The 56,988-nt window shown below is 72.7% G+C and carries 52 protein-coding genes (1 of these 52 cut by a window edge); 37 read left to right on the top strand and 15 right to left on the bottom strand.

Annotation, left to right across the window (positions count from 1 at the left end; translation table 11 throughout):
• The first annotated feature begins 135 nt into the window (after positions 1-135).
• The 4 genes from J7W19_RS24530 (at position 136) to J7W19_RS24545 (ending at position 3,691) form a co-directional block, all read left to right on the top strand.
• A complete protein-coding gene (locus J7W19_RS24530; protein WP_004949316.1) occupies positions 136-789 on the top strand; it encodes a response regulator transcription factor in 654 nt (217 codons plus the stop codon).
• Between the two features lie 4 nt (positions 790-793).
• On the top strand, positions 794-2,083 hold the full coding sequence (locus J7W19_RS24535) for a sensor histidine kinase (RefSeq protein ID WP_004949314.1): 1,290 nt from the start codon (positions 794-796) through the stop codon (positions 2,081-2,083).
• A gap of 448 nt (positions 2,084-2,531) precedes the next feature.
• The gene (locus tag J7W19_RS24540) at positions 2,532-2,828 is read left to right on the top strand and encodes a DUF4193 domain-containing protein (RefSeq protein WP_004949312.1); all 297 of its coding nucleotides are present in this window, start codon (positions 2,532-2,534) and stop codon (positions 2,826-2,828) included.
• A 14-nt stretch (positions 2,829-2,842) separates the two neighbouring features.
• Positions 2,843-3,691, top strand: coding sequence for a hypothetical protein (locus J7W19_RS24545; protein ID WP_078588138.1), 849 nt, complete (start codon positions 2,843-2,845; stop codon positions 3,689-3,691).
• Between the two features lie 42 nt (positions 3,692-3,733).
• Here J7W19_RS24545 and J7W19_RS24550 read toward each other — a convergent pair whose 3' ends face one another.
• A complete protein-coding gene (locus J7W19_RS24550; RefSeq protein ID WP_004949309.1) occupies positions 3,734-4,201 on the bottom strand; it encodes a DUF3093 domain-containing protein in 468 nt (155 codons plus the stop codon).
• Positions 4,202-4,260: 59 nt separating this feature from the next.
• Here J7W19_RS24550 and J7W19_RS24555 point away from each other — a divergent pair, with 59 nt between their 5' ends.
• From J7W19_RS24555 to kdpC, 7 genes are all read left to right on the top strand, one after another.
• Entirely contained in the window at positions 4,261-4,845 is a 585-nt protein-coding gene (locus J7W19_RS24555; protein ID WP_004949307.1) for a PaaI family thioesterase, read from the top strand.
• Positions 4,842-5,342 carry a dUTP diphosphatase gene (gene dut, locus J7W19_RS24560; protein ID WP_004949305.1) on the top strand — a complete coding sequence of 167 codons (501 nt, stop codon included), beginning with the start codon at positions 4,842-4,844 and terminating at the stop codon, positions 5,340-5,342. The genes J7W19_RS24555 and dut overlap by 4 nt, the downstream gene beginning before the upstream one ends.
• 1 nt (position 5,343) lies before the next feature.
• A complete protein-coding gene (locus tag J7W19_RS24565) occupies positions 5,344-6,111 on the top strand; it encodes a DUF3710 domain-containing protein (protein ID WP_004949304.1) in 768 nt (255 codons plus the stop codon).
• A 315-nt stretch (positions 6,112-6,426) separates the two neighbouring features.
• Positions 6,427-6,516, top strand: coding sequence for a K(+)-transporting ATPase subunit F (kdpF, locus tag J7W19_RS24570; RefSeq protein WP_040891158.1), 90 nt, complete (start codon positions 6,427-6,429; stop codon positions 6,514-6,516).
• An 8-nt stretch (positions 6,517-6,524) separates the two neighbouring features.
• A complete protein-coding gene (gene kdpA / locus J7W19_RS24575; protein WP_004949302.1) occupies positions 6,525-8,216 on the top strand; it encodes a potassium-transporting ATPase subunit KdpA in 1,692 nt (563 codons plus the stop codon).
• Complete coding sequence (gene kdpB / locus J7W19_RS24580) at positions 8,213-10,324, top strand: potassium-transporting ATPase subunit KdpB (protein WP_004949300.1); 2,112 nt, start codon at positions 8,213-8,215, stop codon at positions 10,322-10,324. Before kdpA ends, kdpB begins: the two co-directional genes overlap by 4 nt.
• 7 nt (positions 10,325-10,331) lie before the next feature.
• Positions 10,332-10,982: a potassium-transporting ATPase subunit KdpC gene (kdpC, locus tag J7W19_RS24585; protein WP_004949298.1), complete on the top strand. Its 651-nt coding sequence runs from the start codon at positions 10,332-10,334 to the stop codon at positions 10,980-10,982.
• Between the two features lie 57 nt (positions 10,983-11,039).
• Here the strand turns inward: kdpC and J7W19_RS24590 are convergent, their stop codons facing one another.
• Positions 11,040-11,804 (bottom strand): SDR family oxidoreductase, encoded by a 765-nt coding sequence (locus J7W19_RS24590; RefSeq protein WP_004949297.1) that lies wholly within the window; start codon positions 11,802-11,804, stop codon positions 11,040-11,042.
• Between the two features lie 268 nt (positions 11,805-12,072).
• On the opposite strand from J7W19_RS24590, the gene J7W19_RS24595 reads away from it, so the two are divergent.
• From J7W19_RS24595 to J7W19_RS24610, 4 genes are all read left to right on the top strand, one after another.
• A complete protein-coding gene (locus J7W19_RS24595; protein WP_004949295.1) occupies positions 12,073-14,625 on the top strand; it encodes a sensor histidine kinase in 2,553 nt (850 codons plus the stop codon).
• 73 nt (positions 14,626-14,698) lie between these two features.
• A complete protein-coding gene (locus J7W19_RS24600) occupies positions 14,699-15,388 on the top strand; it encodes a response regulator (RefSeq protein WP_004949293.1) in 690 nt (229 codons plus the stop codon).
• A 281-nt stretch (positions 15,389-15,669) separates the two neighbouring features.
• A complete protein-coding gene (locus tag J7W19_RS24605) occupies positions 15,670-16,068 on the top strand; it encodes an OB-fold nucleic acid binding domain-containing protein (protein ID WP_004949291.1) in 399 nt (132 codons plus the stop codon).
• 3 nt (positions 16,069-16,071) lie between these two features.
• A complete protein-coding gene (locus J7W19_RS24610) occupies positions 16,072-16,815 on the top strand; it encodes a DUF3159 domain-containing protein (RefSeq protein WP_063825811.1) in 744 nt (247 codons plus the stop codon).
• A 91-nt stretch (positions 16,816-16,906) separates the two neighbouring features.
• Here J7W19_RS24610 and J7W19_RS24615 read toward each other — a convergent pair whose 3' ends face one another.
• The gene (locus J7W19_RS24615; RefSeq protein ID WP_004949287.1) at positions 16,907-17,584 is read right to left on the bottom strand and encodes a potassium channel family protein; all 678 of its coding nucleotides are present in this window, start codon (positions 17,582-17,584) and stop codon (positions 16,907-16,909) included.
• Complete coding sequence (locus J7W19_RS24620; RefSeq protein WP_152263938.1) at positions 17,584-18,252, bottom strand: potassium channel family protein; 669 nt, start codon at positions 18,250-18,252, stop codon at positions 17,584-17,586. Before J7W19_RS24620 ends, J7W19_RS24615 begins: the two co-directional genes overlap by 1 nt.
• A 474-nt stretch (positions 18,253-18,726) precedes the next feature.
• Between J7W19_RS24620 and J7W19_RS24625 the strand changes: the two genes are divergently transcribed.
• On the top strand, positions 18,727-20,025 hold the full coding sequence (locus J7W19_RS24625; RefSeq protein ID WP_004948185.1) for an IS701 family transposase: 1,299 nt from the start codon (positions 18,727-18,729) through the stop codon (positions 20,023-20,025).
• A 28-nt stretch (positions 20,026-20,053) separates the two neighbouring features.
• Here J7W19_RS24625 and J7W19_RS24630 read toward each other — a convergent pair whose 3' ends face one another.
• Both J7W19_RS24630 and J7W19_RS24635 read right to left on the bottom strand, forming a co-directional pair.
• On the bottom strand, positions 20,054-22,033 hold the full coding sequence (locus tag J7W19_RS24630; RefSeq protein WP_004948182.1) for a helix-turn-helix domain-containing protein: 1,980 nt from the start codon (positions 22,031-22,033) through the stop codon (positions 20,054-20,056).
• Positions 22,034-22,291: 258 nt separating this feature from the next.
• Entirely contained in the window at positions 22,292-23,485 is a 1,194-nt protein-coding gene (locus J7W19_RS24635; protein WP_004948180.1) for a transaldolase family protein, read from the bottom strand.
• A gap of 318 nt (positions 23,486-23,803) precedes the next feature.
• Here J7W19_RS24635 and wrbA point away from each other — a divergent pair, with 318 nt between their 5' ends.
• From wrbA to J7W19_RS24680, 9 genes are all read left to right on the top strand, one after another.
• Positions 23,804-24,418, top strand: coding sequence for an NAD(P)H:quinone oxidoreductase (wrbA, locus tag J7W19_RS24640; RefSeq protein ID WP_004948176.1), 615 nt, complete (start codon positions 23,804-23,806; stop codon positions 24,416-24,418).
• A 266-nt stretch (positions 24,419-24,684) separates the two neighbouring features.
• Complete coding sequence (locus J7W19_RS33855) at positions 24,685-27,294, top strand: ATP-binding protein (protein ID WP_004948172.1); 2,610 nt, start codon at positions 24,685-24,687, stop codon at positions 27,292-27,294.
• Positions 27,291-27,731: a roadblock/LC7 domain-containing protein gene (locus tag J7W19_RS24650; RefSeq protein ID WP_004948169.1), complete on the top strand. Its 441-nt coding sequence runs from the start codon at positions 27,291-27,293 to the stop codon at positions 27,729-27,731. The genes J7W19_RS33855 and J7W19_RS24650 overlap by 4 nt, the downstream gene beginning before the upstream one ends.
• Positions 27,728-28,090 carry a DUF742 domain-containing protein gene (locus tag J7W19_RS24655; RefSeq protein WP_004948167.1) on the top strand — a complete coding sequence of 121 codons (363 nt, stop codon included), beginning with the start codon at positions 27,728-27,730 and terminating at the stop codon, positions 28,088-28,090. The genes J7W19_RS24650 and J7W19_RS24655 overlap by 4 nt, the downstream gene beginning before the upstream one ends.
• Positions 28,068-28,703 carry a GTP-binding protein gene (locus tag J7W19_RS24660; protein WP_004948164.1) on the top strand — a complete coding sequence of 212 codons (636 nt, stop codon included), beginning with the start codon at positions 28,068-28,070 and terminating at the stop codon, positions 28,701-28,703. Before J7W19_RS24655 ends, J7W19_RS24660 begins: the two co-directional genes overlap by 23 nt.
• Positions 28,700-30,298: a cytochrome P450 gene (locus J7W19_RS24665; protein WP_004948161.1), complete on the top strand. Its 1,599-nt coding sequence runs from the start codon at positions 28,700-28,702 to the stop codon at positions 30,296-30,298. The genes J7W19_RS24660 and J7W19_RS24665 overlap by 4 nt, the downstream gene beginning before the upstream one ends.
• A complete protein-coding gene (locus J7W19_RS24670) occupies positions 30,295-31,467 on the top strand; it encodes a cytochrome P450 family protein (protein WP_233478167.1) in 1,173 nt (390 codons plus the stop codon). The genes J7W19_RS24665 and J7W19_RS24670 overlap by 4 nt, the downstream gene beginning before the upstream one ends.
• Before the next feature lie 143 nt (positions 31,468-31,610).
• Positions 31,611-33,665: an APC family permease gene (locus J7W19_RS24675; protein ID WP_004948155.1), complete on the top strand. Its 2,055-nt coding sequence runs from the start codon at positions 31,611-31,613 to the stop codon at positions 33,663-33,665.
• Between the two features lie 94 nt (positions 33,666-33,759).
• Positions 33,760-35,079 carry a class I SAM-dependent RNA methyltransferase gene (locus tag J7W19_RS24680; protein ID WP_004948152.1) on the top strand — a complete coding sequence of 440 codons (1,320 nt, stop codon included), beginning with the start codon at positions 33,760-33,762 and terminating at the stop codon, positions 35,077-35,079.
• Between the two features lie 25 nt (positions 35,080-35,104).
• Here the strand turns inward: J7W19_RS24680 and J7W19_RS24685 are convergent, their stop codons facing one another.
• The 4 genes from J7W19_RS24685 to J7W19_RS24695 are packed head-to-tail and all read right to left on the bottom strand — an operon-like array spanning position 35,105 to position 38,510.
• Entirely contained in the window at positions 35,105-35,770 is a 666-nt protein-coding gene (locus tag J7W19_RS24685) for a hypothetical protein (protein WP_004948150.1), read from the bottom strand.
• A gap of 47 nt (positions 35,771-35,817) precedes the next feature.
• Entirely contained in the window at positions 35,818-36,735 is a 918-nt protein-coding gene (locus J7W19_RS24690) for a 5'-methylthioadenosine/S-adenosylhomocysteine nucleosidase family protein (protein WP_040890797.1), read from the bottom strand.
• Positions 36,732-36,965 (bottom strand): hypothetical protein, encoded by a 234-nt coding sequence (locus tag J7W19_RS33155; protein ID WP_233478168.1) that lies wholly within the window; start codon positions 36,963-36,965, stop codon positions 36,732-36,734. Before J7W19_RS33155 ends, J7W19_RS24690 begins: the two co-directional genes overlap by 4 nt.
• 39 nt (positions 36,966-37,004) lie before the next feature.
• Positions 37,005-38,510, bottom strand: a complete 1,506-nt coding sequence (locus J7W19_RS24695) for a hypothetical protein (RefSeq protein WP_233478169.1) — start codon at positions 38,508-38,510, stop codon at positions 37,005-37,007.
• Positions 38,511-38,596: 86 nt separating this feature from the next.
• Here J7W19_RS24695 and J7W19_RS24700 point away from each other — a divergent pair, with 86 nt between their 5' ends.
• Positions 38,597-39,319: an NUDIX hydrolase gene (locus J7W19_RS24700; RefSeq protein WP_040890807.1), complete on the top strand. Its 723-nt coding sequence runs from the start codon at positions 38,597-38,599 to the stop codon at positions 39,317-39,319.
• 366 nt (positions 39,320-39,685) lie between these two features.
• Entirely contained in the window at positions 39,686-41,785 is a 2,100-nt protein-coding gene (locus J7W19_RS24705; RefSeq protein WP_004948133.1) for an NB-ARC domain-containing protein, read from the top strand.
• A 57-nt stretch (positions 41,786-41,842) separates the two neighbouring features.
• Here J7W19_RS24705 and J7W19_RS24710 read toward each other — a convergent pair whose 3' ends face one another.
• From J7W19_RS24710 to J7W19_RS24720, 3 genes are all read right to left on the bottom strand, one after another.
• Positions 41,843-43,462 carry a glycosyltransferase family protein gene (locus J7W19_RS24710; protein ID WP_004948130.1) on the bottom strand — a complete coding sequence of 540 codons (1,620 nt, stop codon included), beginning with the start codon at positions 43,460-43,462 and terminating at the stop codon, positions 41,843-41,845.
• A gap of 947 nt (positions 43,463-44,409) precedes the next feature.
• On the bottom strand, positions 44,410-44,712 hold the full coding sequence (locus tag J7W19_RS24715; RefSeq protein ID WP_004948127.1) for a hypothetical protein: 303 nt from the start codon (positions 44,710-44,712) through the stop codon (positions 44,410-44,412).
• A 110-nt stretch (positions 44,713-44,822) separates the two neighbouring features.
• On the bottom strand, positions 44,823-45,431 hold the full coding sequence (locus tag J7W19_RS24720; protein ID WP_004948125.1) for a helix-turn-helix domain-containing protein: 609 nt from the start codon (positions 45,429-45,431) through the stop codon (positions 44,823-44,825).
• A 78-nt stretch (positions 45,432-45,509) separates the two neighbouring features.
• Here J7W19_RS24720 and J7W19_RS24725 point away from each other — a divergent pair, with 78 nt between their 5' ends.
• The 6 genes from J7W19_RS24725 (at position 45,510) to J7W19_RS24750 (ending at position 49,373) form a co-directional block, all read left to right on the top strand.
• On the top strand, positions 45,510-46,310 hold the full coding sequence (locus J7W19_RS24725; RefSeq protein ID WP_004948122.1) for an AzlC family ABC transporter permease: 801 nt from the start codon (positions 45,510-45,512) through the stop codon (positions 46,308-46,310).
• Entirely contained in the window at positions 46,307-46,618 is a 312-nt protein-coding gene (locus J7W19_RS24730) for an AzlD domain-containing protein (RefSeq protein ID WP_004948120.1), read from the top strand. Before J7W19_RS24725 ends, J7W19_RS24730 begins: the two co-directional genes overlap by 4 nt.
• Positions 46,619-46,767: 149 nt before the next feature.
• Positions 46,768-47,181 (top strand): cell division protein SepF, encoded by a 414-nt coding sequence (locus tag J7W19_RS24735; protein ID WP_004948117.1) that lies wholly within the window; start codon positions 46,768-46,770, stop codon positions 47,179-47,181.
• A gap of 24 nt (positions 47,182-47,205) precedes the next feature.
• Entirely contained in the window at positions 47,206-48,411 is a 1,206-nt protein-coding gene (locus tag J7W19_RS24740; RefSeq protein WP_004948115.1) for an AAA family ATPase, read from the top strand.
• Complete coding sequence (locus J7W19_RS24745) at positions 48,408-48,797, top strand: nucleotide pyrophosphohydrolase (RefSeq protein WP_004948112.1); 390 nt, start codon at positions 48,408-48,410, stop codon at positions 48,795-48,797. The genes J7W19_RS24740 and J7W19_RS24745 overlap by 4 nt, the downstream gene beginning before the upstream one ends.
• Positions 48,798-48,914: 117 nt before the next feature.
• Positions 48,915-49,373 carry a DUF6099 family protein gene (locus J7W19_RS24750; RefSeq protein WP_004948109.1) on the top strand — a complete coding sequence of 153 codons (459 nt, stop codon included), beginning with the start codon at positions 48,915-48,917 and terminating at the stop codon, positions 49,371-49,373.
• A 59-nt stretch (positions 49,374-49,432) separates the two neighbouring features.
• Here the strand turns inward: J7W19_RS24750 and J7W19_RS24755 are convergent, their stop codons facing one another.
• The gene (locus J7W19_RS24755) at positions 49,433-49,630 is read right to left on the bottom strand and encodes a hypothetical protein (protein ID WP_004948106.1); all 198 of its coding nucleotides are present in this window, start codon (positions 49,628-49,630) and stop codon (positions 49,433-49,435) included.
• Between the two features lie 247 nt (positions 49,631-49,877).
• On the opposite strand from J7W19_RS24755, the gene J7W19_RS24760 reads away from it, so the two are divergent.
• The 4 genes from J7W19_RS24760 to J7W19_RS24775 all read left to right on the top strand — a co-directional run bounded on the left by J7W19_RS24760 (position 49,878) and on the right by J7W19_RS24775 (position 56,075).
• A complete protein-coding gene (locus J7W19_RS24760; protein WP_004948102.1) occupies positions 49,878-50,801 on the top strand; it encodes an LLM class F420-dependent oxidoreductase in 924 nt (307 codons plus the stop codon).
• 57 nt (positions 50,802-50,858) lie between these two features.
• Positions 50,859-51,770 carry a homocysteine S-methyltransferase gene (gene mmuM / locus J7W19_RS24765; RefSeq protein WP_004948099.1) on the top strand — a complete coding sequence of 304 codons (912 nt, stop codon included), beginning with the start codon at positions 50,859-50,861 and terminating at the stop codon, positions 51,768-51,770.
• Between the two features lie 70 nt (positions 51,771-51,840).
• Positions 51,841-53,355, top strand: a complete 1,515-nt coding sequence (locus tag J7W19_RS24770; RefSeq protein ID WP_004948097.1) for a 3' terminal RNA ribose 2'-O-methyltransferase Hen1 — start codon at positions 51,841-51,843, stop codon at positions 53,353-53,355.
• Positions 53,352-56,075 (top strand): polynucleotide kinase-phosphatase, encoded by a 2,724-nt coding sequence (locus J7W19_RS24775; protein ID WP_004948094.1) that lies wholly within the window; start codon positions 53,352-53,354, stop codon positions 56,073-56,075. The genes J7W19_RS24770 and J7W19_RS24775 overlap by 4 nt, the downstream gene beginning before the upstream one ends.
• A 444-nt stretch (positions 56,076-56,519) precedes the next feature.
• Here the strand turns inward: J7W19_RS24775 and J7W19_RS24780 are convergent, their stop codons facing one another.
• On the bottom strand, positions 56,520-56,988 hold the final stretch of the coding sequence (locus tag J7W19_RS24780; protein WP_233478171.1) for a GlxA family transcriptional regulator. It continues 737 nt past the right edge of the window; only the last 469 of its 1,206 coding nucleotides appear in the window; its start codon lies beyond the right edge, outside the window; its stop codon occupies positions 56,520-56,522.

Consider the following 56,988-nt stretch of genomic DNA (forward strand, 5'->3'; position numbering starts at 1 on the left):
CCCCTTACAGCCGGTTTATCGGTGTTCGGGGCAGGATGGAGGGGACCACCGGTGGCCGTCCGGCCTGCCCGCAGGGCCGCCGGAACCACCCCCGCACCCCCAGGCCCGTCGGGCCCCTGAGGAAGGAAGAGCCCCGTGCGCGTACTCGTCGTCGAGGACGAGCAACTGCTCGCCGATGCCGTCGCCACCGGACTGCGCCGGGAGGCCATGGCCGTCGACGTCGTGTACGACGGGGCCGCCGCCCTGGAGCGCATCGCCGTCAACGACTACGACGTGATCGTCCTCGACCGCGACCTGCCGCTGGTCCACGGCGACGACGTCTGCCGCAAGGTCGTCGAGCTCCAGCTGGCCACCCGGATCCTGATGCTCACCGCCTCCGGCGACGTCAGCGACCGCGTCGAGGGCCTGGAGATCGGCGCCGACGACTACCTGCCCAAGCCCTTCGCCTTCAGCGAGCTGATCGCCCGCGTCCGGGCACTGGGCCGGCGCACCACCGTCGCCCTCCCGCCGGTCCTGGAGCGGGCCGGCATCCGGCTCGACCCCAACCGCCGCGAGGTGTTCCGCGACGGACGCGAGGTGCAGCTGGCGCCCAAGGAGTTCGCGGTGCTGGAGGTGCTCATGCGCAGCGAGGGCGCCGTGGTCTCCGCCGAGCAGCTGCTGGAAAAGGCGTGGGACGAGAACACCGACCCCTTCACCAACGTCGTCCGCGTCACCGTCATGACGCTGCGCCGCAAGCTCGGCGAGCCGCCCGTGATCGTCACGGTCCCCGGCTCCGGATACCGGATCTGACCCGATGCCCCCCACGCCCCCCTCCCCGGCGAACACGCCGCCGACGGCGTCCCAGCCCCCACCCCGGCCCACGGCCCCGCCACGGCCCGCCTGGGACCCGCGCCAGCCCGTCGTCCGGCCCTTCCCCTGGCTGCGGCCCACCATCCGCATACGCCTCACCCTGCTCTACGGCGGGATGTTCCTGATGGCGGGCGTCCTGCTGCTCACGATCATCTACCTGCTGGCGGCGGACGCCATGCGGGAGGGCAGCTCGCTGCCGTTCGAGATCTACCGGATCGACTTCAAGACCACCAGCAACGCCTGCCCCACGCCGCCCAGCGGCACGGTGGGCAGCGACACGTTCACCGCCTGGCTCAAGTCCTGCACGGACCACCAGCGCGCCATAGCCCTCAACGGCCTGCTCCGGCGGTCCCTGCTGGCCCTGCTCGGCCTCGCCGTGATCGCCTTCGCCTTCGGCTACGCCATGGCCGGCCGCGTCCTCTCGCCGCTCGGCAAGATCACCCGCACCGCCCGCCGGGTGGCCGCCACGGATCTGACCCGGCGGATCGAGCTGGGCGGCCCGGACGACGAGCTGAAGGAGCTCTCGGACACCTTCGACGAGATGCTGGACCGGCTGGAACGGGCCTTCACCGCGCAGCAGCGCTTCGTGGCCAACGCCTCGCACGAGCTGCGCACGCCGCTGGCGATCAACCGGACGCTGCTGGAGGTCCACCTCTCCGATCCCGGGGCGTCCCCCGAGCTCCAGCAGCTGGGCAAGACGCTGCTGGCGACCAACGAACGCAGCGAACAGCTCGTGGAGGGCCTGCTGCTGCTCGCCCGCAGCGACAACGAGATCGTGGACCGCAAGCCCGTCGACCTGGCCGAGGTGGCCTCGCAGGCGCTCGACCAGGCCCGCGGGGAGGCCCAGGCCAAGGGCGTGGAACTGCGGGGCGAGCGGCCGCCCGCCGTGGTGCAGGGCAACGGCGTCCTGCTGGAGCGCGTCGCGCTGAACCTGGTGCAGAACGCCGTCCGGTACAACGTGCCGGAGGGCGGCTGGGTGGAGGTGACCACCGAGTCCCGGCCCGGCGAGGCCGTGCTGGTGGTGGAGAACACCGGGCCCGTGGTCCCCGCCTACGAGCTGGACAACATCTTCGAGCCGTTCCGCAGGCTGCGCACCGAGCGCACCGGCAGCGACAAGGGCGTGGGCCTCGGCCTGTCCATCGTGCGGTCGGTGGCCAGGGCGCACGGCGGCCGGATCACCGCGGAGCCCCGTGAGGGCGGCGGGCTCGTCATGCGGGTGGTGCTGCCGGCCTGAGCGGGGCCCGGCGGGGCCGCTTCGGGAACCTGACAGACTCCGCCGGGCGCGGAATTCTGCGACAATGGCGCGGACACGGGTTCGCTTTGGGCGGAATTTTCCTGGTCTGATGAACGCTGTCTTCGTGTGTGATCGATCACACGCAGGGACATCCGGCCATCTACTCTCCGTGATCGGATCCCCTGCGGGAACGCCTGGAAAATGGGGGTTTCCGGGGGTCTTGATCACGGGAAGTACAGGAGATGGCGCTGCCACGAGCGGCCTGCGGACCGTGTACGGTCCCGTTCGCCACCCGTTCCCATCACCTCTTCAGGTGTGCGATTGGGTGTCGATTGAGTAACAGACCTTGATGTGAGGCAAAATCTCCGCCTTGGGTCGGGCACAAGTCCGGCCTCTCGCGCGTTACGTGCGCTGGAGACACCGCAGACACCCAGAGGGGGAGAGCGACATGGCAACGGACTACGACACCCCACGCAAGACCGACGATGACGTCAACGAGGACAGCATCGAGGAACTGAAGTCCCGGCGGAACGACAAGTCGGCCTCGGCCGTCGACGTCGACGAGTTCGAGGCCGTCGAGGGCCTGGAGCTGCCGGGCGCGGACCTTTCCAACGAGGAGCTGTCCGTTCGCGTCCTGCCCCGGCAGGCCGACGAGTTCACCTGCATGAGCTGCTTCCTCGTGCACCACCGCAGCCAGCTGGCCGGTGAGAAGAACGGCCAGCCGATCTGCCGCGACTGCGAGTGAGGCAAGGGTCTGCGATGGCAGGCTCGGAACCGTTCCGTAAGCGGCTCGCACGGCGGTCCACGGCTCTTGGGCGTACGGGGGACGCCGCCGGGCCGGACCGCGCCGTGACGGGCGCGCACGAAGCGGCCGGCGCGCACGCCGAGCGGGGCCCGGGGGCCTCGCTCGCCGCCGCGGACGGCCGCGGTGGAGGACCATCCCCGGAGGCGGGTCCTTCGCAAGCCGAGGGCGGACGGTGGACCCGGGGCGTACGGACGAGCCTGAGCGGCGTCGTCGACCGGATCATCGTCAACGCCCCCCGCATCCCCGTACGCGACCTGGCGACCCTGCGCGGCCAGTTCCCGGGCCTCGGCCCGGAGGAGATCGCCGACAAGCTGGTGGCCGGCGCCGCCAACGGCACGTCCGCCGTGGGAGCCGGCATCGGGGCGGCGGCCATGCTGCCCGTTCCCCCGGCCATGCCGGCCGAGCTCGCCGCCGAGATCGTCGGCGTCGCGGCCGTGGAGTTCAAACTGATCGCCGAGCTGCACGAGGTCTACGGCCTCCGGGCACCCGGCACGCTGCGCCGGCGCACGCTCGCCTACCTCGCGGCCTGGGCCGACGAACGCGGGGTGGACGTCACCAAACCGACCAGCGTCAACGCGGCGCTCGGCGGTCAGCTCCGCCGCGAACTGCGCCAGCGGGTCCTCAAGCGCACCTTCCGCAACCTCCCCAACCTCGCGCCGTTCATGATCGGCGCGACCGTCGGGGCCGTCATGAACCGCCGGGACACCCGCAGGCTGGCCGAGAAGGTCCGCGCCGACCTGCGCCGCCGCCAGGTGCCCTGGGCCGAGCTGCCGGCGCCGGAGGGCCCCCAGGGCGCGTCCTGAGCCCGCCCGCGGACCCTTTCGGTCAGCCCTGGTCGGTCCTGGTCAGTCCTGGCCGGCCTTCGCGGCCGACTCCCGTCCCGCCGCCACCGCCGCCGCCAGCCGCTCGGGGGAGCGGGTCGACAGGTACAGGTAGGGCGTCGGGTCGGCCGGGTCCGTGACCTCGATCCGCAGGGCGGTCGGGACGTACCCGCGCAGCAGCATGAACGCCCGGCTGTCGGCCTTGTGGGTGCGCCAGGCCCGGGCCCCCTCCGCGTCCAGCGCCTCGGCGGCGCCCAGCGCGGCGCACGGGATCCGCGCGTCACCGGCCAGCAGGGTGTCGCCCACCACCCGGATCCGCACCGAGCCGTAGGCGCTCACGGCGATCGTCGCCAGCGCCCCGCCGACGACCAGTCCGCCGAGCATCGGGATGGTGCCGAGCGGCAGCGTGATCAGGGCGCAGGCCACCCCGATCAGAACGGCGATGGTCCACCAGGAGCGCGGCGCGGTCAGGCGTTCTTCGTAGTGCTGCATGAGCTCAAGCTTGGCACGGGCGGGACCGGGCACCGCTCGCGCGGGTAAGGTCAGCCCCTGTGAGTGGACGAACGACAGCGCTGACACCGCCGGCCGACGCCGGACCACCGGTGCGGCACCCCGAGGCCCCCGCGCCGGGCGAGGTCATCGGGGCGCACTACGAGAACTGCTTCGGCTGCGGCGCGGGCGTGCCGCACGGTCTGCACCTGGAGGTGCGGGCCGGTGAGGGCGTGGCCGTGACGGCCGAGTTCCGGGTCAAGGAAGCGCACCAGGGAGCCCCCGGCCTGGCGCACGGCGGCGTGCTGGCGACCGCGTTGGACGAGACCCTGGGGTCGCTGAACTGGCTGACCCGGGTCATCGCCGTCACCGGCCGGCTGGAGACGGACTTCCTGCTGCCCGTCCCCGTGGACAGCGTGCTGTACCTGGAGGCGGAGGCCGTCGCCGTCCACCACCGCAAGATCTACTGCACGGCCACCGGGCGGCTCGGCGGTCCCGAGGGACCGGTCGCGGTCCGCGCGGACGCGGTCTTCATCGAGGTCAAGGTGGAGCACTTCATCAACCACGGCCGTCCCGCCGAGATCAACGCGGCGCTCGCCGACCCCGACCAGGTCAAGGTCGTCCGAGCCTTCGAGGTGAACCCGTGAGCCGTCCGCCCGTCGACGTCCTGATCCGCCGCCTCGACCCCGAGGTGCCGGTCCCCGCCTACGGTCACCCCGGTGACGCGGGCTGCGACCTGGTGACCACGGAGGCGGCCGTGCTCGCCCCCGGGGAACGCGCCGTTCTCCCCACGGGGGTGTCGATCGCGCTGCCCGATGGGTATGCGGCCTTCGTGCATCCACGTTCGGGTCTCGCGGCCCGGTGCGGGGTCTCCATGGTGAACGCCCCGGGGACCATCGATGCCGGGTACCGTGGAGAGATCAAGGTGATTGTGGTCAATCTGGACCCGCGCGAGAGCGTGCGGTTCGAGAGGTTCGACCGCGTTGCCCAGTTGGTTGTCCAGCAGGTCGAGAAGGTCCGCTTCCACGAGGTGGCGGAGCTTCCCGGCTCGGCGCGGGGCGAAGGGGGCTTCGGGTCCACCGGGGGCCACGCCGCCGTGGGGCATGGATTCGCTTCGGTCGCCTCTGACCGGGAAGGACAGTGACGTGTTCGGTCGTCGCCGCAAGCGCAGCGAGGACGCCGTCGAGCAGTTCGACGACGTGACCTCCGAGGAGTCCGCCGAGGGTGCGGAGTCCGTACAGGACGCCGCGGCCGAGAGCCGGGTCCGGCTGGAGCCGGAACCGCGCCCGGACGGGCCGTGGGACGTCTCCGAGGTCCACGCACCCGGCGAGGGCCGGGTCGACCTGGGCGGCCTGTTCGTGCCGGGCGTCGAGGGAATGGAGCTGCGGGTCGAGGTCGCGGGGGACGCGATCGTCGCCGCGACCGTGGTGCTGCGCGACAGCGCGGTGCAGCTCCAGGCGTTCGCCGCCCCCAAGCGCGAGGGCATCTGGCACGAGGTGCGGGACGAGATCGCCGGCGGCATCACCCAGCAGGGCGGTGTCGTGGACGAGGTACAGGGCCCGCTGGGCTGGGAGCTGCGGGCGCAGGTGCCCGTCGCCCTCCCGGACGGGACGAACGGGGTGCAGCTGGTGCGCTTCGTGGGCTGTGACGGACCGCGCTGGTTCCTGCGCGGTGTGATCTCGGGCCAGGGAGCGGTGCAGCCGCAGACCGCCGGCATGCTGGAGCAGATCTTCCGGGACACCGTCGTGGTGCGCGGCGAGTCGCCGATGGCGCCCCGCGACCCGATCGTCCTGAAGCTGCCCGACGACGCCCAGATGGTCGCCGAGGGCATGCAGGACGAGCAGCAGGGCTCCCGCTTCGCCGGGGGCGTGGAGCGCCTCCAGCGCGGCCCGGAGATCTCCGAGGTCCGCTGACACCCTGATGCCAACGGCCGTCGAGGACGGCCTGATTGCGCCCTTCCGCCGGGCCGGAACCCCTTCCCAGGGGTTCCGGCCCGGCGGCGTTTCCGCAGGTCTCCGGTGCCTCCGTATGGATCTCGTCAAGGGGGCGCTAATGGCCGTAAGGGAGGCGTCAACGCGCGCGCTACTCACCGGTTGCGGAGGTTTCCTCTAGAGGTCCGTTCATATCCGAACTCTCTAGGAGCACACGATGGCCGACGTGGCCTTCGTCGCCACCGCAGTCGCGGTCTTCGCGCTGGTGGCTCTCGTCGCCAAGGGGGTGACGAAGCTGTGAGCACCGAGAACATCGTCGGCCTGGTCGTGGCCGTCGCCCTGCTGGGCTACCTGGTCCTCGCCCTCGTCTTCCCGGAGAGGTTCTGAGCACAGATATGAGCCCCGTCCTCTCCGGAGTCCTCCAGCTCACCGCGGTCGTCGCGGCGCTGGCGCTGGCCTACCGCCCGCTCGGCGACTACATGGCCGGCGTCTACAGCTCCGAGAAGCACCTGCGCCCCGAGAAGTGGATCTACCGGCTGATCGGCGCGGACCCGCGGGCGCAGATGCGCTGGCCCGCGTACCTGCGCGGCGTGCTGGCCTTCTCGCTGGCGAGCGTCCTGTTCCTCTACCTGCTCCAGCGGATCCAGGGCGTGCTGCCCGGCCGGCTGTCGCTGGGCTTCACCGCGATCTCTCCCGACCAGGCGTTCAACACCGCCGCGTCGTTCGTCGCCAACACCAACTGGCAGTCGTACAGCGGCGAGCAGGCCATGGGCCACGCCGTGCAGACGCTCGGCCTGGCGGTGCAGAACTTCGTCTCCGCCGCGGTCGGCATGGCCGTCGCCATCGCGCTGGTCCGGGGCTTCGCCCGGTCCCGTACCGGTGAACTCGGCAACTTCTGGACCGACCTGGTGCGCGGCACCGTCCGCATCCTGATCCCGATCTCGGTGATCGGCGCGCTGGTCCTGGTGGCCTGCGGCGCGATCCAGAACTTCGCCGGGATCCACGAGATCGGGCAGCTGACCGGCGGCACCCAGCAGGTCAACGGCGGAGCCGTGGCCTCGCAGGAGGTCATCAAGGAGCTGGGCACCAACGGTGGCGGTTACTTCAACGCCAACTCGGCCCACCCCTTCGAGAACCCGAACGCGTTCTCCAACCTCTTCGAGATCTTCCTGATCCTCGTCATCCCCTTCGCCCTCACCCGCACCTTCGGCAAGCTGGTCGGGAACGTCAGGCAGGGCTACGCGATCCTCGCCACCATGGGCCTGATCTGGCTCGGCTTCACGGCGCTGATGATGTGGACCGAGTACGCCCACCACGGCGCCGCGCTGCAGGCGGCCGGCGGGGCGATGGAGGGCAAGGAGCAGCGGTTCGGCGTCGGATCGTCGGCGATCTTCGCGACGACCACCACGCTCACCTCGACCGGCGCCGTGGACTCGTTCCACTCCTCGTTCACCGGGCTCGGCGGCGGGATCACGCTGCTGGGCATGATGCTCGGCGAGATCGCGCCCGGCGGCGTCGGTTCCGGTCTCTACGGCATGCTCGTGATGGCGATCATCGCGGTGTTCATCGCCGGTCTGATGGTCGGCCGGACGCCCGAGTACCTGGGGAAGAAGATCGGCACCCGCGAGATCAAGCTCGCGGCCTGCTACATCCTCGTCACCCCGACGCTGGTCCTCGGCTTCACGGCCCTGTCGATGGCGCTGTCGTCGCCGCCGGAGTCGATCCTCAACACCGCGGGCAACTCGGTGCACGGCAGCGGGGCGCACGGCTTCTCCGAGGTCCTGTACGCCTTCACCTCCGGCGCCAACAACAACGGCTCGGCGTTCGCCGGCCTCAACGCCAACACCCCCTGGTACAACACCACGATCGGCCTCGCCATGCTGCTCGGCCGCTTCCTCCCGATGGTCTTCGTCCTGGCCCTGGCCGGCTCGCTCGCCGAGCAGCAGCCCGTGCCGGAGACCGCGGGCACCCTGCGCACCGAGAAGCCGCTGTTCGCCGGGCTGCTCGTCGGCGCGATCATCGTCATCACCGGCTTGACCTACTTCCCGGCCCTGGCCCTTGGCCCGATGGCGGAGGGACTCTCATGAGCACGACCACCCCTGTCCGTACCGCCTCCGGCGACCCCGACGGCGACGAGCGGCCGCACGGCTCCGAGGAGCACGGCCGGGTCTCCGGCGGCCTCTTCGACCCCGCGCAGCTGGTGAAGTCGCTGCCGGACGCCTTCCGGAAGCTCGACCCCCGGGTGATGGTCAAGTCCCCGGTGATGTTCGTCGTCGAGGTCGGCTCGGTGGTCACCACCGCGCTGGCCCTGAAGGACCCGGGCGACTGGTTCGGCTGGACGATCACCGTCTGGCTGTGGCTGACCGTCCTCTTCGCCAACCTGGCGGAGGCCGTCGCCGAGGGCCGCGGCAAGGCGCAGGCCGACACCCTGCGCAAGGCCAAGACCGACACCGTGGCCCGCCGGCTGACCGGCGGGAGCGAGGAGTCGGTGCCGGGCACCGAACTGCGCGTGGGCGACCTGGTCGTCTGCGAGGCGGGGGACGTCATCCCGGGCGACGGCGACGTCGTCGAGGGCGTGGCCTCCGTCGACGAGTCGGCGATCACGGGCGAGTCGGCCCCGGTGATCCGGGAGTCCGGCGGCGACCGCTCGGCCGTCACCGGCGGCACCAAGGTGCTCTCCGACCGCATCGTCATCAAGATCACCACCAAGCCGGGCGAGACGTTCATCGACCGGATGATCAACCTGGTGGAGGGCGCGGCCCGGCAGAAGACGCCGAACGAGATCGCGCTCAACATCCTCCTGGCCTCGCTGACCATCGTCTTCCTGCTGGCGGTCGTCACCCTCCAGCCGTTCGCGATCTACGCGGGCGCCGAGCAGACGATGATCGTCCTGGCGGCCCTGCTGGTCTGCCTCATCCCGACCACGATCGGCGCGCTGCTGTCGGCGATCGGCATCGCCGGCATGGACCGGCTGGTGCAGCGGAACGTCCTGGCGATGTCCGGGCGCGCGGTGGAGGCCGCGGGCGACGTCTCGACGCTGCTGCTCGACAAGACCGGCACCATCACCTACGGCAACCGGCAGGCCGCCGAGTTCGTCCCGGTCAAGGGCACCATGGCGGCCGAGGTCGCGGACGCGGCGCAGCTCTCGTCGCTCGCCGACGAGACGCCGGAGGGCCGCTCGATCGTCGTCCTCGCCAAGGGGAAGTACGGGCTGCGGGAGCGGCACGAGGGCGAGCTGGTCGGCGCCGAGTGGATCCCGTTCACGGCGCAGACCCGGATGTCGGGCGTGGACGTCGAGGGCCGCAAGGTCCGCAAGGGCGCGACCGGTTCCGTCATCGCCTGGGTCGAGGAGCAGGGCGGCACCGTCGCGGAGGACGCCCGGAAGCTCACCGACGAGATCTCGCAGGCGGGCGGCACGCCGCTGCTCGTGGCCGTGGAGGATGACAAGGGGGCGCGCGTCCTCGGCGTCATCCACCTCAAGGACGTCGTCAAGGAGGGCATGCGGGAGCGGTTCGACGAACTGCGCGCCATGGGCATCAAGACCGTCATGATCACGGGTGACAACCCGCTGACGGCCAAGGCCATCGCCGAGGAGGCCGGTGTCGACGACTTCCTCGCCGAGGCCACCCCCGAGGACAAGATGGCCCTCATCAAGCGCGAGCAGGCCGGCGGCAAGCTCGTCGCGATGACCGGCGACGGGACGAACGACGCGCCCGCGCTGGCCCAGGCGGACGTCGGCGTCGCGATGAACACCGGCACCTCGGCCGCCAAGGAGGCCGGGAACATGGTGGACCTGGACTCCAACCCGACCAAGCTCATCGAGATCGTGGAGATCGGCAAGCAGTTGCTGATCACCCGGGGGGCGCTGACGACGTTCTCCATCGCCAACGACGTCGCGAAGTACTTCGCGATCATCCCGGCCATGTTCGCGGTCGCCTACCCGGGCCTCGACAAGCTCAACATCATGAGCCTGCACTCGCCCCAGACGGCGATCCTGTCGGCCGTGGTCTTCAACGCGCTGATCATCGTGGCGCTGGTCCCGCTCGCCCTCAAGGGCGTGCGCTACCGGCCGATGAGCGCGGACGCGATGCTCCGCCGCAACCTCCTGATCTACGGACTGGGCGGTCTCGTCTCCCCGTTCATCGGCATCAAAATCATCGACCTGCTCATCTCCCTCATCCCTGGCATCGGGTGACGACACCATGAACATCTCCGTACGCAGCGCCGCCCGGGTGGCGGGAGCCGGGCTCCGGGCCCTGCTCGTCCTCACCGTGGTCTGCGGCGTGATCTACCCGCTGGTCGTCACGGGCCTGGCCCAACTGGCCTTCCACGACAAGGCGAACGGCTCCGAGGTGAAGGTGGACGGCAAGTCCGTCGGCTCGGCACTGCTCGGCCAGAGCTACACGCTGGACAAGAAGGACAAGGACGGCAACCCGCTGCCCGACCCGAAGTTCTTCCAGCCGCGCCCCTCGGCGGCCGGGCCCAACGCCGAGAACACGAAGTACCACCTGCTCGTCTCGGGCGCCTCCAACCTGGCGGCCGACAGCAAGGTGCTGTTGGAGGCCGTCGAGAAGCGCCGCGCGGACGTGGCGTCCTTCAACGGGGTCTCCCCGTCGGAGGTCCCGGTGGACGCCCTCACGGCCTCGGCCTCCGGTGTGGACCCGGACATCTCCCCGGCGTACGCCCGGCTCCAGGCGGCACGCGTCGCCCGGGCCAACGGCCTCTCGGCCGGCGCCGTCGAGCGGCTGGTGAAGGACCACACGGACGGGCGGCAGCTCGGTTTCATGGGTGACGAGCACGTCAACGTCCTGAAGCTGAACGTCGCGCTGAAGGAGCTGGCCGCGTCGCGCTAGGCGGACGCCGAGGGGCCGCGCCGGATCCGCTCCGGCGCGGCCCCTCCGCGCGTCCGGTCAGCGTGTGGTGTAGCCGCCGTTGACGAAGAGCGTCTGCCCGTTGAGCCACCAGCCGTCCGTGAGCAGGAACCTCACATACGGGACGATGTCCTCGATCTTCGTCAGGTCGCCGTTCATGGCGGACGACTTGTGGTACGCGATGGAGTCGTCCGTCTCGGCCGGGTAGAAGAAGCCGGTGTCCATCGGGCCGGGGGCGATGTTGTTGACGGAGATGTTCCGGCCGAACAGCTCCTTGGACAAGGCCCGGGTGAAGTGCTCGACGGGTGCCTTGCTGCCGGCGTAGACGGAGTACAGGCCGGTGTAGGCGGCCAGCAGCGAGGTGACGATGGTGATGATCTTCCCGCCGTCCTCCACGCGCTTGGCGGCCTCGCGCATCATGAAGTACGCCGCCTTGGTGTTGACGGCGAACATCTTGTCGAACTCCTCCTCGGTGGTCTCGGTCATCGGCTTCTTGATGACCATGCCCGCGGTGTTGACCACGCAGTCGACCTTGCCGAACTCGCGTACCGCCGCGTCGAAGAGCTTCTCCACCTCGGCGACCCGGGTCAGGTCGCCCTGGTGCGTGACGGCCTCGCCGCCGGCCTTCCTGACGTCGTCGGCCGTCTGCTCGGCCTTGTCGCGCGAGGAGTCGCTGTTGTAGTGGACGACCACCTTGGCGCCGTCGGGGGCGATCTCGCGCGCGAGCAGGCCGCCGAGGTTGCGGGAGGCGCCGCCGATCACGACGACCTTGTCCCGGAGTGTGCGATCGGGTCGAGCGGGCATGTGACCCTCCTCGTCGTGGGCAGGGTGGGGATCGCTGTGGGCGATACCTTCACGTTATTCCGGAACGTCCTGACCTGCCTGTCGGTGCCTCCGTGCCTCGCTCTCGGGGCCCCGCAGGCGTCAGAGCTGCGTCAATACCCGGCATACGCTCCCCGTGCGCCCGATATGTCCGGACCGCCCGCCGTAAGCTTCCCCTGCGCGCCGGTGCGGCATCCAGGACGGAGAACCGGCCCGGTCCCCGGCGCGATCCGTGAAAGACAATGGGGCCATGGGACGCGGCAATCTCCGGATCTACCTCGGTGCGGCACCGGGCGTCGGCAAGACCTACGCCATGCTCTCCGAGGCCCACCGACGGGTCGAGCGCGGCACCGACGTGGTCGTCGGGTTCGTGGAGCACCACGGCCGCCCGCGCACCGAGGTCATGCTGCACGGCCTGGAAGAGGTGCCCCGGCGCGAGATCGCCTACCGGGACGCCGTCTTCACCGAGATGGACGTGGACGCCGTCCTGGCGCGCCGCCCCGCCGTCGCCCTCGTCGACGAGCTGGCCCACACCAACGTCCCCGGCTCGCGCAACACCAAGCGCTGGCAGGACGTCGAGGAGCTGCTCCAGGCCGGGATCGACGTCGTCTCGACCCTCAACATCCAGCACCTGGAGTCGCTGGGCGACGTCGTCGAGTCGATAACCGGCGTGCGCCAGCAGGAGACCGTCCCCGACGAGGTCGTCCGCCGGGCCGGCCAGATCGAGCTGGTCGACATGTCGCCGCAGGCGCTGCGCCGGCGGATGGCGCACGGCAACATCTACAAGCCCGACAAGGTCGACGCGGCGCTCTCCAACTACTTCCGCCCCGGCAACCTCACCGCCCTGCGCGAGCTGGCCCTGCTGTGGACCGCCGACCGGGTCGACGAGTACCTGCGGCAGTACCGCTCGGACCACGACGTCTCGACGATATGGCAGGCCCGCGAGCGGATCGTCGTGGGCCTCACCGGCGGCCCCGAGGGCCGCACCCTCATCCGGCGGGCCGCCCGGATGGCGGCCAAGGGCTCCGGCAGCGAGATCCTCGCCGTCTACATCGCCCGCAGCGACGGGCTGACCGCCGCCTCGCCGAAGGAGCTGGCGGTCCAGCGCACCCTCGTGGAGGACCTGGGCGGCACCTTCCACCACGTCATAGGCGACGACGTGCCCGCCTCCCTGCTGGAGTTCGCGCGCGGCGTCAACGCCACCCAGATCGTCCTCGGCTCCAGCCGCCGCAAGAACTGGCAGTACATCTTCGGCCCCGGCGTCGGCCAGACCGTCGCCCGGGACTCGGGCCCCGACCTCGACGTCCACATCGTCACCCACGAGGAGGTCGCCAAGGGCCGGGGACTGCCCGTCGCCCGCGGCGCCCGGCTCGGCAAGGGCCGCATCGCGGCCGGCTGGCTCTTCGGCCTCGTCGGGCCCGTCCTGCTCACCCTGCTGCTCACCCACGTCCTCCCGGACCTGGGCCTGGCCAACGACATGCTGCTGTTCCTGTGCATGACGGTGGCCGCGGCGCTGCTGGGCGGACTGCTGCCGGCGCTGGCCTCGGCGGCCTTCGGCTCGCTCCTGCTGAACTGGTTCTTCACCAAGCCCCTCCACGAGCTGACGATCACCGACCCCAAGAACATCGTCGCCATGGCGATCTTCATCTTCGTCGCCGTGTCCGTCGCCTCCGTCGTCGACCTCGCCGCCCGCCGGACCCACCAGGCGGCCCGGCTGCGGGCCGAGTCGGAAATACTCTCCTTCCTGGCCGGCAGCGTGCTGCGCGGCGACAACAGCCTGGAGGCGCTGCTGGAGCGGCTGCGCGAGACCTTCTCCATGGACTCCGTCGCCCTCCTGGAGCGCGCCAGCGACGTCGATCCCTGGACGTGCGCCGCGAGCGTCGTCGGCAACTCCGGCAAGCCGCTGCTGCGCCCCGAGGACGGCGACGTGGACATGCCCGTCGGCGACACCATGGCGCTGGTCCTGGCCGGCCGTGTGCTGCCCGCCGAGGACCGCCGGGTGCTGGCCGCCTTCGCCGCCCAGGCCGCCCTCGTCCTGGACCGCCAGCGGCTGGTCGGCGAGGCCGAGCGGGCCCGCAGGCTGGACGAGGGCAACCGGATCCGCACCGCCCTGCTAGCCGCCGTCAGCCACGACCTGCGCACCCCGCTGGCCGCCATCAAGGCCGCCGTCACCTCGCTGCGCTCCGACGACGTCGCCTGGTCCGATGAGGACGAGGCCGAGCTGCTGGCCGGCATCGAGGACGGCGCCGACCGCCTCGACCACCTCGTCGGCAACCTCCTCGACATGTCCCGCCTCCAGACCGGCACCGTCACCCCGCTCATCCGCGAGATCGACCTCGACGAGGTGGTCCCGATGGCCCTCGGCGGCGTTCCGGAGGGCAGCGTCACGCTCGACATCCCCGAGACGCTGCCGATGGTCGCCGTCGACCCGGGCCTGCTGGAGCGCAGCGTCGCCAACATCGTCGAGAACGCCGTCAAGTACAGCCCGCCCGGCACGCCCGTCCACGTGGCCGCCAGCGCCCTCGGCGACCGCGTCGAGGTACGGGTGGCCGACCGCGGCCCCGGCGTCCCCGACAGCGCCAAGGACCGCATCTTCGAGCCCTTCCAGCGCTACGGCGACGCCCCGCGCGGCGCCGGCGTCGGACTGGGCCTCGCGGTGGCCCGCGGCTTCGCCGAGGCCATGGGCGGCACGCTCGCGGCCGAGGACACCCCCGGCGGCGGCATGACGATGGTGCTCACGCTGCGGATGGCGGCGGGACGCCCGCCGGTGCGCGCCGACCTTCCCGCGCAGGCCACGACGTGAGCCGGCCGGCCGTTTCCCTTCGATTTCCCGGGCCCCGGAGCGGGGCCCGCTCGAACAGCAGAGGTGGTTCCGCATGAACCGGGTGCTCGTGGTGGATGACGAGCCGCAGATCGTCCGCGCTCTTGTGATCAACCTCAAGGCCCGCAAGTACGAGGTCGACGCGGCCCCCGACGGCGCCACCGCCCTCCAGCTCGCCGCCGCCCGCCACCCCGACGTCGTCATCCTCGACCTGGGCCTGCCCGACATGGACGGCGTCGAGGTGATCAAGGGGCTGCGCGGCTGGACCCGGGTGCCGATCCTGGTGCTCTCGGCCCGCCAGACCTCCGACGAGAAGGTCGAGGCCCTGGACGCGGGCGCCGACGACTACGTCACCAAGCCGTTCGGCATGGACGAGCTGCTGGCCCGGCTGCGCGCGGCCGTCCGCCGCGCCGAGCCCAACGGGGCCGCGGCGGCGGGCGACGACGCGATCGTCGAGACCGGCGCGTTCACGGTCGACCTGGCCGCGAAGAAGGTCAACCGCGGCGGCCGGGACGTCCGGCTCACGCCGACGGAGTGGCACCTGCTGGAGGTGCTGGTCCGCAACACGGGCCGGCTCGTCAGCCAGAAGCAGCTGCTCCAGGAGGTGTGGGGGCCGTCGTACGGGACGGAGACGAACTACCTGCGGGTGTACATGGCGCAGCTGCGGCGCAAGCTGGAGCAGGATCCGTCGCATCCGAAGCACTTCATCACGGAGCCGGGGATGGGGTACCGGTTCGAGCTGTGACGGGGCGGGGGCGCCGGGGCGGCCGGGGGGCCGGGGGTTGCCCCCGGGGGGTGCGGCATCACGGAGCCGGGGATGGGGTACCGGTTCGAGCTGTGACGGGGCGGGGGCGCCGGGGCGGCCGGGGGGGCCGGGGGTTGCCCCCGGGGGGTGCGGCATCACGCAGCCGGGGATGGGGTACCGGTTCGAGCTGTGAGGCGGCGGGGGCCGGGGCCCGTGAGTCCTTCGGGAAAGCCGTGACCGGAGACTGCAAGGCCCCTCCCCGGCCCCGGTACGCTGGTTTCATGAGTGCCGTATCCCGTTCCGACAAGCCGACCGGCCGCTTCCGCCGGATGCTCGACCGGCTTTCCACCTCCCAGGAGGAGCTGCACGACGCGGAGCTGCAGCAGGACGCGGAAGCGGTGGGCTGCACCAAGATCGGCGACTGTGGTGACCGGCAGATCGTCAAGGTCACCGGAACGCTGCGGACCGTCACCCTGCGGCCCCGGGCCGGGGTCCCCGCCCTGGAGGCCGAGCTGTTCGACGGCTCGGCCGCACTGGACGTCGTCTGGCTGGGGCGCCGTTCCATCGCCGGGATCGAGCCGGGCCGTAAGCTGATCGCCTCCGGCCGGATCTCCATGAGCCGCGGCCGGAGAGTGCTGTTCAACCCCCGATACGAACTCCGACCGCTCGGACAGGAGTAGCCCTTGTCGTCTCTCGACGAACCGATGGACCGGCCGACCGGAAAGCACCGGGACGACGGTTCCCGCTCGGCCACCGAAGCCGCCCTGTTCGAGGCGTTCGGCGGGGTGCGGGGCATGGTGGAGACCACCGTGCCCGGCCTGGTGTTCGTCGCGGTCTTCACCGTCAAGCGGGACATCCACACCGCGGCCATCGCCGCCCTGGCGCTGTCCCTGGTGCTCGGTGTCGCCCGGCTGGTCCGCAAGGACACCCTCAAGCACGCCTTCGGCGGCGTCTTCGGGGTGGCCTTCGGCGCGGTGTTCGCGATGATGTCCGGCGACGCCAAGAACTTCTACCTGCCGGGCATGCTCTACACCCTCGGCCTGGCGGTCGCCTACATCGTCACGGCCGTGCTCGGCTGTCCGCTGCTCGGACTGATCCTGGGCCCGGTGTTCAAGGAGAACCTCTCCTGGCGCACCCGCAACCCCGGCCGCAAGAAGGCGTACACCAAGGCCAGTTGGGCCTGGGGGCTGATCCTGCTCGCCAAGTCCGCGATCCTCTTCCCGCTGTACTGGTGGGGCGACGCCACCCAGCTCGGCTGGGTCAAGGTGGCGCTCGGCATCCCGCCGATGCTGCTCTCCGTCTATCTGACCTGGATCTTCCTGGCCAAGGCGCCGCCACCGATCGACGTGTTCGCGGAGATGGAGGCGGCGGAGGCCGCCGAGCGCGAGGCGAAGGCCGCCGGGAGCACGGACAAGGTGACCTCGTAACGTCCGCGGCGCCCGCTGCCCGTACCACCGCGAGCGCATGTGCGAGAGCCCCCCGGGACGACGTGTCCCGGGGGGCTCTCGCGTCTCACGCTCAGTCCGTGGGTTCCTCGCGCCGGACGGACAGCAGGTCCTCCAGCTGCTCCTCCCGCGCGGGCGCCGCGACGAACAGCAGCTCGTCGCCGGCCTCCAGGGCGTCCTCCTTGTTGGGGGTGAGGACGCGGTTGCCGCGGATGATGGTGACCAGCGAGGTGTCCTCGGGCCAGTCCACGTCGCCGACGCGCGTCCCGGCCAGCGCCGCCTCCGGGGGCAGCGTCAGCTCGACCAGGTTGGCGTCGCCCTGGCTGAAGCGCAGCAGCCGGACCAGGTCGCCGACGCTCACCGCCTCCTCGACCAGGGCCGACATCAGGCGCGGCGTCGAGACGGCGACGTCCACGCCCCAGGACTCGTTGAACAGCCACTCGTTCTTGGGGTTGTTCACCCGCGCCACGACGCGCGGGACCCCGTACTCCGTCTTGGCCAGCAGCGAGACGACCAGGTTGACCTTGTCGTCACCGGTGGCGGCGATCACCACGTTGCAGCGCTGGAGCGCCGCCTCGTCGAGCGAGGTGATCTCGCAGGCGTCGGCCAGCAGCCACTCGGCCAGCGGTACCCGCTCCACCGAGATGGCGGACGGCGCCTTGTCGATCAGCAGGACCTCGTGCCCGTTCTCCAGCAGCTCGCCGGCGATCGAACGGCCGACGGCACCCGCTCCCGCGATTGCGACGCGCATCAGTGGCCACCTTCCTCGGGGCCCTGCGCGAACGCGGCCTCCACCGTCTCGACCTCGTCGGTGCGCATCATCACATGCACCAGGTCACCCTCCTGCAGCACCGTCGAGGACGACGGGAGGACCGCCTCGCCCAGCCGGGTGAGGAAGGCCACCCGGACCCCGGTCTCCTCCTGGAGCTTGCTGATCCGGTGCCCTATCCACGCCTCGGCGACGGGGATCTCGGCGAGCTGGACGCCCCCGGTGGGGTCGCGCCACAGCGGCTCCGCGCCGGACGGCAGCAGGCGCCGCAGCATCTGGTCGGCGGTCCAGCGGACCGTGGCCACCGTGGGGATGCCCAGCCGCTGGTAGACCTCGGCGCGGCGCGGGTCGTAGATGCGGGCCGCGACGTTCTCGACGCCGAACATCTCGCGCGCCACCCGGGCCGCGATGATGTTCGAGTTGTCGCCGCTGCTGACCGCGGCGAAGGCGCCGGCCTCCTCGATGCCCGCCTCGCGCAGGGTGTCCTGGTCGAATCCGACCCCGGTCACCCGCCGCCCGCCGAAGCCGGAGCCGAGGCGCCGGAAGGCGGTCGGGTCCTGGTCGACGACCGCGACCGTGTGGCCTTGCTGCTCCAGGGTCTGCGCCAGGGCCGAGCCGACCCGCCCACAACCCATGATCACAATGTGCACGACGCCTGCCCCGTACTCCGGAATTCCGCGTTGACCTGCACCAACACCCTGCTCACTTCTTCCTGCTCATCCGAGCCCCTACGGCGTCCCCCGGTCCGCCGCTCCCCGTGCGGGCGGCCGGCGGTACCGGTTCGACCACGCCCACGGGTGTCTCGTACCCGTCGGCGCACGGCACCACCGTAGCCGCAACGCCCGGGCGCCCGGTCCCCCGGACCCGCCGACCGGGCGCACGGCCGTCCGCCGGGGCGCGGAGCCGGAGCCGCCGACGGGGGCGCGGTGGCCCGGGCACACCTCCGCGGGCCATGCCGCGCGCCCCCGTTCGTCCCGTCCGCGCCGCCCTGGTGGCCGGACCACCGTCCGGCGGTCCCACCGGGTGCCCGGCACACCTGTGCCCGGTGGGGGCGCCGGGGCGAGGGTGGTGACCGGCCGGCCGATCCATGAGGACGGCGGCACGACGACGGAGTGGGGGACAGGATGAGCGGGACGGCTACGGACCTTACGGCCGCGCACCCGGCGACGGCCGCGCACCTGACGGCGGCCGTGCACCCGGCGACGGTCGGACGGCGGGCGCCGGCGCCCGGAGCGGACGCGCGCGAGCCGGTCTTCGCCGACCTCAGCGCGTCCCTCTTCGCCTCGCTGCCCCGCGCCGACCAGCGCCGCCGCGGCGAGGCGTACCTGCGCGGGCTGCTGGGCGCGCGGGGCCGCAAGTCCATCCGCAACATCGCGGCGCAGACCGGCGGCCCGGCCGCCGAGCAGAGCCTCCACCATTTCGTCGCCGCCTCCCCCTGGGACTGGGGGCCCGTGCGCCGGGAGCTGGCGCACTACGTGGCGCGGGCCGCGCCCCCGCAGGCGTGGGTGGTGCGGCCGATGACGATTCCCAAGGTCGGCGACAACTCCGTCGGCGTGGAGCGCCGCTTCTGCCCGGACGCCCGCCAGGTGCTCAACTCCCAGCAGGCGGTGGGCGTCTGGGCGGCCGCGCCGGACCTCGCCGTGCCGGTCGGCTGGCGGCTGCACCTCTCCGGCGCCTGGCTGGACGACCCGGCGCGCCGGCGCCAGGCCGGCATCCCGGACTCGGTGACCGAGGAGAGCTGGGGGGAGTGCGCGGTCGAGGCGTTCACCGGGATGACGCGGGGGTGGGGCCTGCCCGCGCGACCGGTGGTGCTGGACGCCCGGGAGGCGGACACCCTGGCGGCGCTCCCGAGGCTGCGGGCCGTCGGGGTGCCGGTGCTCGCCCGGGTCGGCGGCTCGCTGCGGCTGACGCTGTCCGAGCCGACGCTGCCGGGGCGCGGCGGCACGTTCACCGCCCAGCACGTCATGGCCGCCGCCCGGGACCTGCGGCGCCCGGTGCTCTGGCGTGACGGCGCCCCCGGGGCGCCCCGGGCCGCGCGGACCGCCCTGACCGCCGCCGTGCGGGTCGGGCTGCCGGTGGCGCGGGCGGTGCCCGGCGCGCCCGTCCGGCGCCGGGAGATGCTGCTGCTGGGCATCGGGGACGGGTCCGACCGGGCCGGCCGGTGGCCCGCCGAGCTGTGGCTCACGGACCTGCTCAACGTGCCGCCGGCCGCGCTGGTGCGGCTGACCCGGCTGCCGGCGCGGGTGGACCGGGACTTCCACGAGATCGGGGACCGGGTGGGTCTCCGGGACTTCGCCGGGCGCTCCTTCGGCGGCTGGCACCGGCACACCACGCTCGCCTCCGCCGCGCACGCGGTCGTCGCGCTGGCGCGGCGGCCGGAGGCGGGGGAGATGGGAGACGCGCGTCTGGAGCGGGTCTCCTGAGGCCGGCTCTGAGAGCGGCCGTGCGAGGTCAGTTCCCCTGGGGTCCGTCCTCCGGGGAGCGGTCCGGCCCGGACAGGGTGTTCCGGACGCGGAAGACGCGCAGGGCCAGCCGCACCTCCAGGGCCCGTTCCGGCTCCTGCCACCCCGGCCCCAGCAGCTCCCCGATGCGTTCGAGCCGTCGGGCGACGGTGTTGGGGTGGACGTGGAGCCGCTTGGCCGCGTTGGTCGGGCTGCCGCCCGCCTCGAAGTACGTCTCCAGGGTGCGGGTCAGATCGGTGAACCGCCGCGCGTCGTAGTCGATCACCGGGCCGACGGTCGCGTGGACGAAGCCCTCGACGTCGTGGTGGTCCGACAGCAGCACCCCCAGGAAGCCCAGGTCGGCCAGGGAACCGGCGCGTCCGGTGGCGCCGAGCGCGGTCATCGCCTCCAGGCAGCGCAGCGCCTCCTGGAAGGCGTGCCGGACCGACGCCGGGTCGGCCACCGGCCCCGCCGCCCCCACCGTCACCGGGTCCTCCAGCAGCGGCGACAGCTCCGCCGCGACCGCGCGGGCCGCCGCTCCCGGATCCGAACCCGGCAGCAGCAGCACCGCGCAGCCGTGGTGCATGGCCTTCAGCCCCTTCTTCCGGGAGGCGTACGACGAGGCCCAGACGGCGGGCCGGCCGCGCGCCTCGCCCTCGGGGCGGGCGACCACGACGACGTGGTCCGCGCGGAGGTCGATCCCCAACCGCCTCGCGTTCTGCTCCAGGTGCCTGGGCGGTCGCCCCGGGGCGAGCAGCAGTTGCCCGAGGAAGTCCTCGCGGGCCTGCCCCTCGGTGATCGCGGCCCGGCTGCTCTCCACCAGCAGCTGGACCGACACGACCTGGGCGACCAGCCGGACCAGCCGTTCCTCGGCCGGCGTCCACGGCCGCCGGGGCCGCCGCGGGCGCAGCATCAGGGTGCCCAGGTGGCCGGTGCCCGCGGCGATCGGCACGGCCCAGAATCCCGGGGCGACCTCGACCGGTTCGCGGGCCGCGTGCGCCCCCAGGCCGGAGAGCAGCACGTCGCCGGCCCCGCACGCGGGCGGGTCGCCGGCGGTGGTGAGCGGTGTGCCGTCGGCGCCGAAGATCCGTACGTCGGCGTCGAGTTCGCGGCGCACCTCCTCGGCGAGGGCCGTCAGGTCGCCGTCGTCCAGGATGAGTTCGATCAGCCGGTGGTGTGTCTCGCTGAGCCCCCGGGCGCCGCGCAGCCCGGCCTCCACGCTGCTGGTACGGCGTTCGAGCTCTGCGATGAGCGACGCGTTCCGCTCGGCCAGCCGGGCCTGTTCGACGGCGGCCGCGGCGAGGTTGGCGAGCGCGCCGGCCAGGGTCACCTCGGCCGGCGTGTAGTGCCGTACGTTGCGTTCCCCGATGTAGAGGGCGCCCACCGGGCGGGTGCCGTGCACCATCGGCACGGCCAGGACGGCGCGCAGCCGCTCGGCCCGTACGACGTCGTCGACGTCCCGGCTGTGCTCGATGCGCTCGTCCGGGAGGTAGTCGGGGGTCCAGAAGGGGGAGGGGTTGTCGCGACGGGTGGTGGCGGAGCCCAGCCCGGCGCCCCGGGCGATCCGCAGGCCCATGTTGCGGTCGGTGATGTGTCCTTCGGAGGCGCGGACGACGTGGCAGTCCAGCTCGTCGTCGTCCAGGCCGATCCAGGCCATGTCCGCGCAGAGCAGCAGGCGCGCCCGCCGGACGACGACCTTCATCAGGGCGCCGAGGTCCTGGTGGGCCGTCAGGTCGGAGGCGGTGTCGAGGAGGGCGGACAGGTCGTTGGCCCGCTGCTGCTCGGCCTCGATCCGGGAGCGGACCGCGAGGCCGAGGCGTACGGCCCGCTCCAGGGCGGCCGGCCGGGCGTCCGCCAGCAGCGCTTCGTACCGGTCCGGCGGCGCGCCGCCGTCCAGCAGCTCCAGGACCGCCAGGGCGGCGAGCGCCCCGTCGTCCGCCGCGTCCGGCCGCTCCGCCGTTGCCGGTGTCCCCGATGTGTCCGACGACACGTGCCCCTCCCTGATACCGACCCCGCCCCGACGGACGGGTCGCGCGTCGGCGGCGCGGCATGGCGCGGGCCGCGCGGTGCGGGGTGCGCCGGGGGCGTCCGTAATCCCCGGACCCCGGTTGCGGCACCTACGCGGCCAAGGCGCCAAGGTATGCGGAGGCATACAAGTGACGCAAGGGTCAAGGGCGTCGGGTGAGCTGTGGGTGGTGACGGGCCGAGCATCCGCCGACGGCGTGCGCTCGGTGGCGGCGGCCTGACGTCAAGGGTGTCCGTCGTGTCTCCGCCGCGCGGATTCCGGGGCGTCGGTCGTCCCATGCCGCGCGGATCCCGGGGCGGCGGTCGCCTGGAGCTGTTCGGTGACGGACGTCCGCAGTGCCGTCCACTCGGCCGTCAGCCGTTCCAGGCGGTGGGCCGTCAGCGTCGCGGCCGTCGCCTCGACGGAGACGCCCAGCCGTTCCAGGCGGGTCAGCGCGGCGTGGGCGGGGCCGTGCCGGTCGCTGAGGGTGTCGCCGCGCAGCCGGCCCGCGCGCGCGACCGCGTCCAGGACGGTGGCGGGGAGGGCGACGCCGGTGCCCCAGGCGACCAGCGACTCCACGCGGCGGAGCACCCGGGCGGTGCCGTCCGCGTCCGCCCGGTGCCCGCCGCCGACGTGCCACAGCAGCCGCGGCGGGCGGGCCCCGGCGCGGGCCAGCGCCCGCCAGCGGTCGCCGGCCAGCCGTTCTTCGTACGCCCGGTACGCCAGCCGGGCCGCGGCCTGCGCCGCCGTGCCCCGCAGGGCGTCCGCCTCCGCCGTGCCGAGGGCGGCGAGGCGCGCGTCGACCGCGTCCTCCAGCGGGCCGACGGCGAGTGAGACGCACACCGGGACGTGCGTGAGGTCGCGGCCCGCCGCGCGGGCCCGCTCCAGGCCGTCGAGGCAGGCGTCGAGGGCGTCGCCGTGCCGCCGCACGGAGAAGACCTCCGTGACGTGCGTGCCCATGCCGCGTTCCAGGCAGGCGCGGGCGGCCGTCAGGCCCGCCGCCGTCGCGGGGACCTTCACCAGCGCGTTGTCCCGCAGCGCGGCGCGGTGCAGCTCCGCCGCCGCGGCGGCCGTCGCGCCGGAGTCGTGGAGGAGGCGGGCGTCGAGATCCATGGAGGCGTACCCGTCGAGACCGTGCGACGCGTCGAAGACCGGGCGCAGGGCGTCGCACGCGGACCGCAGGTCGTACGCGCACAGGGCCAGGACGGCGGTGTCCGGCGCGGCGGCGCGCTGCGCGAGGTGGCGGAGCTGCTCCCGGCACCCGTCGTGCCCGGCGGCGTCGGCGGCGAGGGCGCCGGGGTCGGAGACCGCGCCGCGGACCCCCTCGGCCGCCCGGGCGGGGCGGTCGCGGGACGGCCCGTCGAGCCAGGGGGAGACGCCTTCGGCGGCCAGGGCGTGCAACGGGCTCCCGGCCGTGCCGATCACGTGCTCCGCCATGGACGCGGCCTCCTCCTGGGTTCCCGATCGGGTGCTCCCGGCGGGGGTCGGGGCCCGTTCCCGGCCCCGCCCAACGCCCGTCACCCGCAGGCACCTTAGGGAGGGCGGACGGCCGACGTCGAACGGTCCGGCCCCACTTCGTCCGCTACTTCGTCACATACCGGTCCATGCGGCGTCGGGCACGGATGCGGCGGATGCGCCGGAGAGTTGACGTAGTGAGCGGTCCGTCCTTGGCCCGGCTCCCGGCGGCGGCCACGATGATCCGGCGCTCGCCCTGTGAGCGCTCCCCCCTTGACCAGCGAAGGAGCCCCCACGGCCATGACCAATGTCGCCGTCGTCTACTACTCGTCCACCGGGAACGTGCACAAGATGGCCGAGGCCGCCGCGGCCGAGGCGGAGAAGGCGGGCGCCGCGGTGCGGCTGCGCCGGGTCGCCGAACTCGCCCCGCAGAGCGCGATCGACCGCAACGAGGCGTGGGCCGCGCACGTCGCCGCCACCCGCGACGTCCCCGAGGCGACGCTGGAGGACCTGGACTGGGCGGACGCCGTCCTCTTCGGCACGCCCACCCGGTTCGGCCTGCCGGCCGCCCAGCTCAAGCAGTTCCTGGACACCACCGGTGGCCTCTGGTTCCAGGGCAAGCTGGTCAACAAGGTGGTGTCGTCCTTCACTTCGTCGAACAACACCCACGCCGGCCAGGAATCCACCATCCTCGCGCTGAACAACACCTTCTACCACTGGGGCGCCGTCATCGTCCCGGCCGGATTCGCGGACCCCGTCCAGTTCGAGCGGGCCAACGGAAACCCTTACGGCGCGAGCAGCGTCACGGACAACGTCCCCGGCAACGTCCACCCGGACAACCTCGCCGCGATCGCCTACCAGACCCGCCGGGTCGTGGAGATCGCCAAGGCTCTCGGCGCCGCGCTGCCGGCCTGAAGGGCGTCCCCGGCGCGGTGAGTTCCCGCCGGACGCCGGTCGGATACCGGTCGGAATTCGGCCGGAAATCCCCTGTCGCCTCCCGTTCACCCTCCCCAGGGCGGACGGGAGGCGTTCGTGTGTTCGCAATTCGAGAAGGGATCCGGGCGCAGGGTCACAGGTGTGGTTGGATGATCCGCGTATTCCGCTTTTGGACGGGAGGTCGGGACGCCGTGACCTGCTGACCTGTCCTGCCGTACGCGTACCCCGGTGCCCAAGAGGAATTGATGTCGCATCACATACCGGAGGCGGGGGTCTGGTGCCTGATCGTGGCACTGGCCGCCGTGGTGGTCCTGCTGGTTCGGCAGCGGACGGTCACCACCGCGCTGCGGGCCCGCGCCGCCGCACTGGAGGAGAACGTCCGGGCGCGTGACGAGGAGGCCGCGCGCCTGGTCGACGTGCGCCTGCCGGCCGTCGCCGACTCGATGGACAGATCGGAGCCCCTGCCCGGTCTGCTCGACGAGCGGCTCACCGGCACCGCGTTCGCCCACAGCCTCCAGGCCGTGATGGAACTCTTCGCGCAGTCCGTGGACAAGGCGCAGGAACGCGCCGACCAGTCCGCCAAGGCCGCGCTCCGCGCTTCCATGCGCGCACTCCAGGGACTGGCGCACGAACAGCAGCAGGCCATCACCGGCATGCAGGAGCGGCACGACGACCCCGCCGTGCTCCGCGACCTGCTGGAGATCGACCACACCAACTCGCAGTTCGGGCGGCGCGCCCAGGCCATCGGCGTGCTCTGCGGCTCGTGGCCCGGACGGCAGCGCGTCGCCTCCCCGCTGACCGACGTCGTCCGCGGCGCCACCTCCCGCATCCGCGACTACCGCCGGGTGCGGGTGCACGGCGACGGGGAACTCGCCGTGGTCAGCCGGGCCGTGGAGCCCGTCGTCCTCGCCGTCGCCGAACTCCTCGACAACGCCGCCCGGCACTCGCAGCCCAACACCACCGTCGAGGTGAGCCTCCAGCCGGTGCACAACGGCGCCTGCGTCCTCATCGACGACGCCGGCGTCGGCATGGACGGCCAGGAGATCGAACGGGCCGTCGACCTGCTCTCCGGCCGCCGCGCGGTGGACGTCTCCCGGCTCGGCGACCCCCCGCAGTTCGGCTTCCCCGTCGTGGGCGTGCTCGCGGCGCGCTACGGCTTCAGCGTCTCCGTCGACACGCGCTCGCCCTACGGCGGCGTACGCGCGGTCGTCTTCCTGCCGACCGCGCTCCTCACCCACCTGGAACTGGACGGACCCGGCACGACGCCGCTCACCGCGCCGCGCGCGACGGGCGGGGGAGCGGCGCGTGACCGCGACCGGGCGCGGGGCGGCCCTGACGGGCCGGCGGCCGGCGCGTCGGCGGCCGGCGGCGACGGATTCGGGGAGCCCGCTCCGGGCCGTACTCCCGCGCCCGGCGCGGGCGGTGACCGCCGGCCGTCCGTCGCGGGTACGCGGGACTCGGGGCAGCCCGTATCCCGACCGTCCGGTACCGAGGGCTCCTCCGGCACCGAGGCCGGCTCCGCACCCTCCCAGGGGCCCACTCCGTCCGCCGGGACCACCGCGGGCGGCCTGCCCAAGCGCCGCCGACGCCGCCCCGCCGGCCCGCCGGCCGGCTCCGCACCCCTGCCCCCCGAGACACCGGCACCCGCCGCCCCCGAGCGCACGGCCGAGGAAACGGCCCGGCGCATGGGCGCGTTCGCCCGCGGCACCCGCTCCGGACGCGCGAACCGCACCCCGGCGGCCGCCGGCGCCCCCACCGAGACCACGGTCCCCACCGAGACCACCGGCCCCTCGGCCACCGACGCCGATTGGTCCGGTGCCGGCCGCCCTGCGGGCGGCGCGGGCTCGATCGCTCCCGAATTCCGTCAGCCTGCCGAGCCCCGTGGCCGGGCCACCGACGCCGGTCGGTCCGATGTCGGCCGCGCTGCCGGCGATGCGGGCTGGACCGCCTCCGCTGATGACCGATCTGCCGAGCTTGGCGGCGGGGTTGCCGACGCCGGCCGCGCTGTCGGCGGTGAGGGCCGGGCGGTCGGCGACTTCGGCCGATCTTTCGCGGGTGGCGGCCGGGTCCCCGACGCGGGTCGGCCCACCGCTGATGCCGACCGGACGGCCGCTGATGCCGGTCAAGCCGGTGCCGGCCGCCCTGCGGGCGACGCGGGCCGGACCGCTCCCGGCTTCGTCCGGCCTGCCGAGCCGGGTGACCGGGCCGCCGACGCCGGTCGGTTCGACGCCGGTCGCACCCTTGGCGACGTCGGCTGGCCCGCCGAGGACGTCGGCCGGAGTGCCTACGGCACCGATCCGTCCGCCCACGGCACCGGCCGGTACGCCGATGCCGTCGACCGGTACCCGGAGACCGGGCACCCCGGATCCGCCGAGCGTGCCCCGCGCGCCGGGGACCGGACGGCGGCTCAGGACCGTACGGCGGCTCAGGACCGTACGGCGGCCCAGGACCGGGCGCGGGCTCAGGACCGGGCACCGGGCCGGGCGCCGCTGCAAGGCCGGGCCCCCGCGTCCGCGCGCCCGGCCGACCAGGGCCCGCAAGCCGGCACCCCGCATCCGTACCCAGGCGGGGCCCAGCAGCCGCACGCCGAGGCCCCCGGACCGTACGCCCCGGACCCGCATGCCGAGGCCCCCCGCCCGTACCCCGGCGTCCCGGCCCCGTACCCCGAGGCCCCCGGCCCGTACCCCGGCGCCCGGGACCCCTACCCCAGCGCCCGGGACCCGTACCCCGCCCCGCCGGAGCGGTCCGGCGCCGACCCCGGTCCGTACCCCCGGCCCCACCCCGCCCCAGGGCCGCGGTCCTCAACCGCCCCCGCCCCCGAGCCCGCAGAAGACGAAGGGAACCCGCACGCGTGAACGACCACCTGAACAACGATCTGGCCTGGATGCTGGACGAGGTCGTGAAGATCCCCGAGGCCCGCCACGCGATCCTGCTCTCCGCCGACGGCATGCTGCGCGCGCACTCCGCGGGCATCGCGCGCGACGAGGCCGAGCGCCAGGCGGCGGCCCTGTCCGGGCTGCAGTCCATCAGCCGTTCCACGGCGGACTTCTGCACCCACCCGGCCCGGCACGAGACGCCCTGGCGGCAGACGCTGATCGAGTTCGCGCACGGCTACGTCTTCCTGATCGCGGCCGGTCCCGGCGCCTACCTCGCGGTCTCCGCCACCGAGAACGTCGACATGGAGGCCGTCACCTACCGCATGCAGAAGACGGTCGACCGGCTCGGCAAGGAACTCGTCAGCCCGCCGCGGCTCGACGCCGGGTGGCAGGGCGGCCCCGGCAGCCCGGCGTGACCCCGGCCGTGCCCCGGCGCGACAAGGGGCTGGTACGGCCGTACGTCGTCACGGAGGGCCGGTCGCACCCGACCCGCAACACCTTCGACCTGGTCACCCTGGTGATGGCGCACGACGACCGGCCGCTCGACGGGCTCAGCCCGGAGAAGTACCGCCTCATGGAGCTCTGCCTCGGCGGCGCCCTGTCCGTCGCCGAGATCGCCGGCTACCTCCAACTGCCCGTCAGCGTCACCAAGGTGCTGCTCAGCGACCTCGTGGACAGCGGCCACCTCAGCACCAGGGCGCCCATCCCCTCGGCACGACTGCCCGAGGCCCAGATCCTCCAGGAGGTGCTCGATGGACTCCGCGCTCGCCTCTGAACGCGGCGTTTCCCCCAGCGGTGTCCCCGACGGCGGTGGCGTCTACCTGCGCGGGACCGTCCGCACCGCGGCCAAGCTGCTCGTCGTCGGCCACTTCGGCGTCGGCAAGACGACGTTCGTCGGCGCGCTGTCCGAGATCCGGCCGCTGCGCACCGAGGAGACGATGACGCAGGCCGGCGCGCACGTGGACGACCTGGCCGGGACCGACGGCAAGACCACCACCACGGTCGCCATGGACTTCGGCCGGCTCACCCTCAGCGACAGCCTCGTCCTCTACCTCTTCGGCGCCCCCGGCCAGCAGCGCTTCACCCGCCTGTGGCTGGACATGATCCAGGGCGCGCTCGGCGCGCTCGTCCTCGCCGACACCCGCCGGCTGGACCACTCCTTCGACGTCATGGGGCTGCTGGAGGAGCACGGCGTGCCGTACGCCGTGGCCGTCAACCACTTCGACGACGCGCCGGTGTTCCCGGAGGAGGAGATCCGCGAGGCCCTCGACCTCCTCCCGGAGACCCCGCTGGTCACCTGCGACGCCCGGGACCGGGTCTCGGCCACCCGCGCTCTGATCACTCTCGTGGACCACCTGCACGCCCGCACCGCCCAGGAGCCCCTGTGACCCGTGTGACCCGTGCGAGTCGGCCCCCGGCCGCCCAGCCGCCGGCCGGCTGCCCCGCGCACCAGGGCGCGGCGCCCCCTCCCGAGGTCACCCCCCTGCACGGCCCGGATTTCGCGGCCGACCCGCACGCCGTCTACCGGCGGCTGCGCCGGTACGGGCCCGTCGCTCCCGTCGAACTCGCGCCGGGCGTCCGGGCCCACCTCGTCACCGACTACCGCGCCGCCCTGGACGTCCTGCGCAGCCCCGAGGCGTTCGCCAAGGACGCCCGCCGCTGGCGCGCCCTGGCGGACGGCCGCGTCGCGCCCGACAATCCCGTCGTGCCGATGATGGCGTACCGGCCCAACTGCCTCTTCACCGACGGCGAGGCGCACCGGCGGCTCCGCCAGGCGGTCACCGACAGCCTGGCGCGCATCGACCCCAACGCCCTGCGCGGCTACGTCGAGCGCAGCGCCGACGTGCTCGTCGACCGGTTCACCACGGCCGGCGAGGCCGACCTGCTCGGCGACTACGCCAAGGTGCTGCCGCTGCTGGTCTTCAACCAGCTCTTCGGCTGCCCGCCCGCGCTCGGCGACCGGCTCGTCGAGGGCATGTCCGGCATCTTCGACGGGGTCGACGCCGAACGCGCCAACGCCCTCATCACCAGCACCCTGACCGAACTGATCGCCCTCAAGCGCCGGCAGCCGGGCGCGGACGTGACGTCCTGGCTGATGGCGCATCCGGCCGGGCTCACCGACGAGGAGATGATCCACCAACTCGTCGTGCTGATGGGCGCGGGCACCGAGCCCCAGCAGAACCTCATCGCGGGCGCCCTGCGGCTGCTGCTCTGCGACGACCGGTTCGCGGGCGACCTGGCCGGCGGCACCATGCCCGTCGACGACGCGCTGGACGAGGTGCTCTGGCTCGACCCGCCGATGGCCAACTACGGCGTCCACTACCCGACGGCCGACCTCGACTTCGCGGGCGTACGGCTGCGCGCCGGCGAACCCGTCGTCGTCAGCTTCGCCGCCGCCAACACGGACCCCGCCCTCCGCCCCGAGCACCACTCCGGGCAGCGCACCGGCAACCGCGCGCACCTCGCCTGGAGCGCCGGCCCGCACCACTGCCCGGCCAAGGACCCGGCCCGGCTGATCGCCTCGGCCGCCGTGGAACGGCTCCTCGACCGGCTGCCGGACATGGAACTGGCCGTACCCGCCGACCGGCTGGTGTGGCGGCCCGGCCCGTTCCACCGGGCCCTGACGGCGCTGCCCGTGCGCTTCCCGCCGCAGCCCGTGCCCGTATCGGCGTCCGGGTCGGCACCGGTGGCCGCGTCGGCGTCCGACGCACCCGGGCCGCGGACCGGACCCGCGGGCGCCTTCGGGCACCCCGGCGGCGAGCCCGCCCGTACAGCCCCGTACGCCTCCCCGACCACTCCCGTTCCCGCTCGCACCCCCGCTCCCACCCCCGAGACTTTTGGAGACCGCAGATGGAACGTCCCACCTGCCCCGTCACGATCGACCCCGCCGGCCGGGACATCCACGGCGAGGCCGCCCGCATCCGGGCCCACGGACCGGCGGTCCCCGTGGAGCTCCCTGGGGGCGTGGTGGCGTGGGCGGTGACCTCCCAGGCCCTGCTCAAGCGGCTCCTCACCGACCCCCGCGTCTCCAAGGACCCGCGGCAGCACTGGCCGACCTGGATCAACGGTGAGGTCTCCCCGGAGTGGCCGCTCTACACCTGGGTCGCGGTGCAGAACATGTTCACCGCCTACGGCCCCGACCACCGCCGCCTCCGCTCCCTGGTCGCCAAGGCGTTCACCGCCCGCCGCACCGCCGCCCTGCGCCCCCGCGTCGAGAAGATCACCGCCGAGCTGCTGGACGGCCTGGCCGCCGCCGGGCCCGGCACGGTCGTCGACCTCCGCGAGCGCTACGCCTACCCGCTGCCCATCCGGGTCATCTGCGAACTGATGGGCATCGAGGACGAGGACGCCCGCGAGGGCCTGCGCCGCTGCGTCGACTCGATCTTCCACACCTCCGCCGACCCCGCCGAGGTCACCGCCACCTACACCGAGATCTACCGGCTGCTCGGCGAGCTCGTCGCCGCCAAGCGCGAGAAGCCCGGCGACGACATGACCAGCGTCCTCATCTCGGCCCGCGACGACGAGGACGGCACCCGGCTCAGCGAGCAGGAGCTGGTCGACACCCTGCTGCTGGTGATCAGCGCGGGCCACGAGACCACCGTCAACCTCCTCGACAACGCCATCCACCTGCTGCTCACCCACCCCGAGCAGCTCGCCCTCGTCCGCTCCGGACAGGCCGGCTGGGACGACGTCGTCGAGGAGGCGCTGCGCGTCGAGGCGCCCGTCGCCAACCTCCCGCTCCGCTACGCCGTCGAGGACATCACGCTCGACGACGGGACCGTCCTCCGGGAGGGCGACGCCATCGTCGCGGCGTACGCGGCGGCGGGCCGCGACCCGGAGCTGTACGGCGAGGGGGCCGCCGAGTTCGACGTGCGGCGCGCCACCAAGGACCACCTCTCCTTCGGCCACGGCGCCCACTTCTGCCTCGGCGCCCCGCTGGCCCGGCTGGAGGCGACCGTGGCGCTGCCGGCCCTCTTCGCCCGCTTCCCGGAGCTGCGCCTCGCGCCGGAGGCGGGCGGCGGGGAAGGCGGCGGGGAAGGCGGCGGGGAAGACGGTGGGGAGGCCGGTGACGGGAAGGCCGGCGGCCTGGAGCCGGTGGACTCCTTCATCTCCAACGGACACCGTTCCCTCCCGGCCCTCCTCCACGGCTGACCGTCCGTCGTCCCCGTCCTCCCCGGGCTCCTCGGGCGCTCTCCGGCCCTCGCCCCAACCCCGCCCACCCGCCACCAGCCCGAACACGGACCGGGCGGGTGGCGGGTGGGCGAGCCGGGGACCGAACGCTTACGATCCTCTGCGTGTCCAAATTGACCGACCTGCCGAAACGGATCCTGATCGGGCGGGCGCTGCGCAGCGACAAGCTGGGAGAGACCCTCCTCCCCAAGCGCATCGCCCTCCCCGTCTTCGCGTCCGACCCTCTCTCCTCTGTGGCGTACGCGCCGGGCGAGGTCCTGCTCGTCCTCTCCGTGGCAGGTGTGTCGGCCTACCACTACAGCCCATGGATCGCCGTCGCGGTCGTCGTGCTGATGTTCACGGTGGTCGCCTCGTACCGCCAGAACGTCCACGCCTACCCGAGCGGCGGCGGCGACTACGAGGTCGCCACCACCAACCTGGGCCCGAAGGCCGGACTCACCGTCGCCAGCGCCCTCCTCGTCGACTACGTCCTCACGGTCGCCGTCTCCATCGCCTCCGGCATCGAGAACCTCGGCTCCGCCATCCCGTTCGTCGTCGAGCACAAGACCGCCTGCGCCATCGCCGTGATCGTGCTGCTGACCCTGATGAACCTGAGAGGCGTCAAGGAGTCCGGCAAGCTCTTCGCGATCCCCACCTACGTCTTCGTCGGCGGCGTCTTCCTGCTGATCGCCTGGGGCGTCGTCCGCGGCGTGTTCATGGGCGACACCATGCGGGCGCCCACCGCCGACTACACCATCAACGCCGAGCACCAGGGCCTGGCCGGCTTCGCGCTGGTCTTCTTGCTGCTGCGCGCCTTCTCCTCCGGCTGCGCCGCGCTCACCGGCGTCGAGGCGATCAGCAACGGCGTGCCCGCCTTCCGCAAGCCGAAGTCGAAGAACGCCGCCACCACGCTCGCGCTCATGGGCGGCCTGGCCGTCACCATGTTCTGCGGCATCATCGCGCTGGCCATGGCCACGCACGTGCGCATGGCCGAGAACCCGGCGAGCGACCTCCTCAAGGACGGCAAGCCGCTCGGCGAGGGCTACACCCAGAACCCGGTGATCTCGCAGGTCGCCGAGGCGGTCTTCGGCCACGGCTCGTTCCTCTTCGTCGTGCTGGCCGCCGCCACCGCGCTGGTGCTGTTCCTGGCCGCGAACACCGCCTACAACGGCTTCCCGCTGCTCGGCTCGATCCTCGCCCAGGACCGCTACCTGCCGCGCCAGCTGCACACCCGCGGCGACCGGCTGGCGTTCTCCAACGGCATCGTGCTCCTCGCGGGCGCCGCCATCGTCCTCACCTACATCTACGGCGCCGACTCGACGAAGCTGATCCAGCTGTACATCGTCGGCGTCTTCGTCTCCTTCACCCTGAGCCAGATCGGCATGGTCCGGCACTGGAACCGGCACCTGGAGACCGAGACCGACCCCGGCAAGCGCCGCCACATGGTCCGCTCCCGGGCGATCAACACCTTCGGCGGCTTCCTGACCGGCCTGGTGCTGGTCGTCGTGCTGCTGACCAAGTTCACCCACGGCGCCTGGGTCGCGCTGCTCGGCATGGTGATCTTCTACGCGACGATGACCGCCATCCGCCGCCACTACGACCGGGTCGCCGACGAGATCGCGCTCGAGGACGAGCCCGGCGAGGCGGCCGTCCGGCCGTCGCGGGTGCACTCCATCGTGCTGGTCTCCAAGGTCCACAAGCCGACCCTGCGGGCCCTGGCCTACGCCAAGCTGATGCGCTCGGACACCCTGGAGGCGCTGAGCATCAGCGTCGACCCGGCCGAGACCAAGGCGCTGCGCGAGGAGTGGCACGAGCGGGGCGTCGACGTCCCGCTGAAGATCCTCGACTCGCCGTACCGCGAGATCACCCGGCCGGTGATCGACTACGTGAAGTCGCTCCGCAAGGAGAGCCCGCGCGACGTGGTCAGCGTCTACATCCCCGAGTACGTGGTCGGCCACTGGTACGAGCACCTGCTCCACAACCAGAGCGCCCTGCGGCTCAAGGGCCGGCTGCTCTTCACCCCGGGCGTGATGGTCACCTCGGTGCCCTGGCAGCTGGACTCCTCCGAGGCCGCCCGCCGCCGCGCCCGCAAGCGCGCCGAGTGGAACGCGCCCGGCTCGGTCCGGCGCGGCCCGGTCGCCCCGCCGCAGAAGAAGGAAAAGGCCGCGGCGAAGAAGTAGCCGGGGACGGGGGTGGTGCGGCGGGACGTAGACTGAACGGCTGTTGCCCCGCCGCACCACCTTTTCGCCGACTCGACCCAGGAGCTCTTCCCCCATGCAGACGGAACCGACGAAGTCGCTGGTCGGCGAGGAGTACGAGGTCGAGGTCGGCCCGGTCGCCCACGGCGGCCACTGCGTCGCCCGGACGGAGACGGGCCGCGTCCTGTTCGTCCGCCACACCCTCCCCGGTGAGCGCGTGATCGCCCGGATCACCGAGGGCGAGGAGACCTCCCGCTTCCTGCGCGCGGACGCCGTCGAGGTCCTGGAGCCGTCGAAGGACCGCGTCCCGGCCCCCTGCCCCTTCTCCGGCCCGGGCAAGTGCGGCGGCTGCGACTGGCAGCACGTCAAGCCGGGCGCCCAGCGCCGCCTCAAGGGCGAGGTCATCGCCGAACAGCTCCGGCGCCTCGCGGGCCTGACGCCCGAGGAGGCCGGCTGGGACGGCACGGTGGCGCCAGCCGAGGGCGACAAGGTCCCCGCCGGCCAGGTCCCCGCCTGGCGCACCCGCGTCCAGTACGCGATCGACGCCGAGGGCCACGCCGGCCTCCGCAAGCACCGCTCGCACGACGTCCAGCCCATCGACCACTGCCTGATCGCGGCCCCGGGCGTGAGCGAGCTGGGCATCGAGAAGCGCGAGTGGCCGCAGATCGCCTCGGTCGACGCCATCGCCGCCTCCGGCTCCGCGGACCGCCAGGTCGTCCTCACCCCGAAGCCGGGCGGCCGCCTCCCGATCGTCGAACTCGACAAGCCGGTCTCGGTGCTGCGCGTGGGGGAGAAGGACCAGCGCATCCACCGCGTCCACGGCCGCCCCTTCGTCCGCGAACGCGCGGACGGCCGCACCTACCGCGTCGGCGAGGGCGGCTTCTGGCAGGTCCACCCCCAGGCCGCCGACACCCTCGTCAAGGCCGTCATGCAGGGCCTCATGCCGCGCAAGGGCGACATGGCCCTGGACCTCTACTGCGGCGTCGGCCTCTTCGCCGGCGCCCTCGCCGAGCGCGTCGGCGACAAGGGCGCCGTCCTCGGCATCGAATCCTCCAAGCGCGCCGTCGAGGACGCCCGCCACAACCTCCAGGACCTCGACCGCGTCCGCATCGAACAGGGCAAGGTGGAGGACGTCCTCCCGCGCACCCGCATCGACAGCGCCGACATCATCGTCCTCGACCCCCCGCGCGCCGGCGCCGGCCGCGCCACGGTCCGCCACCTGGCCGGCCTGGGCGCCCGCCGCATCGCCTACGTCGCCTGCGACCCGGCCGCCCTCGCCCGCGACCTGAAGTACTTCGAGGAGGAGGGCTACCGGCCGGCGATGCTGCGGGCGTTCGACCTGTTCCCGGTGACGCACCATGTGGAGTGCGTGGCGATCCTGAAGCGGGTGGGGTAGGGGCGCTGGCGGCTGGCGCACGCCCTCAGGGGCCGGGTGCCGGGTGCGCGCGTGAGCCGTTCGTCCAGGCGGTGTCGAACTGCTGCAGGGCAATGGAGTACAGGAGTCCGGGGGCCTGGACGTACAGGCACGGTGAGTTCCTGCCGTGAGCGGAGCTGCTGTAGAAGGTGAGGTAGGCGGCCCGGTCCGTCGCGATCACGCGGCAGGTGTGAGGCAGGTCGAAGCTGCGGAGTTCGACGTGGCGGAGGCCGCGGGTCACTTGAGCCACATATTCCGTGTTCGTCCGGATCTGGCTTCTGAGCAGACCAGGGGAGTAGCCGGGGTCGAACCGGCACAGGTCTCGGGATCGCCGGTCGAGCCAGGAGTCACCTCGGGTGTCTGGGTCGGGCAGGAGTACCCGGACGAATTCCGGGGCCAGTTCGCCCGACCAGAGAGGGGTGAAGGCCTCGCGGGTGAGCAGGTTTCCGCGCCCCGCCAGGACCTTGACCCAGCGGGCCCGGCGCAGGTCGTGAGTGATGTCCTGTTCGGCGGACGACTGACGGCGGTACACGCGGCCGAGCCCTGTGCCGGTCCACCGGGAGCAGACGGACACCACCCACCACAGGGGGCGTGAGCCGCGGAGGAGACCGACGACGAGCAGGGTCGCGCTGGCTGCCAGGGAACTGAGGATCCCTAGAAGGAAAGCGGTCATGCGAGTCATCTCCCTGGGAGCGGGCGGTGCACGTTTACGGACTCGCGTCAGCAGAGGTGGGTGAGCAACTGCGCCAGGACGTGCGCGGCGTTCCTGGCGGCCAGGTCGTGGTAAGCGTGGCCCTTGTTCTCGTCGGCGTTGTCGGACACGCCGCGGATAACGACCCAGCCGGGATTGCTCTCGCCCGAAACGGAGTTCTCCTGCCAGTACTGGCTGAGTCCGCCGGCTTCCATGTCCACCGCCAAGACTTTCTCGTGGTAGGTCTTGAGGTAACGTCGGACCTCAGCATCGCCGTCGGCGATGACGGCTTCGCCAGAGCCGATCACCCCCGGGTGGACCTCGAACACCTCGGCGGCGTGTGTGGCCAGTCGGCCGTGTATGCGCGCCGGGTTTCCATGTTCGGTGAAGAAGGCGTTCACGGCGTGAACGACTGCTGCCGGAGCCTGCCGGTGCTCGCCACGACGGCGGACGTCGCCGTGCGGATTGATCTTGCGGTTCTCGTAATAGACGATGTCGGTGGATACGATGACGTTGCCGACGCGGGCGTACTCGTCATGGATACCGCCGCCCACGCCGACCAGAACCCAGAACCGGGGATTGTAATGGCGGCGGAGATTGCCCAGCGCGGCCATCGCCGAACGCTGCCCCTGGCTCTGACTCTGGGTGGCCACCACTCGGAGGGGAGAAGGCGAAGCGATGTGTTCGCCTTCGTAGAAGTAAAGCCCACCGGGCTTTTTGTGCCGTTCAAGCCTCAACTCGTCTTTCACTGCGCGCAGTTCTTCGCTGAGTATGGTGACCACTCCGACATCCCACTGCGCGGTCGTCTCGCTGTTGGACGCTTCGGATAGGGCGGTTGGCGTGCTGGAGGAGAAGGCGGGTACCGAGACGCGGGCATGGTCCCCGATGGCGTTGTTGTTGAAATTGTTGTTGTCGCCGTGGCTGATGATGCCTCGATTGTCGATCACTGATTTCCTCCGCTACTAGGGTTGCTGGAGTTGGTCGACTGGTTGACGGTCATGCCGGCTTGGGCCGTCTCTCCGATGGCGTTGCTGCTGAAGGTGTTGTTGTCACCGAAATTGAAAATGCCGCTGTTGATGATTTTGAGTGCGCGGTCGTCGAAGGCGGAGGTATCCACCCCTCGTGCGGAGAGAAAGTCGCCGGCGGCCCTGAGCAGCCGTTCCTCTATCGTCTTCATCCGGCCGAGGATGTCGCTCTTCTCGAGCTGGACCTTGGCTCATGCCTGAGACGATTCCTCGCGTATGCTCACCCGGCTGCCGATCAAGACGTTGCGGATCGGGCTTGTGGTGAGGTCGCGTGGGAGCACCGCGGCCTTGACCAAGGCGTAGAAGTAACGGAGGACCCGCCATGAGCGCTGGATCTCCAGGGGGAGGGCGGACAGCTCGCGGAATGCCGCCCACATGACGGCCGCGGCTCCGTGATGGCCGATTTCCTCCGTCCGTTGGAATGACCGCGGCGTGTGGGCGAGAACGCAAGCCGCGGTGGAGATGATCAATGTGCGTCCGCGGAGGCTCACGTGCAACAGAACGGTCGCCACGAACTCCGATCCCTCGACGGGCGTGGTCACTTCGAGGAAGTGGTGCTGCCTGGTCCCCGGCGTGTTGATGACGGCGCGAAGGCCGGCCTCGTCGAATCCCTGGGGGAGGAGGGACCGGTCGATCGCCACGTCGGTCTCCGCCACGTAGACGCGGTCGCGCACCTGTGTGGGAAGCCGGACGTCCAGGCTGTCGGTGTTCAACAGGCTTACCGCATGGCGTAGGTGATCGACCAGTTCGTGCGCCTGGAACGGGGGTACGGCATGCTCTCGTTCGTGGAGCGGCTCCTTGTCGTCGCCGGGGCGCAGTAACTGGATGTTCATCGGCGGATTCCACTGGTAGACGAGTTCCCCCGCGCCAATGAACGGCGACTCGTCCCCGAAGAGGGTGAACATAGTGAGATCGTCCTCGTCCTCACCTTCGTCCTCGCTGTGACGAGGGCGGCGATAGACGGCACATACGTGGCGCTGCTGTGCGTCCGCCGCCCGTTGCCTACCGGACAGGCGCGCGGGGCGGAGGGTCGGCGCTCGCCGAATGTGATTGAGCATCAGCTGACGCGTGGCCCCGACGCAGAGGCAGACGATCACGATGCCCGTGGCTATGTGGAGAGCGGTCACGGCTCGGTCCGGATGGACGAGGGCGACGATCAGGCCGGTCAGGGTCAAGGAGAACGCGGTGACGCCGATGCGTCTGAGTGCGCGCTGCTTGTCCGGATCGGTCCGGCGGGAAAGCGGCCAGAAGGGGGCCTGGGGATCCGGCGCCGACCTCGGGCCGCGGCGTTTGCGCTTGCGGCGGGGCCTTGGCGTACAGTCCGCGTCGCGGATCATCAGAGTGCGACGCAGCAGCCACAACAGGGCGAGGCCGCAAACGACGAGGATGGTGACCGGCGCGGCACCCGTGCAGGCCGGCACGACCATCGAAGCCATCAGTGTCATGCGGAGGAGTGCGGTCAGAGCGGCGGCTCGCCAGGCGTGGCGCATGACGGGAACGATGTCGAACCCGTACGACGGAGCCACCCTGCGGTGCGGCTTGGTGCACACCTCATTGATTACGAGGTCGCGGAACCACTCGTCGACGTAGACCCCCGAGCATAAGTGACGGGTGGCCGCGGTCGGCTCGCCGGTCGCTTCCTTGGCCGGCGGTGCGGATGGTGCAAGCGGTGCTGGTGGCGCATGGGACGTGGTCATGACCTTGCCCTCGCCTCGTAGCGTTATGGTCCGTGAGACCATAAGTCCCGGGGGTGTTCGAGTCAATATGACCTTTAGGGGCTGTGGTGGATGACTGGCTGAAGGACTCCGCTGATGTCGAGGCGTCGTGGGTGACTGTGGACTTGGCCATCTTCACCCTCAGGGACGGTGGGTTGCGGGTACTCCTGATCGAGCGCGGAGTGGAGCCCTTCCTCGGGTGGCCGGCCCTACCCGGCGGCTACGTTCAGAAGACGGAGACCCTGCGGCAGGGTGCGTTGCGTGAACTGCGGGAGGAGGCCGGGATCGACGGCAGTCGGCTCCACCTGGAGCAGCTCGGTGCGTATGGGGACCCAGGGCGCGATCCCAGGGGAAGAGTGGTCACCGTCGCCTACCTCGCCCTGGGGCCGGATCTGCCTCTTCCGGTGGGCGGTACCGATGCCACGCACGCCTACTGGGCCCCTGTCCGCCAATCCGACGCACCCACGCCCGACCTGGCGTTCGATCACTCGGTCATTCTCGCGGATGCCTTGGAGGAGATTCGGAGGAAGCTCGAGTACACGGCTGTCGCCACGGTCTTCTGCGGGGAGTCGTTCACTCTCAGCGAGTTGCGCACGGTATACGAAGTGATCTGGGGGCAGTGCCTGGATCCAAGCAACTTTCGTCGCAAAGTGCTCAAGATCGAGGGGTTCGTGGAGCCCACGGGGGAACGGCGGCTGCCACCGACCGGCCGCCCGGCCGCCCTCTACCGCCGAGGTAGCGCGTGGTTGCTGAGCACGCCGTTGCTGCGCGGTACCGGGCAGTCTGTGTAGTCAGGCACCGATGTGGTCCTGGCGTTCCCCAGGGCGTGAGTTCCGGCTTGACAGTGCTCGTCTGGAGCGTGGGGACCGGATCCGGAGCGTCGTCGCGGAACGGACGGTGGAACAGGGAGGTCGGGCTCTGAGACAGCTGACGGGCCGCCTCCCTGCCCGCCCCCCACGAGAGCCGCGAGGGCGCTTGCCGAGATCGGATCCATGGTCGCGCTCCCCGGGTCGGCTGTGGAGGGGTGCACATTCTGGGGCGTTCGGTGGCGCGTGGGCAGGGGCGTCGGTCGGAGGGTGCGGATTTCGGGGTGCGCGGATTGGGGCGCGCTCAGCCGTTGATCCGTCAGATGCTGCCGCACCTCGTAGAGTTTGCGCGTGGCCGACGATACGTACAACAGCGTGGACGGGCAGGCGCAGCTGGGCGCGGTCGTGCAAGCGCGGGACATCGGTGCGGTGCATCATCATGTGCACGCCGCCCCGCCGCCGCCCCCGGCCGTTCCCTTTCAGCTGCCGCCCGCCGTCGCGCACTTTGAGGACCGGCGGGAGGAGCAGGAGCGCATCCTGCGGGAGCTGGAGGGGCGTTCGGGCGGTGGTGGCGGTCCGTTGGTCGTCGCGCTGACGGGGATCGGCGGGGTGGGGAAGACGGCGCTGGGGTTTCACGTCGCCCGGCGGATCAGTGACCGGTTTCCGGACGGGGTGCTGTACGTCGACCTGGACGATCTGCGGCGGGACGGGGTGGTCGAGGTCGCCGACGCTTTGGGCGAGCTGCTGTCCGGGCTCGGTGTCGCTCCCGCGTGGCTGCACCGGTCGTTCGCCGGGCGTTCGAAGCAGTACTGGACGCTGACGCGGGGCAAGCGTCTTCTCGTGGTGGTCGACAACGCGCGGCTCGGCAACGAGGTCCTGCCACTGCTCCCGTCGTCCGGTGACGGTCTGGTGATCGCGACGAGCCAGGGGAGGTTGCACGATCTCGACGGTGTGGCCGCGCTGGAGGTGCCGATGAGACCGCTGGCGGTCGAGGACGCGGTGCGGTTGCTGCGGCACATCGTCGACGACGCGCGGCTGGCGGAGGAGCCGGACGCCGTCGTCGAGTTGGCCCGCGGGTGCGGCGGGCTGCCGGCGGCGCTGCACGTGGCCGGCCGGTGGATCCGCAGCCACCGGCGGCGGAGCCTGTCCCGGCTGGTCGCGGAGCTCTCGGCGGAGTTGCACGAGAAGGGCATCCCGATGGTCGAGGCGGTGTGGGACGCGGCGTACGCGGGGCTCGGGCCGGAGGCGGCACGGCTGTACCGGCTGCTGCCGGAGTTTCCCGCTCCGGTCGTCACGGTTCCGGCCGCCGCGGCCCTGCTGGGCGAGGACGTGCCGCCGGCCGAGGACGCGCTGGACGAACTCGAGGGCGCCGGGCTCCTGGAGAGCCGGCCCGAAGGCCCGCGGATCCACGACCTGCTGCGCGGGCACGCCGAACGCCGTTCCCGCGAGGAGGACCCCGCCGGGGGCGGCCGGCAGGGCGCCCGGGAACGGCTCGTCCGCTGGTACCGGCGTCAGGCGAGCCGTGCCGACCTGCTGGCGGCGGGCCCGCGCATGACGTTCGCCGAACCTGGTCCGGACCTACCCGGCGTCCCCGATGTCGAGTTCGGCGGGAAGGCGGAGGCGCTGCGGTGGCTGGAGTCCCAGCGGCTCGCCCTGTACGGCTGTGTCCGGATCGCCTACGAGTGCGGCATGGACGAGGACGCGTGGGCCTTGTGTGAGCCGCTGTGGACACATTTCCTCGACCATCCGCACTACGCGGACATCACCGACGCCTTCGGCCGCGGGCTGGCCGCCGCACAGCGTCTCGAACACCTGCCGGCGACGATCCGCATGCGCTGCCAACTCGCCCGGCCACTATGGGAGCAGGAGCGGTACGAGGAGGCCGCCGAACAGTTGCGGCACGCGGTGAGCGCCGCCGGGGCCCTCGGCGAATCGGAGAAGGAGCGGAAACTCAAGGCGTCCGTGGTGGAGTTCCGCGGCAAGCTGGCGTCCGTCCAGGGCGACTGGGCGTCCGCCGTCGCCGACTTCGAGAGCGCCAGGAGGCAGCACGAGGCGATCGGGAACGCGTACGGCGTGCTGCTCCAGACACACCTCCTCGGGTGCGCCGCCCTCGGCGCGGGTGAGTACGGGCGGGCTGTCGAACTGCTCACGGACGCGCACCGCATGGCCGTCGAGCAGGACCGTGTGCGGATGACGGCGCGCACCGGTTTCGAACTCGGCCGGGCCCTGCGCCGCGCCGGGCGCCCGGCGGAGGCGGTCGCGCTGGTCCGGGCCGCCTTGGACAACGCCAGGGAACGCGGGGCCACCAGTGACGAAGCGCGCGTCCTGGAAGAGCTCGCCCGGCTCGCCGACGAGATGGGGGAGACGGAGGCGGCCGAAGGTCACCGGGCGGCGGCGCGGCTGCTGGCCGAGCGGTGTGGCGGCCTGCCGGGTGCCGACGGCGGTGCGTAAACCGCGGCACACAGATCACCCCGCGTAGATCACGCCGCATAGGCCACCGCCCGTACCTCACAGCTCGTCGTCGAGGTTCGCGTCGTCGGCCGGCTCCAGAACCGCCCGAACGGAGAACGGGCCGACGTCGCACAGCAGCGTGACCGGAGCCGTCCGTTCCGGCCGACTGCCCAGCCACGAGTGGACCGCCGACACCACCGCCGCCGGATCCGCGCGCATGACGCGTCCGTCCGCCCGGTGCGGCTCGACGCGGAGGCGGAACGTTCCCGCCGTGCGGTGCCGCAGCAGGCACCGTTCCGGCGTGAGGATCGCGGCCGCGGTGCCGCAGTACGGCAACTCGTCCAGCATCCGGGCCGTCCAGCCGCCCGCCGTCCACGTGCTGGTGTGCGGGGTGCCGGCGGCGGGCCGGGAGCGGCGCCACAGCACCGCCGCGCTCTGCGTCTCGCGCGGTCCGGCGTACGGGGATTCGGCGGCCAAGTGGTGGGCGGGGAGAGAGGTGTCGGCGGGGAAGCGCTCGACGGCGACCCGGCGGCCGGTCACCCGGGTTCGTACCGCATAGGCCGCCGGGCCGTTCGGCGCCGCCGCCCTCCTCGGGGCCGGCAGCGGGCGCGGCCGTACCGGCACCGCCCGCGGTCGGAGGTCCAGCAGCCGGTACAACTCGTCGCGGAGTCGCGGAAGCGACTCGCCCGGCAGGTCGAACGCGGCGTGGGCGCACTTGCGGACGTCCTGTGCCGACGCCGCCCGCAGGGCTTCCGCCAGGCCGGCGGGGTCCGTCAGCCGAGGGGCCCGTTCGAGCAGCGCGGCCATCGGGGTGCCCGGTATGAGTTCGTCCCCGCCGTCGTAGGCGCCGACGACGGGACGGCCGAGGGCGGCGGCGTAGAGCGCCGTGGAGCCGTGATCGGTGACCACGGCGTCGCAGGCGATCAGCAGCGCGGCCCACTCCTCGTACGGCCCGGCCATGACCGTCCCCGCGCGCAGGGCGGGCGCCAGGTGCCGCGTGAGGTCGTACGAACCCAGCCGGCTGTGTTCGTTGGGGTGCAGGACGAGCGCGAGTTGGTACGTGTCGTGGGGGAGGACGCGCGTGAGCGCGGCGGGCAGCTCCGGCCGTCGCGCCAGCAGCGACTCGGGGCCCCAGGTGGAGGTGAGGACGACGAGGCGGCGTTCCCCGGTGCCCAGGGCGGCGCGGAAGTCGTCGCGGCGGGGGAGTGAGGCGAGGAGGCGGTCGAGCGTCGGGTCGCCGACGACCGTGGCCCGCGCGGCGGCAGACGGGCAGTGAGCGGCGAGGCGGTCGAGCTGGTCGCCGTGCGCGAGCGCGTGGAGGGCGGCCCAGGGCTTGCCGTCGACGAGCAGGTAGTGGGGGTCGAGGCCGGACGGGAGGGACGGCGAACCCTCGCCCGGCAGGGCCTTGTTGAAGCCGGCGCCGTGCGGGAGCAGCACGCGCGGTCCCGGCAGGACGCGGATCGCGCCCTTGGGGCTCGCCGTCAGGACCAGGCCGTGGGTGCGTGAGCGGGCTTCGTCCCAGGTGAGGAGCCGGGCGTCGGAGCGGTCGAGGGCGGCGAGGGCGTCCACGTCGAAGTCCGAACCGGGGACGAGGGTGAAGCGGCTGACGACGCGCTCATCGCCGTCGAAGACCGGCAGGACGTCGAGGAGCCGGTGCAGTGCGCCGGCCGAGCGCACGGCGAACAGTACACGCGCCTCCGGCTTCCGCTGCCCGCTGCCCGCTGCCCGCTGCCCGCTGCCCGCTGCCCGCTGCCCGCTGCCCGCTGCCCGCTGCCCGCTGCCCGCTGCCAAAGTTTGTCATCGTACTCGGTGCCCCAGAAAGGAACAAATCGCCCATATCGCCGTCAGGGGGCTTGTGGAGGGTCCGGTACGCATGCCCGCGATCGTACTGGTGGACGGACGGGCGCCCCTCAGCTCCCCGCGCCGACGTATCGGCTGCCGCGCGCGGGGAGCTGTCGGGGAGCCACCGGGGAGTCATCGGACAGGCGACCGCCGGGCGGCCAGCGCTCGCCCGGCGGTGCGGAAACGGTTCTTTTACCTCGTCTCTTGTCTCGCTACCTCGCGTAGTGCGACGGGTCTCGCCGGGGCGGCCCGCAGGGTGGTGAACCCGAAGTGGTGACAGGTGCTGGTGAGGCGTCGCGGAGCCGACGCAGGAACAGCCGGAGGCGGGTGAGTGGGCGGACGGGGCGGCGTTGCGGTGCTCGTCCTGGCTCCGGCGCGGTGAGGGTCACGGGCGGTACGGGGTCGAGGAACAGGGCTTCCGTGGCGAACTCCGGCCGTTCATGCCACGTGGTGAACGGTTCACGTGACGGATCCGGCGCATCGGATCGGCTGGGCGAATCCATACCGGCATCAGCACCCACGCCAGCGCGGGAAGCGGAACGGAGATCCCTGGAATCCTCCGAACCCCCCGAACTCCCGGAACCTCCGGAAACGGAAGGGGATTCTGTGACAGGTGAGTCGACGGAAGACGAACGGAACTGATCGCGGTACGCCTGGGCGCGCAAATAGGCGCCCACGGCCCGCGCGGGGTCGAGCGGCATGACGTCTCTGCTCTCTTGCTCTCTTGCCGATGGTCGAGGGACGCGACGGCGCCGCCGCACGGCGGGGCGGCGCGGGTCTCCTCAGCAGCGCAGGACGGCGTTGCGCGCGTGTCGTGCGGAGAGCGAGGGTGTGGGGTCGTGCGGGACGGCGGCAGGGCGGTCCGGTGTGACGACGGAGGGCGCGGCGAGGGCGGCCTGCCCGGCGCGCTGTCGGCGCTGTACGCCGACGACCGCGTCCTCCCGGGTGACGGCGTCCACCACGCGGTCGTCGGAAGCGCTGAACTCCGTTGAGATGGAACGCTCTTCCCGCCCACGGTCACCCACGGCCAGGGCGGGGTCGCCACCGGACAGCACCAGCAGCAGGGAGGCCAGCACGGCGGTCACGGCCTGCAGAACAGGCCGTGTGTGCGCAGGACTCCACCGAGGCATGCACGCATAGTAATCGCGCAACTACTCTATGCGCATTCCCTCTATCGGGTGAGGGCTCCGTGGCGTCAGGTGTGCTCCATGGCCAACACGATGACCGTGCCGGGCTCCAGGGCCTGGCAGATGTGCGGGGCGTCGCCCGGATAGCTGATGTAGTCGCCGGGTCCGAGCTCCAGCGGCTCGTCGCTGGGGCCGATCAGCGCCCTCCCTGACGCGACCACGGCGTGCTCCGTCGTCCCGGGGGCATGGGAGTCCGACGCCTTGAGGGCGCCCGGTTCCACCTGGAGCACGTAGAGGTCGCGACGGGCGTGAGGCGGGCACGAGGCCAGGAGGGTCGCGGTGTAATCCGCGTGCTCCGACGGGACGGCGGCGCCCTCGCCGAGGCGGAGCACCGTCACCCGGGGCCGGGGCGGATCGACCAGTCTGCTGAACGGAACGTCCAGGGCCACGCTGAGCGCCCACAGCGTCTCCACGCTCGGGTTGCCCGTGCCCGACTCCAGTTGCGACAGCGTGGACTTGGCGATGCCGGCCCGCTTGGCCAGCTCCGACAGCGACAAGCCGACGTGGTCGCGTTCCGTCCGGATCGAGGCGGCGATGCGGGCGAGCGGCGGGCGGGCGGCTCGCGCCGGCCGTCCCTCCGGCGTCCGCTCGCCACCGTGTTCGCTATAGCGGTCCACTTGTTCTCCTTGACGAACGAAGCATGAGCGTTCATTCTATCGATCATGCGTTCGTCATGGAGAACACTCGATCGTGCCGTGCTGCGGAACATCGGGGCGGTGACGGCGGCGATGGGCGTGGTCGGCGCGTCCTTCGGCGCCATCGCCGTCTCCGCCGGTCAGCCCGCCTGGGTACCGGTGATCATGTCCCTGGCGGTGTTCGCCGGCGGGGCGCAGTTCGCCACGCTCGACATCGTGCTGGGCGGCGGCGGGGCCGTCGCCGCGGTGGCCGCCGGACTCCTGCTCAACGCGCGCCTGCTCGTCTATGGCCTGACGGTCGCCGACGTCCTGGCGTTGCGCCGGCCCGCCCGCCTGCTCGGCAGCCACCTGTTGGCCGACCAGGCGGTCGCGTTCGCCGGCGCCGAACGCGACCCCGTACGGCGCCGGGCCGCCTACTTCGTCTGCGGTGGCGCCCTGTTCGTCACCTGGAACGTGGGCACCCTCCTCGGCGCCCTGGCCGGACGAGCGGTGGGCGACGCGCACGCCCTGGGGCTCGACGCCGCCGAGCCCATGGTCCTGCTGGCCCTGGTACTCCCCGCGCTGCGGGAAACCGGTCCGCGCCGGGCCGCGTTGGCGGGAGCCGCCGTGGCGCTGGCCGTCGTGCCCTTCCTGCCGAACGGAGTACCGGTGCTGCTGGCCCTCCTGGGGCTGCCGGCGGCGCTGTGGGGGGTGCCGGCAGCGGGCCGGAACGCGACGCCCGTCCGGAGCGCGGCACCCGCACGGGCCGTCCCGCAGCCCCAACGGCCCCCAGAGAACCCAGGAAATCCAGGGAGCCCACAGGCACCGCACGTCCCGCACGTCCAGATATCCACCGACCCGTCGGCAGGCGACCTCTCATGACGATCCTCTGGACCATCCTGGCCCTCGCCCTCGGCACCTACCTCCTCCGCCTCTGCGGCCCCCTCCTGCACAACCGGTTCGAGCCGTCCGGGCGCGTCCGCGTGGCGCTGTCGGCCTCCGCGGCCGTCCTGCTCTGTGCCATGGCGGCCGTGTCGGCGCTGACGGCCGGTCATGGCTTCGCGGGCTGGGCGCGTCCCGCCGGTGTCCTCGTCGGCGCCGTGCTGGCGCTCCGGAAGGTCTCGTTCCTGATCGCGGTGGTGGCAGCGGCGGCCACGACCGCGGCGCTCCGGTTGCTCGGGGTGAGTTGAGGGGTGGCAGACCTCCGGTGGGGCCCACGGGACGGGGGCCCTCGTCGACCGGCGAGGCGCCACGCGTGTCATTGGGCCGAATGGAGGCTCGCTTTTCCCTAGAATCGCCGGATGTACATAACGAGCGCGTTCCCCGGAGGGGTGATCCGGTGAACAGGTCAGAGGCCACCGACGAGCAGTGGGAGGGGCTGGCCGAGGTCGTGCCCTTGCGCGGTCATCACACCTGGCCGTCCTGGTCCAACCACCGGTCGCTCCCCGAGGAGGAGCCGGAGACGGAACCGAACCAGCGGAGGCTCGTGGTCCTCCGGGTGCAGATCTTCGCGGACGCCCGCGAGGTGGCGGAGCACCTGATCAACGGCACGCCGGTGCTTCTCGACCTCACCAGCGCGGACACGGACGTCGCCAAACGCATCCTCGACTTCTCCAGCGGCGTCGTGTTCGGGCTTGGCAGCGGCATGCACCGCGTCGACACCAATGTCTTCCTGCTGGCGCCCGAGGGTACCGAGGTCGCCTCGACGTACTCCGATCGTAGGAAGAACGACAGGCTGAAACGGTTTGGCTGATCCACCGCGCCATACGGTCCGGGCATGTCCGTCGCATCCCACGGCCCGGTCGCGGAGACGCGTGACGCGCGCGGCGCCGGGCCCGCCGCCGCGCAGCGGCCCCGGCGTCCCGTCGTCACCGAACTGCGGCTCTCCGCCTTCAAGTCGCACCGCAACGCCACCTTCGCGCTGGGCCCGCTGACCCTGTTCCGGGGTGCCAGCGGGAGCGGGAAGTCCAGCGTGCTCCAGGCGTACGAGGTGCTGGCCCGGCTGGCGGGAGGTGACGGGCTGGCGGAGGCCCTGGCGCCGGTGGCGGGCGGGGCTCCGGCCTGCGTTCCGCACCGGGCCCGCCCGGACGCGCAGGGGAGGCGAGGGTTCCGGATCGGCTGCACGGTCGACGGGCCCGTCGGCCCGGTCCACCTGGATCTGGCCGTCCAGGCCGAACCGGAGGTCCGAGTGGTCGGTGAGCGGTTGACGGGCGCCGGGCGGACGCTGTTGACCACGGCGCTGCGCGACCCCGGGCTGCCGACGGTGGAGGCGGCGTGGCACACCGCCGGCGCGGTCCCGGTCACCCGGGCGCCCCTGCCGGACGACCGGCTTGGCACCTCGCTGCTGCCGCTGCGGGTGGCGGGGAAGACGGCGGGGCAGCGGCTGGTGCTCGACGCGGCGGAGCAGACCGTCGTCGCCCTGCGTTCCGTCTTCCCCTGTGATCCCCGGCCCGAGTTGATGCGGATGCCCGTCGCCGCGCGGGACGGCCGGCTCCGGAGCGCCTGTGACAACGTTGCCGCCGTGCTGGGCCGTACCGCGAGCGAGTGCTCGATCCGGCACGCGGCCCTGGTGAAGGCGGCGGACGCGGGCTGCCGCGGCCGGGTGGCGGGGGTGGAGGCGCGGAGGCTGGACGGCGGCTTCGTCCGGGCCGTCCTGGAGCGGGGTGCGGAGGCCGCGACCGCGCTGGAACGGCTCGGGGACGGTGAACTGCGGTACCTGGCCCTGTGCTTGGTGTTGCTGACGGGGCCGGAGGTGCTCGCGGTGGAGCCGGCCGCCGAGGTGCTGTCCGCCCTGCAGACGCTCACCGTGCTGGCGGACGGTTTGGACCGGTGCCTCGATCCTTGCCAGTCACGGGAGTTGATGGAACTCGCGGCGCGCATGTGCGAGCGGGGGCACATCAGGCTGGTGGGAACGGTGGGGCGGGAGATGGCAGAGGTGGCGTCGGGGCTGCCGGGGGTCTCGATGGTAGACCTGGAGGCATGACCGAGCACCACGGGTCCGACCGGGACCTCGACGCCCTGCGGCGCCGGCTGGCGGACTTCGCCGCCGCGCGCGACTGGCAGCCCTTCCACACCCCCAAGAACCTCGCGGCGGCGCTCAGCGTCGAGGCGTCCGAACTTCTGGAGATCTTCCAGTGGCTGACGCCCGAGGAGTCCACGCGCGTGATGGCCGACGCGGGCACGGCGGAGCGGGTGAAGGACGAGGTCGCGGACGTGCTCGCCTATCTCTTGCAGTTCTGCGACGTGTTGGGGCTCGACGTCCTGGCCGCGCTCTCCGACAAGATCGAAAGGAACGAGCGGCGGTTTCCGGTAGCGGGGGCGCGGTCGAACGACCGTCAGGGTTCGCCGGATCGTCACTCTCCGGAGTGATTGAGTTGTCCACAGCGGATTTGGTATCCACAGATTTCTGAATTCCCCTGGCTTTTCCGGCGGTTAGTCATCACTCTGGGTAGTGAGAGCGCACAGGCGGAAACTGGGGGACCGGCAATGGACGCACTGCGGTTGATCGAGGCCACCCGGCTCGCCCTGGCCGAAGCCAGGACGATGCAGGACATCGTCGCCGAGGCATGGCAGACCCAAGCCTTGGCCCAGGCTGTGGGTGGTCACCTGGCCGCGCACGGCCCCTTCGAGGCGCGGGCCGCGGCGTGCGGGCTGAGCGAGGCCGGCGGCCGGGCCTCCGGAGCGCTGCGGCAGGTCGCCCTGCGCTCCGGAGGCTTACGCGCGGCGCGGCTCTCGGCCGTCCGCGACCCCTGGGGGGTGTTGACGGGCCTCGCCGCGCTCCTCGGTGACGTGGGTATCGCCCTGGTCGGCGTGGCCTGTGCCTGCGAGGAGGACGGCCTCTACTGGCAGTGCATCGAGGCGATAGACGCGGCCGACGAGACCGGGGACCGGGTGGGCGGGCTGCTGAGACGGCTCGCCCTGCGGGAGAGAGGGGGTGCCGCGTGAGGTACGGCGTGGGATGTCGGCCGGGGCGCGGCCGGGGGTACGGTGCGCGACGCCGGCGGTCAGCCGTCGGCGGTGTCCTCGCGGGAGGGCGCGGGCCTCGCGGTCGAGGACTGCAGGTCGGCGTCGAGACGCGACAGATCGGCGTTCAGCGCCGCCATCAGCTCCTCCATCTGTTGCAGCAGTCCCTTGGGTGGGTCCTGGCGTGGGGAAGCGGCCTGTTGGGGCACCGCCTCGGCGGGCACGGCTTCCTGGTGCATACGGCCTCCTCGGCCCTGGGCTCCTCCCGGGCGGAGGAGCGGTGTCGCGGTCGTCGCCTCCGGCGGGGAAAACCGGTGCGCGGGCCGGGCGGTCCGGCTCCGCCGAAGCCAACGATCACCGTCCGGGCCGGACACTGGCCGGTGCCGGGACGGTCGGTGAGAGTGGGTGAGATTCACCCGACAGGGGTCGGTGCGGCGGCGCGGGGGCGGTGCGTTGACCTGTGTTCGAAGGTGCAGGATGGACCGTATGGACCTGCGCATTTTCACCGAGCCCCAGCAGGGGGCGAGCTACGACACCCTCCTCACCGTCGCCAAGGCCACCGAAGACCTCGGCTTCGACGCCTTCTTCCGATCCGACCACTATTTGGCCATGGGTTCCTCCGACGGCCTGCCCGGGCCCACCGACGCCTGGATCACCCTGGCCGGGCTGGCCCGGGAGACCAGGCGGATCCGGCTCGGGACGCTCATGACCGCGGGCACCTTCCGGCTGCCGGGCGTGCTGGCCATCCAGGTGGCGCAGGTGGACCGGATGTCGGGCGGCCGCGTCGAGCTGGGTCTGGGCGCGGGCTGGTACGAGGCGGAGCACACGGCGTACGGCATCCCCTTCCCCAAGGAGAAGTTCGGGCGCCTGGAGGAACAGCTGGCGATCGTCACGGGACTGTGGGAAACGGAGGTGGGCGCGACGTTCGATTTCGAGGGTAAATACTACCGGCTGGCCGACTCGCCGGCCCTGCCCAAGCCCGCACAGCCCAAGGTGCCGGTGCTGATCGGCGGCCTGGGGGCGTCCCGGACGCCGCGGCTCGCCGCCCGCTACGCCGACGAGTTCAACGTCCCCTTCGCGTCCGTGGCGGACAGCGAGCGGCAGTTCGGCCGGGTGCGGGCGGCCGCCGAGGAGGCGGGACGCAAGCCGGACGACCTGGTGTACTCCAACGCCCTGGTGGTGTGCGTGGGCAAGGACGACGCCGAGGTGGCGCGGCGGGCGGCGGCCATCGGGCGGGAGGTCGAGGAGCTCAAGGCCAATGGTCTGGCGGGCTCGCCGGCCGAGGTGGTCGACAAGATCGGCCGGTACGCGGAGATCGGGGCGTCCCGGGTCTACCTCCAGATCCTGGACCTGGACGACCTCGACCACCTGGAACTGATCTCCGCCGAGGTCCAGGCACAGCTGGGCTGAGAACGGAACGGAAGGGAGGAACCCCGGAAGCGCCCGGGAAGCAAGGACCCAATCGCGATGACCCCACCCCGTACACCGCTCGCCACCGCGCTCGCACGCGAGCCGCTCGTTCTCGACGGCGGGCTGTCCAACCAACTGCAGGCACAGGGCTGCGACCTGTCCGACGCGCTCTGGTCGGCCCGGCTGCTGGCGGACGGGCCGGAGCAGATCGAGCGGGCGCACGCGGCCTATGTACGGGCGGGGGCGCGGGTGCTCATCACCGCCGGCTACCAGGCCACCTTCGAAGGGTTCGCCCGGCGGGGCGTCGGCCGGGAGGAGACGGCCGGGCTGCTGCGGCGCAGCGTCGCGCTGGCGCGGCGGGCGGCGGCCGAAGGGGAGCGGGAGGTGTGGGTCGCCGCGTCCGTCGGCCCGTACGGGGCGATGCTCGCGGACGGCAGTGAGTACCGGGGGCGGTACGGGCTGGGGGTGGCGGAGCTGGAGCGCTTCCACCGGCCGCGGATCGAGGTGCTGGCCGAGGCCGGGCCGGACGTCCTGGCGCTGGAGACGGTGCCGGACGCCGACGAGGGGCGGGCGCTGCTGCGGGCCGTGCGCGGGTGCGGGGTGCCGGTCTGGCTGTCGTACAGCTGCGCCGGCGGACGGACCCGGGCCGGGCAGCCGCTGGCGGAGGCGTTCGCGCTCGCCGCGGGGAACGACCAGGTCGTCGCCGTGGGCGTCAACTGCTGTGAACCGGGCGAGGTGGAGGACGCCGTGCGGGTCGCGGCACGAGTGACCGGCAAGCCGGTCGTGGTGTATCCGAACAGCGGGGAGGGATGGGATGACGAGGCACGGCGGTGGCGCGGGCGGCCCGCCTTCGACGCCGGGCGGGCGGACGCCTGGGTGGCCGCGGGAGCGCGGCTCGTCGGTGGCTGCTGCTGCGTCGGGCCGGAGCGAATCGCGGAGCTGGCCGCCCGGATGGAGGGGCGGGGCTGAGGGGCCGCCGACGGGCGGCGGTCGGAAAACGGGTGGGGAAAGAGGCGGACCCGCGGCGATACTCGGACGCGTGTTCCTCACCATCAGTACGACCGGCCATGACGACGTTCCCGCGACCGACCTGGGCTTTCTGCTGCACAAGCATCCCACGCGGGCGCAGCGGTTCTCGACCTCCCACGGCACCGCGCACGTCTTCTACCCGGAGGCGACGGCGGAGCGCTGCACGGTGGCGCTGCTGCTGGAGGTCGACCCCGTGGCGCTGGTACGGCGGGGCGGCGGGAAGGGGCGCGGCGGCGCGCCCGACGCGGCGCTCGCGCAGTACGTCAACGACCGGCCGTACGCCGCGTCCTCCCTGCTGGCCGTGGCCCTGGGCAGTGTCTTCTCCAGCGCGATGAAGGGGAAGTGCGCCGCACGACCCGAACTCGTCGAGGAGCGACGGTCGTTGCGGATCGAGCTGCCGGTGGTGCCCGCGCGCGGCGGTGCCGGTCTGGTGGAGCGCCTCTTCGCGCCGCTGGGCTGGTCGGTGACGGCACGGCCGCTGCCGCTGGACGAGCGGTTCCCGGAGTGGGGTGACTCCCGGTACGTCGCGCTGCTGCTGGAGGGCGAGCACCTGCTCGCCGACGCGCTGCGGCAGCTCTATGTGCTGCTGCCGGTGCTGGACGACGCCAAGCACTACTGGGTCGCCCCGGACGAGGTGGACAAGCTGCTCCGCTCCGGCGAGGGATGGCTGGCCGGGCACCCGGAGCGGCGGCTGATCGCCGACCGTTTTCTCGCCCGCCGCCGGTCCCTCGCCCGGGACGCGCTCGAACGCCTCGCCCTGGCGCGGCTCGCCGAGGCCGAGGGCACGGAGCCGGAGGAGATCGACAACGCCGTGGACGAGACGGTGGACACCGAGGAGAAGCCGGTGCCGCTGGCCGTCCGGCGGCGCGAGGCCATCGTCGGAGCCCTGCGCGCCGCCGGTGCCGCCCGGGTGCTCGATCTGGGCTGCGGACAGGGGCAGTTGGTGGGGGAGTTGCTCAAGGACGCCCGGTTCACCGAGGTCGTGGGCGTCGACGTGTCGGTGCGCGCGCTCCGGGAGGCGTCGCGGAGGCTGCGCCTGGACCGGATGCACGAGCGGCAGGCCGCGCGGGTGCGCCTCTTCCAGGGTTCGCTCGCCTACACCGACCGGCGCCTGGCCGGTTACGACGCCGCCGTCCTCAGCGAGGTCGTCGAGCACGTCGACCCGGTGCGGCTGCCGGCGCTGGAGCATGCGGTGTTCGGGGCCGCGCGCCCCGGGACCGTCGTCGTCACCACCCCGAACGTGGAGTACAACGTCCGCTGGGAGTCCCTGCCCGCCGGGCACGTCCGGCACGCGGACCACCGCTTCGAGTGGACGCGCGAGGAGTTCCGCGGCTGGGCCGGAGCGGTGGCCGAACGGTACGGCTACCGCGCGGACTTCCACCCCGTGGGCCCCGACGACCCCGAGGTCGGGCCGCCGACCCAGATGGCGGTCTTCCGGCGCGACACCAACCATGACGTCGGCCCGGGCGGCTCGCCCACCGGCTCTGACCACGACCCGACCCCGAAGGAGGCGAAGGCCGCATGAGCACCACCGTCACCCCGCACAGCGCACCGGACGCGGAGGTACGCACCCTCGCCGTGCCCGACCTCTCCCTCGTGGTCCTCGTCGGCGCCACCGGCTCCGGCAAGTCCACCTTCGCCGCCCGGCACTTCGCGCCCACCGAGACGCTCTCCTCCGACACATGCCGGGGGCTGGTCAGCGACGACACCAACGACCAGGCGGCGACCCCGGACGCCTTCGACGTCCTGCACTACATCGCCGGCAAACGGCTCGCCGCCGGGCGGCTCACCGTGGTGGACGCGACCAACGTCCAGCCGGAGGCGCGCAAGCACCTGGTCCGGCTTGCCCGCGAGCACGACGTGCTGCCCGTCGCCATCGTCCTCGACGTCCCCGAGGAGGTCTGCGCCGCCCGCAACGCCACCCGTCCGGACCGGGCAGCGCTTCCGCGCCGCGTCATCCAGCGCCACCAGCGCGAACTCCGCCGCTCTCTCCGGCACCTGGAACGCGAGGGGTTCCGCAAGGTGCACGTCCTGCGCGGAGCGGGGCAGGTCGAGACCGCCGAGATCGTCCGGGAGCGGCGCTTCAACGACCTGCGCCACCTCACCGGTCCCTTCGACATCATCGGTGACGTGCACGGCTGCCGCGCCGAGCTGGAGACCCTGCTCACCCGGCTCGGCTACGGCATCGAGCGCGACGACCGGGGCCGGCCCGTGGACGCCGCCCACCCGGCGGGGCGCACCGCCGTGTTCGTCGGCGACCTGGTCGACCGCGGCCCGGACAGCCCCGGCGTGCTGCGCCTGGCAATGGGCATGGTCGAGGCCGGGCACGCCCTGTGCGTCCCCGGCAACCACGAGAACAAGCTCGGCCGCCACCTGTCCGGACGCACCGTCCGGCACACCCACGGCCTGGCGGAGACGATCGAGCAACTGGAGCGGGAGGAGCCCGAGTTCCGGGAGCGCGCCCACGCCTTCATCCGGTCGCTGGTCAGCCACTACGTGCTGGACGGCGGGGCGCTCGTGGTCTGCCACGCCGGTCTGCCCGAGAAGTACCACGGGCGCACCTCCGGCCGCGTCCGCTCGCACGCGCTGTACGGCGACACGACGGGGGAGACCGACGAGTTCGGCCTGCCCGTGCGCTACCCGTGGGCCGAGGACTACCGCGGCCGGGCCGCCGTCGTCTACGGCCACACCCCCGTCCCCAGCGCCACGTGGCTCAACAACACCATCTGCCTCGACACCGGAGCCGTCTTCGGCGGCAAGCTGACCGCGCTGCGCTGGCCCGAGCGCGAGCTGGTGGACGTGCCCGCCGAGCGGGTCTGGTACGAACCGACCAGGCCGCTGGCCCAGGACGCGCCCGGCGGCGGCGACGGAAGGCCCCTCGACCTCGCCGACGTCACCGGGCGCCGCGTGGTCGAGACCCGGCACATGGGCCGGCTCGCCGTGAAGGAGGAGAACGCCGCGGCGGCACTGGAGGTGATGAGCCGCTTCGCCGTGGATCCCCGCCAACTGCTTTATCTGCCGCCGACGATGGCGCCCTGCGCCACCTCGCGTGAGGACGGCTACCTGGAGCACCCGGCCGAGGCGTTCGCGGCCTACCGTGCGGAAGGGGTCCGGCGGGTCGTCTGCCAGGAGAAGCACATGGGATCGCGGGCGGTGGTCCTGGTCTGCCGCGACGCGGAGACGGCCCACGAGCGGTTCCACACGCCGGAAGGCGTCCCCGGGGCGGTCGTCACCCGCACCGGCCGGCCGTTCTTCGACGACCAGGAGACCGCGCGGCGGCTGCTGACGCGGGTGGCGCAGAGCGTGGGCGGCGCCGGGCTGTGGCAGGAGCTGGGCACGGACTGGCTGCTGCTGGACGCCGAGCTGATGCCCTGGTCCCTCAAGGCGGGCGGGCTGCTGCGCAGCCAGTACGCGGCCGTGGGCGCCGCCTCCCGCGCCGTCTTCCCCGCGGCGCTGGCCGCGCTGGAGAGCGCGGCGGCCCGCGGCGTGGAAGTCGAGGGCCTGCTCGGGCGCCAAAAGGAACGCGCGGCCGACGCGGCCGCGTTCACGGAGGCGTACGGACGATACTGCTGGCCGGTCGGCGACACCACGCGTGGCTGGCCCGGCGAGCCGTCCCCCGACGAGCTGCCGCGTCCCGCCGGCACCCGGCGGACGGACGGGCTCGACGGCATACGGCTGGCGCCGTTCCAGATACTCGCCGCCGAGGGCCGGTCCCTCACCCGGCTGCCGCACGACGAGCAACTGGGCCTCATCGACCGGATGATCGAGGCCGAGGAGATCGGCGCCGCGCTCGGCAACCAGCCCTGCGGCTACCGCCGCCCGTGGGTCAACCGCGTCCTCGCCCCCACGCGCCGGCTCGTCGTCGACACGGAGGACGAGGCGTCCGTGGCCGCCGGCGTCCGATGGTGGCTGGACCTCACGGCCGACGGCGGCGAGGGCATGGTGGTCAAGCCCCTCCAGGCGTACCTCCGCAAGGAGGACGGCGGCCTCGTTCAGCCGGGCGTCAAGTGCCGGGGCCGGGAGTACCTGCGGATCGTCTACGGCCCCGAGTACACCCGCCCGGACAACCTCGCCCGCCTCCGCAACCGCCACCTCGGCCACAAGCGGTCGCTGGCCCTGCGCGAGTACGCGCTGGGCCTCGAGGCCCTGGACCGGCTGGCCGACGGGGAGCCGCTGTGGCGGGTGCACGAGGCGGTGTTCGCGGTGCTGGCCCTGGAGTCGGAGCCGGTCGATCCGAGGCTGTGAGGCGACGGGGGTGGGGTGCGGATGGCGGCCGTACGGGCCGTCGGTGTCGCCGGCCGTGCCGGACGGGCGTCCCGGCGGACGGCCGGCGACACGGATCGGCTCGTCTCGCCGGTGCGCGCTCCCGAGGGGACGTACCGAGGTAGACGTGCCGCCAGCCGCCAGCCGCCAGCCGCCAGCCGCCAGCCGCCAGCCGCCAGCCGCCAGCCGCCAGCCGTCAGCCGCCGGAACGTCCGGATGCGTGTGGTGTGGTGCGGTGCGATCCGGTACCTGGGGGGCGGGGGTGAGGGCCCCAACCCCGCCCTTTCGCCGTTTCCTGGGGCTGCGCCCCAGACCCCGCTTTTCGCGGCTTCGCCGCTCGTCCTCAAACTCCCCCAGAGGGGGGACCCCAACGGGCTGAAATCAGCCCGTCCGGCACGTTCGGCGGTTTCGCCCGGCGTGGAGGGTCTACGCCACCCGCCGGGCCCGGAACGTTCTCCGGTAGTCGTTCGGCGGGACGCCGACCGCTTTGGTGAAGCGGCGCCGGAGGTTGGCCGCCGTGCCCAGCCCGCAGAGTTCGGCCACGCGGTCCACGGACGCGTCGCTCGCCTCCAGCAACTCCCGTGCCCGCGCGATGCGCTGGGCCTGGAGCCACTGCATCGGCGTCGTCCCGGTCGCCGCGTGGAAGCGGCGGATGAGGGTGCGGGGGCTGGTGTGTGCCTGGCGGGCGAGGTCCGCGACGGTCAGGGGTTCGGCCAGTCGTTGCGCGGCCCAGTGGAGGAGGGGCGCCAGGGAGTCGTCGGTCCGCTCGGACAGCGGCGCCTGGATGAACTGCGCCTGCCCGCCCGGCCGATGGGCCGGCGCGACCAGCCGGCGGGCCACCGCGTTCGCGGCCTCGACGCCGAAGTCCTGGCGGACGAGGTGCAGGCAGACGTCG

This window comes from Streptomyces mobaraensis NBRC 13819 = DSM 40847, from assembly GCF_017916255.1.
Classification (GTDB): domain Bacteria; phylum Actinomycetota; class Actinomycetes; order Streptomycetales; family Streptomycetaceae; genus Streptomyces; species Streptomyces mobaraensis.

Bases quoted from the DNA above. Each gene is read 5' to 3' on its own strand.
- J7W19_RS24535 (WP_004949314.1), top strand. From the start codon at position 794: ATGCCCCCCACGCCCCCCTCCCCGGCGAACACGCCGCCGACGGCGTCC.
- J7W19_RS24540 (WP_004949312.1), top strand. From the start codon at position 2,532: ATGGCAACGGACTACGACACCCCACGCAAGACCGACGATGACGTCAAC.
- J7W19_RS24545 (WP_078588138.1), top strand. From the start codon at position 2,843: ATGGCAGGCTCGGAACCGTTCCGTAAGCGGCTCGCACGGCGGTCCACG.
- J7W19_RS24550 (WP_004949309.1), bottom strand. From the start codon at position 4,201: ATGCAGCACTACGAAGAACGCCTGACCGCGCCGCGCTCCTGGTGGACC.
- kdpA (WP_004949302.1), top strand. From the start codon at position 6,525: ATGAGCCCCGTCCTCTCCGGAGTCCTCCAGCTCACCGCGGTCGTCGCG.
- kdpB (WP_004949300.1), top strand. From the start codon at position 8,213: ATGAGCACGACCACCCCTGTCCGTACCGCCTCCGGCGACCCCGACGGC.
- kdpC (WP_004949298.1), top strand. From the start codon at position 10,332: ATGAACATCTCCGTACGCAGCGCCGCCCGGGTGGCGGGAGCCGGGCTC.
- J7W19_RS24590 (WP_004949297.1), bottom strand. From the start codon at position 11,804: ATGCCCGCTCGACCCGATCGCACACTCCGGGACAAGGTCGTCGTGATC.
- J7W19_RS24595 (WP_004949295.1), top strand. From the start codon at position 12,073: ATGGGACGCGGCAATCTCCGGATCTACCTCGGTGCGGCACCGGGCGTC.
- J7W19_RS24600 (WP_004949293.1), top strand. From the start codon at position 14,699: ATGAACCGGGTGCTCGTGGTGGATGACGAGCCGCAGATCGTCCGCGCT.
- J7W19_RS24605 (WP_004949291.1), top strand. From the start codon at position 15,670: ATGAGTGCCGTATCCCGTTCCGACAAGCCGACCGGCCGCTTCCGCCGG.
- J7W19_RS24615 (WP_004949287.1), bottom strand. From the start codon at position 17,584: ATGCGCGTCGCAATCGCGGGAGCGGGTGCCGTCGGCCGTTCGATCGCC.
- J7W19_RS24625 (WP_004948185.1), top strand. From the start codon at position 18,727: ATGAGCGGGACGGCTACGGACCTTACGGCCGCGCACCCGGCGACGGCC.
- J7W19_RS24635 (WP_004948180.1), bottom strand. From the start codon at position 23,485: ATGGCGGAGCACGTGATCGGCACGGCCGGGAGCCCGTTGCACGCCCTG.
- wrbA (WP_004948176.1), top strand. From the start codon at position 23,804: ATGACCAATGTCGCCGTCGTCTACTACTCGTCCACCGGGAACGTGCAC.
- J7W19_RS33855 (WP_004948172.1), top strand. From the start codon at position 24,685: ATGTCGCATCACATACCGGAGGCGGGGGTCTGGTGCCTGATCGTGGCA.
- J7W19_RS24660 (WP_004948164.1), top strand. From the start codon at position 28,068: ATGGACTCCGCGCTCGCCTCTGAACGCGGCGTTTCCCCCAGCGGTGTC.
- J7W19_RS24680 (WP_004948152.1), top strand. From the start codon at position 33,760: ATGCAGACGGAACCGACGAAGTCGCTGGTCGGCGAGGAGTACGAGGTC.
- J7W19_RS24685 (WP_004948150.1), bottom strand. From the start codon at position 35,770: ATGACCGCTTTCCTTCTAGGGATCCTCAGTTCCCTGGCAGCCAGCGCG.
- J7W19_RS33155 (WP_233478168.1), bottom strand. From the start codon at position 36,965: ATGAAGACGATAGAGGAACGGCTGCTCAGGGCCGCCGGCGACTTTCTC.
- J7W19_RS24695 (WP_233478169.1), bottom strand. From the start codon at position 38,510: ATGACCACGTCCCATGCGCCACCAGCACCGCTTGCACCATCCGCACCG.
- J7W19_RS24730 (WP_004948120.1), top strand. From the start codon at position 46,307: ATGACGATCCTCTGGACCATCCTGGCCCTCGCCCTCGGCACCTACCTC.
- J7W19_RS24740 (WP_004948115.1), top strand. From the start codon at position 47,206: ATGTCCGTCGCATCCCACGGCCCGGTCGCGGAGACGCGTGACGCGCGC.
- J7W19_RS24745 (WP_004948112.1), top strand. From the start codon at position 48,408: ATGACCGAGCACCACGGGTCCGACCGGGACCTCGACGCCCTGCGGCGC.
- J7W19_RS24750 (WP_004948109.1), top strand. From the start codon at position 48,915: ATGGACGCACTGCGGTTGATCGAGGCCACCCGGCTCGCCCTGGCCGAA.
- J7W19_RS24755 (WP_004948106.1), bottom strand. From the start codon at position 49,630: ATGCACCAGGAAGCCGTGCCCGCCGAGGCGGTGCCCCAACAGGCCGCT.
- J7W19_RS24760 (WP_004948102.1), top strand. From the start codon at position 49,878: ATGGACCTGCGCATTTTCACCGAGCCCCAGCAGGGGGCGAGCTACGAC.
- mmuM (WP_004948099.1), top strand. From the start codon at position 50,859: ATGACCCCACCCCGTACACCGCTCGCCACCGCGCTCGCACGCGAGCCG.
- J7W19_RS24775 (WP_004948094.1), top strand. From the start codon at position 53,352: ATGAGCACCACCGTCACCCCGCACAGCGCACCGGACGCGGAGGTACGC.